This window comes from Pseudomonas sp. GM50, from assembly GCF_000282375.1.
Taxonomy (GTDB): domain Bacteria; phylum Pseudomonadota; class Gammaproteobacteria; order Pseudomonadales; family Pseudomonadaceae; genus Aquipseudomonas.
Map to the genome: position 1 here is coordinate 1 of NZ_AKJK01000082.1, position 57,186 is coordinate 57,186.

At 59.6% G+C, this 57,186-nt stretch carries 51 protein-coding genes and 1 pseudogene (1 of these 52 only partly in view); 28 read left to right on the forward strand and 24 right to left on the reverse strand.

What is annotated here, in order from left to right; genetic code table 11:
* On the reverse strand, positions 1–2,197 hold a 2,197-nt coding region (locus PMI30_RS10050; RefSeq protein WP_008011594.1), incomplete at its 3' end, for a VCBS domain-containing protein.
* A gap of 1,260 nt (positions 2,198–3,457) precedes the next feature.
* Here PMI30_RS10050 and PMI30_RS10040 point away from each other — a divergent pair.
* From PMI30_RS10040 to PMI30_RS10025, 4 genes are all read left to right on the forward strand, one after another.
* Positions 3,458–5,062, forward strand: a complete 1,605-nt coding sequence (locus PMI30_RS10040; RefSeq protein ID WP_008011597.1) for a tetratricopeptide repeat-containing response regulator — start codon at positions 3,458–3,460, stop codon at positions 5,060–5,062.
* On the forward strand, positions 5,059–5,751 hold the full coding sequence (locus PMI30_RS10035) for a sensor histidine kinase (RefSeq protein WP_008011600.1): 693 nt from the start codon (positions 5,059–5,061) through the stop codon (positions 5,749–5,751). The genes PMI30_RS10040 and PMI30_RS10035 overlap by 4 nt, the downstream gene beginning before the upstream one ends.
* A gap of 304 nt (positions 5,752–6,055) precedes the next feature.
* Positions 6,056–7,297, forward strand: a complete 1,242-nt coding sequence (locus tag PMI30_RS10030) for a glutamine synthetase family protein (protein WP_177318850.1) — start codon at positions 6,056–6,058, stop codon at positions 7,295–7,297.
* A 71-nt stretch (positions 7,298–7,368) separates the two neighbouring features.
* Positions 7,369–8,751, forward strand: coding sequence for an MFS transporter (locus tag PMI30_RS10025; protein WP_008011603.1), 1,383 nt, complete (start codon positions 7,369–7,371; stop codon positions 8,749–8,751).
* Between the two features lie 63 nt (positions 8,752–8,814).
* Here PMI30_RS10025 and PMI30_RS10020 read toward each other — a convergent pair whose 3' ends face one another.
* The 4 genes from PMI30_RS10020 to flgA form a co-directional block, all read right to left on the reverse strand.
* Positions 8,815–9,561 carry a flagellar brake protein gene (locus tag PMI30_RS10020; RefSeq protein WP_008011605.1) on the reverse strand — a complete coding sequence of 249 codons (747 nt, stop codon included), beginning with the start codon at positions 9,559–9,561 and terminating at the stop codon, positions 8,815–8,817.
* An 88-nt stretch (positions 9,562–9,649) separates the two neighbouring features.
* A complete protein-coding gene (locus PMI30_RS10015; protein ID WP_008011607.1) occupies positions 9,650–10,117 on the reverse strand; it encodes a flagella synthesis protein FlgN in 468 nt (155 codons plus the stop codon).
* A 48-nt stretch (positions 10,118–10,165) separates the two neighbouring features.
* Positions 10,166–10,492, reverse strand: a complete 327-nt coding sequence (gene flgM / locus PMI30_RS10010; RefSeq protein WP_008011609.1) for a flagellar biosynthesis anti-sigma factor FlgM — start codon at positions 10,490–10,492, stop codon at positions 10,166–10,168.
* A 179-nt stretch (positions 10,493–10,671) separates the two neighbouring features.
* Positions 10,672–11,433, reverse strand: a complete 762-nt coding sequence (flgA, locus tag PMI30_RS10005; protein ID WP_032830386.1) for a flagellar basal body P-ring formation chaperone FlgA — start codon at positions 11,431–11,433, stop codon at positions 10,672–10,674.
* Between the two features lie 82 nt (positions 11,434–11,515).
* Here flgA and PMI30_RS10000 point away from each other — a divergent pair, with 82 nt between their 5' ends.
* The 6 genes from PMI30_RS10000 to flgE all read left to right on the forward strand — a co-directional run bounded on the left by PMI30_RS10000 (position 11,516) and on the right by flgE (position 16,675).
* Positions 11,516–12,448, forward strand: coding sequence for a chemotaxis protein CheV (locus PMI30_RS10000; protein WP_008011613.1), 933 nt, complete (start codon positions 11,516–11,518; stop codon positions 12,446–12,448).
* A gap of 46 nt (positions 12,449–12,494) precedes the next feature.
* Positions 12,495–13,322: a protein-glutamate O-methyltransferase CheR gene (gene cheR / locus PMI30_RS09995; protein ID WP_008011615.1), complete on the forward strand. Its 828-nt coding sequence runs from the start codon at positions 12,495–12,497 to the stop codon at positions 13,320–13,322.
* Between the two features lie 409 nt (positions 13,323–13,731).
* Positions 13,732–14,139: a flagellar basal body rod protein FlgB gene (gene flgB / locus PMI30_RS09990; protein ID WP_007899124.1), complete on the forward strand. Its 408-nt coding sequence runs from the start codon at positions 13,732–13,734 to the stop codon at positions 14,137–14,139.
* A 3-nt stretch (positions 14,140–14,142) separates the two neighbouring features.
* Positions 14,143–14,586 (forward strand): flagellar basal body rod protein FlgC, encoded by a 444-nt coding sequence (gene flgC, locus PMI30_RS09985; RefSeq protein WP_007937507.1) that lies wholly within the window; start codon positions 14,143–14,145, stop codon positions 14,584–14,586.
* 15 nt (positions 14,587–14,601) lie between these two features.
* Positions 14,602–15,315, forward strand: coding sequence for a flagellar hook assembly protein FlgD (gene flgD, locus PMI30_RS09980; protein ID WP_008011618.1), 714 nt, complete (start codon positions 14,602–14,604; stop codon positions 15,313–15,315).
* 31 nt (positions 15,316–15,346) lie between these two features.
* The gene (flgE, locus tag PMI30_RS09975) at positions 15,347–16,675 is read left to right on the forward strand and encodes a flagellar hook protein FlgE (protein WP_008011621.1); all 1,329 of its coding nucleotides are present in this window, start codon (positions 15,347–15,349) and stop codon (positions 16,673–16,675) included.
* A gap of 283 nt (positions 16,676–16,958) precedes the next feature.
* Here the strand turns inward: flgE and PMI30_RS09970 are convergent, their stop codons facing one another.
* The gene (locus tag PMI30_RS09970) at positions 16,959–19,853 is read right to left on the reverse strand and encodes a ribonucleoside-diphosphate reductase subunit alpha (RefSeq protein WP_008011622.1); all 2,895 of its coding nucleotides are present in this window, start codon (positions 19,851–19,853) and stop codon (positions 16,959–16,961) included.
* Positions 19,854–20,588: 735 nt separating this feature from the next.
* Here PMI30_RS09970 and PMI30_RS09965 point away from each other — a divergent pair.
* Together PMI30_RS09965 and PMI30_RS09960 are read left to right on the forward strand one after the other, a co-directional pair.
* The gene (locus PMI30_RS09965; RefSeq protein ID WP_008011624.1) at positions 20,589–21,311 is read left to right on the forward strand and encodes a response regulator; all 723 of its coding nucleotides are present in this window, start codon (positions 20,589–20,591) and stop codon (positions 21,309–21,311) included.
* Positions 21,308–22,918 (forward strand): ATP-binding protein, encoded by a 1,611-nt coding sequence (locus tag PMI30_RS09960; RefSeq protein WP_008011625.1) that lies wholly within the window; start codon positions 21,308–21,310, stop codon positions 22,916–22,918. The genes PMI30_RS09965 and PMI30_RS09960 overlap by 4 nt, the downstream gene beginning before the upstream one ends.
* Before the next feature lie 117 nt (positions 22,919–23,035).
* Here the strand turns inward: PMI30_RS09960 and PMI30_RS09955 are convergent, their stop codons facing one another.
* Complete coding sequence (locus PMI30_RS09955) at positions 23,036–23,761, reverse strand: 4'-phosphopantetheinyl transferase family protein (RefSeq protein WP_202949725.1); 726 nt, start codon at positions 23,759–23,761, stop codon at positions 23,036–23,038.
* A 217-nt stretch (positions 23,762–23,978) separates the two neighbouring features.
* Positions 23,979–24,770, reverse strand: a complete 792-nt coding sequence (locus PMI30_RS09950) for a dienelactone hydrolase family protein (protein ID WP_008011629.1) — start codon at positions 24,768–24,770, stop codon at positions 23,979–23,981.
* Positions 24,771–24,917: 147 nt separating this feature from the next.
* On the opposite strand from PMI30_RS09950, the gene PMI30_RS09945 reads away from it, so the two are divergent.
* The 4 genes from PMI30_RS09945 (at position 24,918) to PMI30_RS09930 (ending at position 28,608) form a co-directional block, all read left to right on the forward strand.
* A complete protein-coding gene (locus tag PMI30_RS09945) occupies positions 24,918–25,520 on the forward strand; it encodes a hypothetical protein (RefSeq protein ID WP_008011631.1) in 603 nt (200 codons plus the stop codon).
* Positions 25,521–25,711: 191 nt separating this feature from the next.
* A complete protein-coding gene (locus tag PMI30_RS09940) occupies positions 25,712–26,389 on the forward strand; it encodes a response regulator (protein ID WP_007899104.1) in 678 nt (225 codons plus the stop codon).
* A complete protein-coding gene (locus PMI30_RS09935) occupies positions 26,386–27,732 on the forward strand; it encodes an ATP-binding protein (RefSeq protein WP_032835744.1) in 1,347 nt (448 codons plus the stop codon). The genes PMI30_RS09940 and PMI30_RS09935 overlap by 4 nt, the downstream gene beginning before the upstream one ends.
* 516 nt (positions 27,733–28,248) lie before the next feature.
* Positions 28,249–28,608, forward strand: a complete 360-nt coding sequence (locus PMI30_RS09930) for a DUF6124 family protein (protein ID WP_008011635.1) — start codon at positions 28,249–28,251, stop codon at positions 28,606–28,608.
* A gap of 339 nt (positions 28,609–28,947) precedes the next feature.
* On the opposite strand, the gene PMI30_RS09925 is transcribed toward PMI30_RS09930, so the two are convergent.
* Positions 28,948–29,961 carry an AraC family transcriptional regulator gene (locus PMI30_RS09925; RefSeq protein WP_008011638.1) on the reverse strand — a complete coding sequence of 338 codons (1,014 nt, stop codon included), beginning with the start codon at positions 29,959–29,961 and terminating at the stop codon, positions 28,948–28,950.
* A gap of 340 nt (positions 29,962–30,301) precedes the next feature.
* Here PMI30_RS09925 and PMI30_RS09920 point away from each other — a divergent pair, with 340 nt between their 5' ends.
* Positions 30,302–31,636, forward strand: a complete 1,335-nt coding sequence (locus tag PMI30_RS09920; protein WP_008011640.1) for a dicarboxylate/amino acid:cation symporter — start codon at positions 30,302–30,304, stop codon at positions 31,634–31,636.
* 141 nt (positions 31,637–31,777) lie between these two features.
* Positions 31,778–32,959, forward strand: a complete 1,182-nt coding sequence (locus tag PMI30_RS09915; RefSeq protein WP_008011642.1) for a CaiB/BaiF CoA transferase family protein — start codon at positions 31,778–31,780, stop codon at positions 32,957–32,959.
* 138 nt (positions 32,960–33,097) lie between these two features.
* On the opposite strand, the gene PMI30_RS09910 is transcribed toward PMI30_RS09915, so the two are convergent.
* Positions 33,098–33,592, reverse strand: coding sequence for a SprT family zinc-dependent metalloprotease (locus PMI30_RS09910; RefSeq protein ID WP_008011643.1), 495 nt, complete (start codon positions 33,590–33,592; stop codon positions 33,098–33,100).
* Between the two features lie 158 nt (positions 33,593–33,750).
* A complete protein-coding gene (locus PMI30_RS09905) occupies positions 33,751–34,353 on the reverse strand; it encodes a Yip1 family protein (RefSeq protein ID WP_007899096.1) in 603 nt (200 codons plus the stop codon).
* Between the two features lie 409 nt (positions 34,354–34,762).
* Between PMI30_RS09905 and ttcA the strand changes: the two genes are divergently transcribed.
* Both ttcA and PMI30_RS09895 read left to right on the forward strand, forming a co-directional pair.
* Positions 34,763–35,587, forward strand: a complete 825-nt coding sequence (gene ttcA / locus PMI30_RS09900; protein ID WP_007899095.1) for a tRNA 2-thiocytidine(32) synthetase TtcA — start codon at positions 34,763–34,765, stop codon at positions 35,585–35,587.
* 131 nt (positions 35,588–35,718) lie between these two features.
* On the forward strand, positions 35,719–36,393 hold the full coding sequence (locus PMI30_RS09895) for a DNA-3-methyladenine glycosylase I (protein WP_007899094.1): 675 nt from the start codon (positions 35,719–35,721) through the stop codon (positions 36,391–36,393).
* Between the two features lie 99 nt (positions 36,394–36,492).
* On the opposite strand, the gene PMI30_RS09890 is transcribed toward PMI30_RS09895, so the two are convergent.
* From PMI30_RS09890 to arsC, 3 genes are read right to left on the reverse strand one after another with little or no spacing between them, the layout of a single operon-like run.
* Positions 36,493–36,918 (reverse strand): DUF2069 domain-containing protein, encoded by a 426-nt coding sequence (locus PMI30_RS09890; protein WP_007899093.1) that lies wholly within the window; start codon positions 36,916–36,918, stop codon positions 36,493–36,495.
* 1 nt (position 36,919) lies between these two features.
* The gene (gene wrbA / locus PMI30_RS09885) at positions 36,920–37,516 is read right to left on the reverse strand and encodes an NAD(P)H:quinone oxidoreductase (protein ID WP_008011647.1); all 597 of its coding nucleotides are present in this window, start codon (positions 37,514–37,516) and stop codon (positions 36,920–36,922) included.
* Positions 37,513–37,866, reverse strand: coding sequence for an arsenate reductase (glutaredoxin) (arsC, locus tag PMI30_RS09880; protein ID WP_008011649.1), 354 nt, complete (start codon positions 37,864–37,866; stop codon positions 37,513–37,515). The genes wrbA and arsC overlap by 4 nt, the downstream gene beginning before the upstream one ends.
* Before the next feature lie 114 nt (positions 37,867–37,980).
* Here arsC and PMI30_RS09875 point away from each other — a divergent pair, with 114 nt between their 5' ends.
* The gene (locus tag PMI30_RS09875) at positions 37,981–38,448 is read left to right on the forward strand and encodes a TlpA family protein disulfide reductase (RefSeq protein ID WP_008011651.1); all 468 of its coding nucleotides are present in this window, start codon (positions 37,981–37,983) and stop codon (positions 38,446–38,448) included.
* Positions 38,449–38,586: 138 nt separating this feature from the next.
* Here the strand turns inward: PMI30_RS09875 and PMI30_RS09870 are convergent, their stop codons facing one another.
* Positions 38,587–38,991, reverse strand: coding sequence for an META domain-containing protein (locus tag PMI30_RS09870; protein ID WP_008011653.1), 405 nt, complete (start codon positions 38,989–38,991; stop codon positions 38,587–38,589).
* Positions 38,991–39,425 carry a hypothetical protein gene (locus tag PMI30_RS09865; RefSeq protein WP_007899088.1) on the reverse strand — a complete coding sequence of 145 codons (435 nt, stop codon included), beginning with the start codon at positions 39,423–39,425 and terminating at the stop codon, positions 38,991–38,993. Before PMI30_RS09865 ends, PMI30_RS09870 begins: the two co-directional genes overlap by 1 nt.
* A 134-nt stretch (positions 39,426–39,559) precedes the next feature.
* Here PMI30_RS09865 and PMI30_RS09860 point away from each other — a divergent pair, with 134 nt between their 5' ends.
* Positions 39,560–39,946, forward strand: coding sequence for a hypothetical protein (locus PMI30_RS09860; protein ID WP_008011656.1), 387 nt, complete (start codon positions 39,560–39,562; stop codon positions 39,944–39,946).
* 5 nt (positions 39,947–39,951) lie between these two features.
* On the opposite strand, the gene PMI30_RS09855 is transcribed toward PMI30_RS09860, so the two are convergent.
* Together PMI30_RS09855 and PMI30_RS09850 are read right to left on the reverse strand one after the other, a co-directional pair.
* Positions 39,952–40,941 carry a 2-hydroxyacid dehydrogenase gene (locus tag PMI30_RS09855; protein ID WP_008011658.1) on the reverse strand — a complete coding sequence of 330 codons (990 nt, stop codon included), beginning with the start codon at positions 40,939–40,941 and terminating at the stop codon, positions 39,952–39,954.
* A gap of 66 nt (positions 40,942–41,007) precedes the next feature.
* Positions 41,008–43,758: a response regulator gene (locus PMI30_RS09850; protein ID WP_008011660.1), complete on the reverse strand. Its 2,751-nt coding sequence runs from the start codon at positions 43,756–43,758 to the stop codon at positions 41,008–41,010.
* Positions 43,759–44,073: 315 nt separating this feature from the next.
* Here PMI30_RS09850 and PMI30_RS09845 point away from each other — a divergent pair.
* The 6 genes and pseudogenes from PMI30_RS09845 to PMI30_RS09820 form a co-directional block, all read left to right on the forward strand.
* Positions 44,074–44,496, forward strand: a pseudogene (locus PMI30_RS09845) (DUF1016 N-terminal domain-containing protein); the annotation flags it as partial.
* A 113-nt stretch (positions 44,497–44,609) separates the two neighbouring features.
* Complete coding sequence (gene cysM, locus PMI30_RS09840) at positions 44,610–45,512, forward strand: cysteine synthase CysM (protein WP_007899067.1); 903 nt, start codon at positions 44,610–44,612, stop codon at positions 45,510–45,512.
* Positions 45,512–46,864, forward strand: coding sequence for a 23S rRNA (uracil(1939)-C(5))-methyltransferase RlmD (rlmD, locus tag PMI30_RS09835; protein WP_008011662.1), 1,353 nt, complete (start codon positions 45,512–45,514; stop codon positions 46,862–46,864). Before cysM ends, rlmD begins: the two co-directional genes overlap by 1 nt.
* A 128-nt stretch (positions 46,865–46,992) precedes the next feature.
* Complete coding sequence (relA, locus tag PMI30_RS09830) at positions 46,993–49,236, forward strand: GTP diphosphokinase (protein WP_008011663.1); 2,244 nt, start codon at positions 46,993–46,995, stop codon at positions 49,234–49,236.
* A gap of 127 nt (positions 49,237–49,363) precedes the next feature.
* On the forward strand, positions 49,364–50,197 hold the full coding sequence (gene mazG / locus PMI30_RS09825; RefSeq protein ID WP_008011664.1) for a nucleoside triphosphate pyrophosphohydrolase: 834 nt from the start codon (positions 49,364–49,366) through the stop codon (positions 50,195–50,197).
* Between the two features lie 28 nt (positions 50,198–50,225).
* Complete coding sequence (locus PMI30_RS09820; protein WP_007899055.1) at positions 50,226–50,768, forward strand: DUF2058 domain-containing protein; 543 nt, start codon at positions 50,226–50,228, stop codon at positions 50,766–50,768.
* A 66-nt stretch (positions 50,769–50,834) separates the two neighbouring features.
* Here PMI30_RS09820 and PMI30_RS09815 read toward each other — a convergent pair whose 3' ends face one another.
* From PMI30_RS09815 to PMI30_RS09790, 6 genes are all read right to left on the reverse strand, one after another.
* A complete protein-coding gene (locus PMI30_RS09815; protein ID WP_008011665.1) occupies positions 50,835–51,023 on the reverse strand; it encodes a hypothetical protein in 189 nt (62 codons plus the stop codon).
* A gap of 402 nt (positions 51,024–51,425) precedes the next feature.
* Positions 51,426–52,646, reverse strand: a complete 1,221-nt coding sequence (fabB, locus tag PMI30_RS09810; protein ID WP_008011666.1) for a beta-ketoacyl-ACP synthase I — start codon at positions 52,644–52,646, stop codon at positions 51,426–51,428.
* 11 nt (positions 52,647–52,657) lie between these two features.
* Positions 52,658–53,173, reverse strand: coding sequence for a 3-hydroxyacyl-[acyl-carrier-protein] dehydratase FabA (fabA, locus tag PMI30_RS09805; protein WP_007899046.1), 516 nt, complete (start codon positions 53,171–53,173; stop codon positions 52,658–52,660).
* A gap of 247 nt (positions 53,174–53,420) precedes the next feature.
* Complete coding sequence (locus PMI30_RS09800) at positions 53,421–55,322, reverse strand: ATP-binding protein (protein ID WP_008011668.1); 1,902 nt, start codon at positions 55,320–55,322, stop codon at positions 53,421–53,423.
* Positions 55,319–56,251, reverse strand: a complete 933-nt coding sequence (locus PMI30_RS09795) for an ABC transporter substrate-binding protein (protein WP_008011670.1) — start codon at positions 56,249–56,251, stop codon at positions 55,319–55,321. The genes PMI30_RS09800 and PMI30_RS09795 overlap by 4 nt, the downstream gene beginning before the upstream one ends.
* 1 nt (position 56,252) lies before the next feature.
* A protein-coding gene (locus tag PMI30_RS09790) for a TonB-dependent receptor plug domain-containing protein (protein ID WP_008011671.1) crosses the window boundary here: on the reverse strand, positions 56,253–57,186 show its 3' end. Its footprint extends 1,190 nt past the window's final position; the window shows 934 of its 2,124 coding nt (coding positions 1,191–2,124); its start codon lies beyond the right edge, outside the window — the gene reads right to left on this strand; it ends in the stop codon at positions 56,253–56,255.

Sequence of the window (57,186 nt, forward strand, 5' to 3'; positions counted from 1 at the left end):
TGAACACTTCATTGTGAGTCTCGCCGGCCTTCAGCGATTGCACGGCACTGGCGACGCCATCGGTGCCATTGGCCAAGGTGTAAGTCCATTGGCCAGTGCTGTCGACGGCGATCGAGCCGTAGCTGCCGGTATTACTACCGGCAATGCTCCAGCTGGTCGTGGCATCGTGATCGATGTCGGCCGAACTGAACTGGCCGCTGACGCTGAGGGTGCTGTCTTCCTGCACGGCGCCGGTATCATTGCCGGTCGCAAAGCTGAGCACGGGTGCATCGTTAGTGCCGCTGACGGTGACGGTCACCAGTTGAGTGTCGACGCCACCGAGGCCATCGCTGACCTGCACGCTGAACACTTCATTGTGACTCTCGCCAGCCTTCAATGACTGCACGGCACTGGCGACGCCATCGGTGCCATTGGCCAGCGTGTAAGTCCACTGGCCGCTGCTATTCACCGCAATCGAACCGTAAGTGCCCGAAGCCGAGCCATTGATGCTCCAGGTCGCGGTGGCAGCGTGATCGATGTCGGCCGAACTGAACTGGCCGCTGACGCTGAGGGTGCTGTCTTCCTGCACTGCCCCGACATCGTTACCCGTCGCGAAACTGAGCACTGGTGCGTCATTGGTGCCAGTGAGGGTGATGGTGACAGTCTGCGTCGCCGAAGCAGCATTAGCCGCGCCACTGTTGTCGGTGGCAACCACCGTGTACGAGAAGGTGACGGTTTCACCGGCACCGAGGAAGTCGAGGTTCTGGCTGGTGCTGTAGTCCCAGCTGTTCTGATCGACCGAGAAACCAGCCACCAGTGCCGAGGCCACGCCCGCATTGAGCGTGCCGCCGCTCCAGGCGATGTTGCCGTTGGAGGTGTGCGACACAGTCACCACGTCGATGTTGTCCACATCGGCAAAACTCAGTGCACCACTGTCGCTCAGCGTGGCGGTGCCATTGCCTTCGTTCATTGCGCCGCTGCTGTCGGCGATCGTCAGCGTTGGCCGGTCGTTGGTGCCGGTGATAGTAATGGTCACGGTCTGCACCGTGCCGTCGCCGATCGCCACGTTATAGGTCTGGGTGATGCTCTGGCCTTCGCCAAGGAACTGCAGGGCGGCGTTGTTCACCGCGAAGTTCCAGCCCAGTGAACCGCTGCCCGTACCGGTGCTGTCGCTCAGATTGGTGGTGAAGTTGCCAAGATAGCCGGAAGCGCCCGGCGTAACCGTGACGCTGTGGGTGTCGATCAGGTCGGCGTCGGTGAAGGTGATGCTGCCGTTGGCGGCGTAGTCGCCGCTGTCTTCCTTGGCATCGCCTGCCTGCGCGCCGCTGGTGATCTGCACCTGATCGTTGGTACCGGTGATGGTGATCGTCACGTTCTGCGTGGTCGACGAACCATGCCCGTCATTGATGGTGACCACATAAGTTTCGGTAGCCGACTGACCCTGGGCCAGGGACTGGGCTGCCGCATTATTGAGGGTGTAAGTCCAGTTGACGGAGCCGTCGGCGGTGTTGGCCGCTTCAGTCACGGGGGCAAGGACGAAGGCGCCCAGCGCGGTTGTATTGCCTCCCGCAGCCACGAAAGAGGCGGTATGCGTGTCGCTCAGGTCTACATCGCTAAAAGCAATAGTGCCTGTCGCGCTCAGCGAGTCGGTAGTGCTCGGCGTCGTGGTCGCATCTTCGGTTACCGTGCTGGCCTGTGCGCCGAGGCTCATCGTCACACTGTCATTCATGCCAGCGAACTGCACCTGCGCTGTAGCCCAGCTGAGCGTGCCGTTACCCAGACGAATCGCATAGGTAAAACTGTCCGTCAGGGACCCTCCAGCTGCCAGCGCCTGGAGTTGTGCCTTGAACGTAGTCGACAACGTAGCGGCGTCGTAGCCGACCTTGCCATCCGACGTAATCCAGATCTTTGCACCATTGAAACTGGTGTCAGTACTCGTCGCCTCAATTCTGCCGGTGTCCTGGACCAGCAGGTCGGCCGGAGCATAAACCTTGGTGGCGGTAGAAAGACTGGTTGCGTTATCGAGTGACCAGAGTGTCTTCGCGTTGCCACCGAGGTCATTGGACATGACGTCCAGGTACACGACTCCCAGCAGGTCTTCAGTGATGGCCGCGGTGCTCGTTCCAATAACACCGGCAGTGAAAATGTCGTCCTGCGCCTGCGGAGTGTTGGAAAACGAAGTAACGGTGCCGCCGCTGGTCGTTGTGGTGGTAGCCATGTCTTTCTCCCGAAAATGCCATTTTTTTATTTTTGGAATCGCTAGGGACTGCTAACAGGACGAAGTCCCGTTCTTGCACCGCTCAGGTCGTTCAAGAGGGGTGCGAGGCGGCCGTCGAACATCGTCGGCCAGCTGACGGGACAAGCGCTGCCGGCAGAGGCGCGCGGGTATTGCGGGGGTGGAAAAGCTCGCCGCACTCGAGGAGCGGATCGCAGGACCGGTTGGGCAAACGTGGGCCCGAACCTGGGGCTGCATTACACACGGCGCGCAGTAATCTGAGAGCTCCCATGTGGAAGGGACTCCTGAAGTAATGGCTGAATGAGGGCCGTGTCTTGGGAAACCCTGACTCAGGAGTACGGCCTTTCCTGATATCAGTTTGATAGGTGTTTAGTTGTGGGCTCAGGCTTTGTAAAGGTGTTAACCGGATGAAACGGTACTATGTGCCAATATTCCGACAAGTGGATGTTTAGGTGTCAATATTACGTCGATCTGTTTTTGGCGAAGGGGCTGACGGCTCACAACATTGGTGCGGCTCAAATGATCTGAAACCCTTATGGGGCATGGGCTGGCTGTGTTTTGTCGGTGCTGGGACACCCAAGAAATTTCAGCGTTCAGTGTTAAAAAGAGCCTGCCAGAGCCTGATGCAGGTCGGTTAAGGATAAATCGGACAGGTAGGAGCCAGGCTTGCCGGCGAAGGCGCTCTTAAGGACGCCTTCGCCGGCAAGCCTGGCTCCTACGAAAAGCGGTTCACAGAGTGTTTGCTGTGGCAGGGAACCAAGCAATGCGACACAGAGGCGCGCAGTTCTGGTTATGGACCGACACCCGGTTACCTCTCCACATCCATGAAGAAGTGCTCGGCGACGGAGTGCAGGTGGAAGTGCGGGCGCGTGTGAGTCATGAGGGTGTCACCCAGGTGTTCATCGGTGTTTACGATGGTCATGGGATTTTGATGGGGGAGGAGTTTCACGACAGAGGCCGCGATGTACCTTGCTGCGCGGCATTGGAGTGGGGCGCTCAGCGAGCGAAATGCGCAATTGCACTCCTGCCGCTTCAAGGGAACGCGACTACTGGCCGATAACCCGAACAGTCGTTGTCATTTTTATTTCTGGCGGCCGGCAATTGTCATCACGGGTTTTTGCGAAATTGCTTGATAGCCTATGGCCTCCCGCTATCATCTGCGCGCCAAAAAAGGCCGCGAAGCTGAGCTCGCCCGTGTAGTTGCCTTTGGGTTGTACTTCTTAAATTGCCTGGAAATCTTCGATGCTGTCGTATCACCAAAAAAGCTTCCTGATCGTCGATGATTTCTCGGATTTCCGCAGTTCCGTCAGGTCCATGCTGCGGGAGTTGGGCGTCAAGGACGTCGACACCGCCGATACCGGTGAACAGGCGCTGCGCATGTGCTCGCAGAAGTCCTACGACTTCATCCTGCAGGATTTCCATCTGGGCGACGGCAAGAAGAACGGTCAGCAGGTGCTTGAAGACCTGATGATCGAGAAGCTGATCAGCCATGAAAGTGTGTTTGTCATGGTCACCGCCGAAACCAGCCAGGCCATGGTGCTCAGCGCACTGGAGCATGAGCCCGATGCTTACCTGACCAAGCCGTTCAACCGTTCCGGCCTGGCCCAGCGCCTGGAACGCCTGGAGCAGCGCAAGACCTTGCTCAAACCGATCCTGCAAGCCCTTGACCGAGGCAAACCGGTTGAAGTGCTCAATGCCTGCATCGCCCTGTGTAAACAGGACATTCGTTATTCCCCGCTGTGCCTGCGTTACCGCGCCGATGCGTTGCGTGACATGAACCAGAACGAAGCGCTGGAACGGCTCTATGACAGCATCATTGCTGATCGGCCTTTGCCTTGGGCGTTTGCCGGGTTGGGCCAGTTGCTGTTCAAACGCGGCCAGGTCAACCAGGCCAAAGGCATTTATGAAAAAGCCCTGAAAGTCTTCCCGATGATGCCGGCCCTCTACGACGGCATGGCCGATGTGCTGGTCGCCGAAGGGGACACCAAGACGGCGCAGAAAGTGTTGGAGGAGGCTATTCGCCTGTCGCCGCTGGCGGTGCGCCGACAAGCATTGCTGGGCAAGCTGGCGATGGCCAACGAAGATTTCGACACCGCCTCCAAAGCCTATCGCCAGGCCGTGGCCCAAGGGGCGCAGTCACGTTTCAAGGATGCGGAAAGTAACCTCGGCCTGGCCCATGCCCTGATTAGCAAAGGCAGCGAAAAGGGCCTGGATACCCGCACCCGTCTTGAAATCAACACAACGCTGAGTGCGGTGGCGAAGGAGAACCCCTCCGACCCTGGTTTACAGATTCGTGCGCGTCTGATGAAAGCCACCAGCTTGTTGCTCAACGATGCCGAAACCGCCGAGAAGCTCACCGAGCAGGCGATGATGCGCCTCGATGGCATGGAGCAGTTCATGAGCGCCGAAGCGGCGCTGCTGGTGGCCAAGCAGCTGCAAATGCTTGGGCAGGCGAATGCCGGCGCTTCGATGCTGAAGAACTGTGCGGAGATCTACGGCGACGATCCGACCGTGATGAAAGGCATCGCCAAGCTGACCGACGACCCGACCATCCTCAACTCCGGCAACGCGGCCGCCGACCTCAACCGTCAGGGTGTGCGGGTGTACAAGACCGGCAACCTGGTGGAAGCCCGGGATGTATTCCGCAAAGCGCTGGCATTGCAGCCGAAGAACATCAGTATTGCCCTGAACATGGCGCAGTCGTTGCTGCATGGCACCGACACCAGTGTGCCGTCGGCCGAACTGGAAGAATGTCGCGCCTGCCTGAAAACCGTCGGCCTGATGCCCGATACCGACGCGCGTTATCCGCGCTACCAGAAACTGAAAATCAAGGCGTTCGGCGAATGATCGACAGCGAACCGTCACTCGACTTTTCCACGGTGATTGCCTCCACCGTGCATGACATGAAGAACTCCCTGGCCATGCTGATGCAGGCGCACAGCCAATGGCTGGCGCGCTTGCCCGATCCCGAACAGCACACCCCGGAGCAGGGCGTGATCGACTTCGAGTTCGCCCACCTCAACGGCATGCTGGTGCAATTGCTGGGGCTGTACAAACTCGGCGTCAACCAGATGCCATTGCAGCCGGCCTACCATGAGCTGGATGACTTCATCGAGGCCCAACTGGCGGCTCACCAGGAAGTGTTCGCCAGCCGCGGCATTATCGCGACCTATGAAGTGGACCCGTTGAGCCCGCTGGGTTTTTTCGATCGGGAGCTGATTGCCTCGGTGCTTGCCAACAGCATCAACAACGCCATTCGTTATGCCCGCCATGCCTTGTTGATCAGCGTCAGCGATGAGGCCGGGCAACTGGTGCTGACCATCAATGACGATGGCGAGGGTTATCCGTCTGAGATGATCGAGCGTCAGGCCGATTACGTGCAGGGCATCAACCACAGCAGTGGCAGCACCGGCCTGGGCCTGTACTTTGCCGGACGGATTGCCGCGTTGCATCAGCGCAATGGCGTGGGCGGACGCACTGAAATCAGCAATGGCGGCCCCTTGGGCGGCGGCGTGTTCAGCCTCTATCTCCCCTGACAGACACAATCCCCGTAGGAGCTGGTAGGAGCTGCCGCAGGCTGCGATCTTTTGATCTTGCCTTTAAAAAGCAAAGTCAAAAGATCGCAGCCTTCGGCAGCTCCTGCACCTTTTTGTTTGACGTTGCTTGATATTCCGAACAGCCGAAGCCTATTTTGTACGGGTCGCCGTTCGCGGCTCGTACAACAACAAGGATTGCGTCATGACAACCGATGGCCATCGTTCACTCGCGCAGCGATTGACGGGCATTGATGAGATTGAATGTGTCACGCCGGACCTGAACGGCGTACCACGCGGCAAGGTGATGACCGCCGAAGGATTTCTTGAAGGGCGGCGTTTGCAGATGGCGCGGGGAGTGCTGCTGCAATGCATCATGGGCGGCTATCCGCCAGCGCGCTTTTACGGCAGTGATGATGGCGACCTGGCGCTGGTGCCTGATCCCGCGCAGATCCACCGCTTGCCCTGGAGCCAGCAGCCTCGGGCGCTGGCCATTTGTGATGCGGATGAGCTGACCGGCGAGAGCTCGCCATTGTCGACCCGCGGTCAACTCAAGGCCGTGATCGCTCGATACGCCGCTCTCGGTCTGGCGCCGGTGGTGGCGACCGAGCTGGAGTTCTTCGTCTTCGCGCCGAACCCTGACCCGACGCAACCCTTCCAGCCACCACTGGGCCTGGACGGTCGTCGCGAGGACGGTCATTCGGCGTTCAGCGTCAGTTCCAATAACGGCTTGCGGCCGTTCTTCAATGAAGTCTACGAATGCATGGCGGCGCTGGGCTTGCCGCGCGATACCTTCATGCACGAGATGGGCGTCAGCCAGTTCGAGATCAACCTGCTGCACGGCGATCCGCTACTGTTGGCCGACCAGACCTTGTTGTTCAAGCATCTGCTCAAGGAAGTGGCGCTCAAGCATGGCCTGACCGTGGTCTGCATGGCCAAGCCGTTGGCTCACACACCGGGCAGTTCGATGCATATTCATCAGAGCATCGTCGAGATCGGCACCGGGCGTAACGTGTTCAGCGACAAGGCCGGCGAGCCGACCGCGACTTTCCGTCATTTCATCGGTGGCCAGCAGGCCGGTATGGCGGATTTCACCGCGCTGTTTGCGCCGAACGTGAACTCCTATCAGCGCCTGTGCCATCCTTTCGCATCGCCGAACAATGCCTGCTGGTCCCACGACAATCGTGCGGCCGGGCTGCGCATTCCGGCCAGTTCACCGGTCGCTCGTCGGGTCGAAAACCGCTTGCCGGGGGCCGATGCCAATCCGTATCTGGCGATCGCCGCGAGCCTGGCCGCGGGGTTGTATGGCATTGAGAACAAACTGGAGCCGAGCGAGCCGATCCAGGGTGAGTTCGTTGTGCCGGATAATCTTTCGTTGCCGTGTACCTTGCATGCCGCTCTTGAACGTCTGAAACGTAGCCAATTGGCGAAGGAACTGTTCGGCAAGGAGTTCATCGAAGGCTACATCGCTTCGAAGACTATGGAGTTGACCAGCTTCTTTGATGAAATTACTCCCTGGGAACGGCGTGTTCTAGCAGCCCAGGCCTGACGACCCGTCGCCGTCGGGCTATCGTTTGTCGATAGCCCGATATTCACTGCAAGGAGCCGCTCGGAACGCCGATGCGCCAAATCTTGAAATCTTTTCGGGGGCTTTATTTCGCCTCGCTGATGATGTTGATCGGCTCGGGCCTGTTGAGTACTTACCTTGCCCTGCGCCTGGCGGCCGATAAAGTCGATAGCCTGTGGGTCGGTGCGTTGATGGCGGCCAACTATTTCGGCCTGGTGCTGGGCGGCAAGATCGGCCATCGGCTGATTGCCCGGGTCGGGCATATTCGAGCCTACTCAGCCTGCGCCGGGATCGTCGGCGCGGCAGTGCTGGGTCATGGCTTGGTGGACTGGTTGCCCGCCTGGCTGTTCCTGCGGGTGATCGTCGGCCTGGGCATGATGTGCCAGTACATGGTGATCGAAAGCTGGCTCAATGAGCAGGCAGAAGCCAAGCAGCGTGGCGTGGTGTTCAGCGGCTACATGATCGCCTCGTACCTGGGGCTGGTGTTGGGTCAACTGATTCTGGTCATGCACCCGGGCCTGGGCCTGGAACTGCTGATGCTGGTCGCCCTGTGTTTCGCCCTGTGCCTGGTGCCGGTGGCCCTGACGCGGCGGATTCACCCGGCGCCTTTGCACCCGGCGCCGATGGAGCCACGGTTCTTCATCAAGCGCGTGCCGCAGTCATTGAGTACGGTGTTGGGGTCGGGTTTGATCGTCGGTTCGTTCTACGGTCTGGCGCCGCTGTATGCCTCGCAGCAAGGATTGTCGACCGAACAGGTCGGTCTGTTCATGGGTAGCTGTATTTTTGCCGGCCTGGTGGTGCAGTGGCCGTTGGGTTGGCTGTCGGATCGCTATGACCGGGCGCTGTTGATCCGCTGTTTCGCGTTTAGCCTGGCGCTGGCTGCGTTGCCGCTGGCGATCATGCGGCAGGTGCCGCTGGAGGTGCTGTTCATCGCCGGGTTCCTCTGCTCGTTGGTGCAGTTCTGCCTGTACCCGCTGGCGGTGGCGTTCTCCAACGACCACGTCGAGGGTGATCGTCGGGTGTCGCTGACGGCGATGCTGCTGGTGACTTATGGTGTCGGCGCGAGTATCGGACCGTTGGTAGCCGGGGTGTTGATGAAGCTGTTTGGCAGTCAGATGCTCTATGCCTTCTTCAGCTTCTTCGCCTTGGTGCTGGTGTGGCGAATCCGCCCGAAAGCGGTCACCAACCTGCATCAGGTGGACGATGCTCCACTGCATCACGTGGCCATGCCGGACAGTATGTCGAGTTCGCCACTGGTGGCTTGCCTTGACCCGCGCGTCGATGAGCAGGTGGTGCAGGATCAGATGCAGAACCCGGTCAACCCGGAGCCTGATTTCAACCCGGATGCAGAGCCCGAACCAGTGCCTGAAACGGATTCGGAGCCCGAAGACCCTGACACGGGTCGCGAGCAAAGCTTTACCGAAGCAAGGCCTTGATCAAGGCATAAAAAAACGGGCAGTCACCGCAAGGGACTGCCCGTTTTTTATGAGAGTGGCGTATCAGAAGTCGTCTTTATCGAAGCGCCGTGCTTCGCGCTGAAGCTGATAGACGAACCGCTCGACCTGCCGCTGCACCAGGCCGCTCATGTTGTGAAAACGCACGCCGGCGAAGGTGGTGTTGATCTTTTCTTCGAAGTGCAGGTAACGCAGCTCGACCGGCGCCGTCATGCTGCCGAAGGGTAGGGCGGCGATGAAGCGGTCGTAGACCTGACCCAGTTGCAGCCTGGCGGTAATGTCGCCTTCGAAGCGCAACTTGCAGCCGGTGGCAGAGATGTCCAGCAGTTTGCCGCTGACCGGCGACTTGAGCTTGTCACCACCCAGCTCGACATTGACCAGTTGCGCCAGCTTCAGCGCGGCGCGGAAAGCATTGCGGCGCTGGTGATAAACCACCTCGTCGGGCAGCGCGCCACGGTAGCAGCGGCCATCGCCGGATTCGTCGATGGTCAGCGGGCCATTGCTTTCCCAGGCGATGCGTACGCCGTCGTGGAAGCCTTCGACCTTGAACGGTTCGCCGGCCAGCAGAAAGCGTTCGCCGTCGCGGGGGATCATTTCGTCCAGGGCGATCATGTTGCTGTCACGGTCGACGTCCACCAGATAACTCTGGAAGCGCTGGCTGCGCTCGTGGAACGTGATGATCAGCGGGTCATGGCTGTCTTGCAGCTGACGCAGATTGCCGGAGATTTCCAGGGGCGTAGTGAGCACCTTGGGTGGCTGCGGAGCATCTTCCGCGTTTAAGGCATTGAACACGGGGCATCAATCTCCAGACAAATATGACTGCTAGCCAGCATTCTGCCAGCATGTTTCGCGTCTTGATAGGGTGTGCTCATTGAAAGGCTCAAGCCTGACTGAGCGGGCGTGGCTTTGCGAGCTTGGAGGTTGATCCGCGGGCATCGTAGAGCGCTGGCGGCTCGCCGCCGGTGAGGATTTTCAGCTGGTTGGCGGTGGCGGCCTGCTGCACCAGAATCGACTGGCCATTGTTGGCATTGGCGGCCTGGCATTGGGCCAGGAGGTCGGTCAGCACGTCGCTCTGTGCCAGCAACTGATCGCCGATGCTCGAATGGCTGGCAAGTTGCTCCAGGCCTTGGCGATTGGTTGGCAGGTTGAGGCTGGCGAGGATTTCACTGCGCTTGCGGCCATGCTGTTCGAGCAAAATGATCATTGCCTGTTTCTGCGCCAGAATGTCTTCGAGCAGTGGCATGTCGCGACCGTGCAGCGCGAGGGACTCGGTTTTCAGCAGCTCCAGCAGGTGTTGCGCCGGGGCAAAGTCGTCGATGATCAGTTGCAGTAAATTAGTGTCGTGCATGGCTGGCCTTGGGTTTTAAGCGTCCAAAAGCCTGGCGCGGGCCGTGGCCTAGCGCTGGGCTTCGAAGTTGAGCAGTTTGCTGGCTACACGGTTGCTGTCGACTTTATAGCTGCCATCGGCAATCGCTGCTTTCAACTCGGCCACGCGGGCTTTGTCGACGGCAGGCTGATCGCGCAGCTTGTCAGTGACCTTTTGCAACTGTTGAGCCTCATTGCTGAGGTGTACCGACTCCCCGCTTTGGGTGGTATTGGCCTGTTCGGCCGGGGTATTCAGCGGCGCGGATTGGCCAGCTTCGGCGGTTTCCTTAGCAACGCTGGTACGCGTACTGCCCGTAAGTGACGAGGAGCTGTTTAAACGACTGAAATCGATGACCATGACAAAAAACCTCTGGGTATTTGGACGCTTGCCATGTTTTCGGCTCTCCCCCGGAAAACTTTAGACCCATTTATCAATGAGCTTGCATGCGCCAGCGTGTGTCCTGCATGGGGCACAGTTTAGGCAACAGCCGTGTGGCGCGCCATCTCTTCACGAGCCCAGAGCCCCTGCATGGCCGCTCACATAGAAACTTCCACCTGGCCCGGCGCGGTGACTTGCGCCTTGATGACCCGCTGGGAGTTAAGGTTTTTCACGCGAATCTGTTCGCTCATGCCGCCGTTGGACAGCGCTTCACCCGGCATACGAACACTGAGCGTACCACTGCGGGCGGTAATCACCACCTGATCACCCTTGCGAATGACTTCCGCCTGTTCGAGGTGTACCAGGGTAATGACCTGATCGGCGACCATTGGTCGGGTAAGTTTCTGTCCGATCGCCTGATCGACGGAGGTCAGAAAACCCTGGTTTATCAGGCTGATATCGCGTTCACGCAGGGTTACGTCCTGGGGTTCGATAATCCCTGTGCGCTTGAGGGGGCGGGTGGTGGTCACAATGTCGCGAAACAGCCGTACTTGAGCGGGTACGAAGACTGTCCAGGGGGAGGCGCCGTCGCAACGAACCTTGACCGTGACCCGACCCAGAGGCCTTGCGGGGCTCTCGAGGGTGGCTGTCAATTCCTTGTCGCACATAGGCATGCGCAGGCGCGGATCGAGCTGGTTGACCTCGATTTCGTAGCGTCCTTGTGTTTGACTCGTGGCCAGATAGTCTTCTACGGTGAATTCAAGAAAGCCCTGAGTGACGCCGATAAGCATGTCAGGCAAGGTAACCGCGTCAGCAAGGGCAGGGCTGCCAGCGTTGAACAGGCAAACGGCCGACATCGCACAGAGTAATCTGCGGCAGGCTGATGTCAGGTGTCGGAAAAATGTCGGTTCTGTGTTCATAAGAGTTAAAAAGCAAGCGCCGTGCCGTTTAGTGATGAATGTGCGTCGCAAACACACTTAGCGTTGGTGTAGGAGTCTGGGCATGGCTGGTGTAATGGATTCGGTGAACCAGCGCACGCAACTGGTAGGGCAGAATCGCCTTGAGCTGTTGTTGTTCCGTCTCGACGGCCAGCAGCTGTATGGGATCAACGTGTTCAAGGTTCGTGAGGTGCTGCAATGCCCCAAGCTGACCCTGATGCCCAAGTCCAGTCCTGTCGTGTGCGGTGTGGCGAATATTCGGGGGGCGACCATTCCGATTCTGGATCTGGCGATGGCGACCGGTTCCGGAGCGCTGAAAGATCAAAGCAATCCCTTCGTGATCATCACGGAGTACAACACCAAGACCCAGGGTTTCCTGGTTCGGTCGGTGGAGCGCATCATCAACATGAACTGGGAGGAGATTCATCCGCCACCCAAGGGCACCGGGCGCGATCATTACTTGACGGCTGTGACTCGGGTCGACAATCAGTTAGTCGAAATCATCGACGTCGAGAAGGTGCTGGCGGAAGTGGCACCGACACCGGAAGCGATTTCGGTGGGCGTGGTGGATGTCGAGACTCAGCACAAGGCGTTGTCCTTGCGTGTGCTGACGGTCGATGACTCATCGGTGGCGCGCAAGCAGGTGAGCCGTTGCCTGCAAACCGTCGGCGTCGAAGTGGTGGCGTTGAACGACGGTCGGCAAGCGCTGGATTACCTGCGCAAGCTGGTCGACGAGGGCAAGAAGCCGGAAGAAGAGTTCCTGATGATGATTTCCGACATCGAGATGCCGGAGATGGACGGGTACACCCTGACGGCCGAAATCCGCAGTGATCCGCGCATGCAAAAGCTGCATATCATCCTGCACACTTCGTTGTCGGGTGTATTCAATCAGGCGATGGTCAAGAAAGTCGGTGCCGATGACTTCCTGGCCAAATTCCGTCCTGATGACCTGGCATCCCGGGTAGTCGACCGGATCAAAGCAGCAGATAACAGCTAGGGGCCTTCTGTCCCTGGCGGTCAACACGATTTAAGAGGCGGCATCTTTGTCTACGGGTAATTTGGATTTTGAACAGTTCCGGGTATTCCTGGAAAAAGCCTGTGGCATTTTGCTCGGTGAAAACAAGCAATACCTGGTCTCGAGCCGTCTCAACAAACTGATGGAACAGCAGGGCATCAAATCGCTGGGTGAGCTGGTTCAGCGCATCCAGACTCAGCCGCGCAGCGGTTTGCGCGAGATGGTGGTGGATGCCATGACCACCAACGAAACCTTGTGGTTTCGTGACACCTATCCGTTTGAAGTCTTGAAGAACAAGGTATTGCCCGAAGCGATCAAGGCAGCCCCCGGTCAGCGCCTGCGGATCTGGTCGGCGGCGTGTTCGTCGGGCCAGGAACCGTATTCGCTGTCGATGTCCATCGATGAGTTCGAGCGGGTCAACATGGGTCAGTTGAAGATGGGCGTGCAGATCGTTGCCACTGACCTGTCCGGCACTATGCTGACCAACTGCAAAACCGGCGAATACGACAGCCTGGCCATCGGCCGTGGTCTGTCACCCGAGCGCCTTCAGCGTTACTTCGACCCGAAAGGACCGGGACGCTGGGCGATCAAGGTACCCATCAAGAGTCGGGTGGAGTTTCGTTCGTTCAACCTGCTGGACAGCTACGCGAGCCTGGGCAAGTTCGATATCGTGTTTTGCCGCAACGTGCTGATCTACTTCTCCGCCGAGGTGAAGAAAGACATCCTGTTGCGCATTCACAGCACGCTGAAGCCGGGCGGTTATCTGTTCCTTGGCGCGTCCGAAGCGCTGAACGGTTTGCCGGATCATTACCAGATGGTCCAGTGCAGCCCGGGGATCATTTACCAGGCGAAGTGATTCGTTGACGGCATAAAAAAACGGGAGTCCTCAGGGGGCTCCCTTTTTTTTGCCTGATTTCTCATTCTCGCCGCATCACCTGTAGGGGCGGACTGTGGCGAGGGGGCTTGCCCCCGTTGGGCTGCGAAGCAGACCTAAAATCTCTGATGTAGCAAAAATCCTATGAGTGCTACGCACTCAAACGGGGGCAAGCCCCCTCGCCACAGCCCGCTCCCACAGGGTCAGGTGGTGGTCTTTCTACCGTGATAAGCGGCAGAAAAGCGGCAGGCGGCGGAAATCGGTTGCCGCTTTTCTGGCATTGCCGCCTTGCCACTGCCGGCAAAGCCCCGGTTTACGGGGTTTTTTGAATTGGCACGCCGCTTGCTATGTCCATGTTACGAAAAATCAGGTCACCCGAAGGTTTCCCGACATGAGCATCAGCTTCGATAAAGCGCTCGGTATCCACGAACAAGCCCTGGGCTTCCGCGCTCAGCGTGCCGAAGTCCTGGCCAACAACATCGCCAACGCCGACACCCCGAACTACAAGGCTCGGGATCTGGACTTCTCGAAAGTGCTTGCCGAGCAGAACGAGAAAACCAAAAACGGCAAGTTCGCCTTGAACATGACCAACAGCCGTCACATCGAAGCTGAAGGCCTGGGCAATGGTGACGAGTCGCTGATGTATCGCACGCCGATGCAACCGTCGATCGACCAGAACACCGTGGACGCCCAACTGGAACAGTCGAACTACGCGGAAAACGCGGTCAACTTCCAAGCCAGCTTCACCCTGCTCAACAGTAAATTCAAAGGGCTGGTGTCAGCCCTGCGCGGAGAGTAATCCATGTCTCTATCCAGTGTTTTCAACATTGCCGGTAGCGGCATGAGTGCCCAGACCACTCGCTTGAACACCGTCGCCAGTAACATCGCCAACGCCGAGACCGTCTCGTCGAGCATCGACCAGACCTACCGCGCCCGTCACCCGGTGTTTGCCACCATGTTCCAGGGCGGCCAGAGCGGCGGCAGCGATTCGCTGTTCCAGAACCAGGACGCTGCCGGTCAAGGCGTGCAAGTACTGGGCGTGGTCGAAGACCAGAGCAACCTTGAAGCGCGCTACGAGCCGAACCATCCGGCTGCCGATGCCAAGGGCTACGTCTACTACCCGAACGTCAACGTCGTCGAAGAAATGGCCGACATGATTTCCGCGAGCCGTTCGTTCCAGACCAACGCCGAAATGATGAACACCGCCAAAACCATGATGCAGAAGGTCCTGACCCTCGGTCAGTGATAAGGGGCGATTCGTATGAGCGTTACCGATTCCACCAGTAGCCTTAGCCTCAATGACATCCTGGCCAACTCTTCGGTCAAGACCACTACCACCAGCAACAGCCTGACCTCGGCCGCTACAGGCGGGCAGGCACTGGGCAAGGATGCGTTCCTGCAACTGCTGGTGACTCAGCTGAAAAACCAGAACCCGCTCGATCCTCAGGACAACAGCGAGTTCGTGGCCCAGCTGGCCCAGTTCAGTAGCCTGGAAGGCATCACTACGCTGAACGACACGGTCAGCGGTCTTGCCAGCAGCTACAGCTCGTCGCAAGCCTTGCAGGCTTCTTCGCTGGTGGGCCGTTCGGTCATCGCGCAGACCGACAAAGCCGTGGTCGACACCTCCAAGAGCCTCAACGGGACCGTCGTCGTGCCGACATCGGTTGCCGCCGCCACCGTCAAGATCACCAACTCGGAAGGCACAACCATCCGCACCCTTGAACTGGGTAGTCAGAGCGCCGGCAATTCCAGCTTTATCTGGGACGGCAAGGACGATGCGGGTGTCGTGGCACCGGCGGGCACCTACACCTTCGGCGCGACGACCACCATCGACGGTACGAACACCTCATTGATTACTTACCTGCCGGCAACGGTCAATAGCGTGACCATCAGCCAGACCGGCGGTGAGTTGATGCTGAACCTGGCAGGCATGGGCAGCGTTGCCCTGTCCAAAGTACAAACCATTGGTATATAGAGCCGACTAACACGGCACAAAGGAGTGGAATATGTCTTTCAATATCGGCCTTAGCGGTCTCTATGCAGCCAACAAACAACTGGACGTGACCGGCAACAACATCGCCAACGTCGCGACCACAGGCTTCAAATCGTCCCGTGCAGAATTCGAAGACGTGTACTCGGCCACCAAGCTGGGTACTGGTAGCAAGACCGTTGGCAATGGCGTGCGCCTGGCCAACGTTTCCCAGCAGTTCGGCCAGGGCGATGTGAACAACACCGGCAACGTGCTGGATATGGGGATCCAGGGTTCGGGCTTCTTTGTTTTGAGTAACAACGGTTCATTGACCTACACCCGTGCCGGTACGTTCAAGACCGATAAGGATGGTTACATCACCAACAGCGATGGTACCGCTCGCCTGCAAGGTTATGGGGTGGATTCCAATGGCAAGATCGTCAATGGTGTGTTGACCGACCTGCGAATCGACACCTCCAACCTCTCGCCCAAGGCTACCACCGCGATCAGTTCGACGATCAACCTGAATTCGACTGCGACAAATATCGATCAGACGGTTCTCCCATTCGATCCGACCAACGTTTCGACGTATACCAAGTCGTTCAGTACCTCTATCTACGATACCCAGGGCAATGCACACACCATGGATCAGTACATGGTCAAGACGGCGGCCAATACCTGGCAGACCTATACCTTGGTCGATGGACGTAACCCTGACGGTAGCGCCTACTCTGCGGCTACGCAGCCGTCAGCGACGATGACATTCAACTCCAGCGGCACGCTGACGGGTATCACTGTGCCCGCTGCCAGCCCATTCACCGTCAGCGGCACGACAATCACCATGAAGGGGACCGGGGCTGGCGCATGGGTTCCCGGTACTGTTACCGGTGGCGTGTGGGCGGCTAACGGTGCAGCTGCAAACGCTACGGGTGTGGCGATCGATATGACCAGTACTACCCAGTACAATGCCGATACCGCCCGTTCGCTGCCGACTCAGGATGGTTATGCCACTGGCCAGATCACCAACCTGACCATCGATGATACCGGCACTCTGTTCGCCAACTTCAGCAATAGCCAGAACAAGGCTATTGGTCAGGTATCGCTAGCGAGTTTTACCAACGAACAAGGCTTGCAGGCAGTGGGCGGCACCAGCTGGAGGGAAACCTACGATTCCGGTATCCCGGGCTACGATGCACCGACTACCGGCACCCTGGGTTCCGTGGTTTCCAACTCCCTGGAAGAGTCCAACGTCAACCTGACCAACGAACTCGTGGATCTGATCAAGGCCCAGAGTAACTACCAGGCCAACGCCAAGACCATCTCCACTCAGAGCACCATCATGCAGACCATCATTCAGATGACCTGATGCTTGATAATGCTGCATAAAGAACCCCTCGCAAGAGGGGTTTTTTTATAGCCGGGGTTTGTCTCAGGCACTGACATCGTGGTTGTCTGTATTGGCCTCATCGCGAGCAGGCTCGCTCCCACATTGGATCTATCCAATACCACAAATCCCTGTGGGAGCGAGCCTGCTCGCGATGGCGTCAGCCGGGCCACCACGTTCCTCAAGGCAAAAGAAAACCCCCGACAAGCCAGAGGCTCATCGGGGGTTATCGAGGTAAGCGCCTTGCAGCGCTCACCGGCTCAGCTTATTGGCAAGCTTCGCAATCCGGCTCGTCGATAGCGCAAGCCTTCGGCACTGGAGCAGGGCCGGCAGGGGCTGCCAGGACCGAGTCGTCACCGTGGTTGCCGCCGCTGGAAACAGCGTTCAGCTTACCGGTGTTGATGGTCGACTTCTCGGTGCTGGTCGCGGCCAGGGCACGGAGGTAGTAGGTGGTTTTCAGACCACGGTACCAGGCCATGCGGTAGGTCACGTCCAGCTTCTTGCCCGAAGCGCCAGCGATGTACAGGTTCAGCGATTGAGCCTGGTCGATCCACTTCTGACGACGGCTTGCCGCGTCAACGATCCACTTGGTGTCCACTTCGAACGCAGTTGCGTAGAGCTCTTTGAGTTCTTGCGGGATGCGCTCGATTTGCTGCACCGAACCGTCGTAGTACTTCAGGTCGTTGATCATGACCGAGTCCCACAGACCGCGAGCCTTGAGGTCGCGAACCAGGTACGGGTTGATCACGGTGAATTCGCCCGACAGGTTCGATTTCACGTAGAGGTTCTGGTAGGTCGGTTCGATCGACTGCGACACGCCAGTGATGTTGGCGATGGTCGCGGTCGGTGCGATGGCCATGATGTTGGAGTTACGAATGCCTTTCTGCACACGGGCGCGAACCGGTGCCCAGTCCAGGGACTCGTTCAGGTCAACGTCGATGTACTTCTGGCCACGTTGCTCGATCAGGATCTGTTGCGAATCCAGCGGCAGGATGCCTTTGGACCACAGCGAACCCTGGAACGTCTCGTAAGCGCCGCGCTCGTCGGCCAGGTCGCAGGAAGCCTGGATCGCGTAGTAGCTGACCGCTTCCATCGACTTGTCGGCGAACTCGACGGCAGCGTCGGAACCGTAAGGGATGTGCTGCAGGTACAAAGCGTCCTGGAAGCCCATGATGCCCAGACCGACCGGACGGTGCTTGAAGTTGGAGTTCTTCGCTTGTGGCACCGAGTAGTAGTTGATGTCGATAACGTTATCGAGCATGCGAACGGCGGTGTTCACGGTGCGTTCCAGCTTGGCGGTGTCCAGCTTGCCGTTGGTGATGTGGTTCGGCAGGTTGATCGAGCCCAGGTTGCAAACGGCGATCTCGTCCTTGTTGGTGTTCAAGGTGATCTCGGTGCACAGGTTCGAGCTGTGAACCACGCCCACGTGCTGCTGCGGGCTGCGCAGGTTGCACGGGTCTTTGAAGGTCAGCCATGGGTGGCCGGTTTCAAACAGCATGGACAGCATTTTGCGCCACAGGTCTTTGGCCTGGATGGTCTTGAACAGCTTGACCTTGCCTGGGTACTCGGTCAGTGCTTCGTAGTACTCGTAACGCTCTTCGAAGGCCTTGCCGGTCAGGTCGTGCAGGTCCGGTACTTCGGACGGCGAGAACAGGGTCCACTTGCCGTCATCGAAGACACGCTTCATGAACAGGTCAGGAATCCAGTTGGCGGTGTTCATGTCGTGGGTACGACGACGATCATCACCGGTGTTCTTGCGCAGCTCGATGAACTCCTCGATGTCCATGTGCCAGGTTTCCAGGTAGGCACAGACAGCGCCTTTGCGCTTGCCACCCTGGTTAACGGCGACGGCGGTGTCGTTCACTACTTTCAGGAACGGTACAACGCCCTGGGATTTGCCGTTGGTGCCCTTGATGTACGAGCCCAGCGCACGAACCGGCGTCCAGTCGTTGCCCAGGCCACCAGCGAATTTCGACAACATGGCGTTGTCGTGGATCGCGTGGTAGATGCCCGACAGGTCATCCGGCACGGTGGTCAGGTAGCAGCTCGACAGCTGTGGACGCAAAGTACCGGCGTTGAACAGGGTCGGGGTCGACGACATGTAGTCGAAGGACGACAACAGGTTGTAGAACTCGATCGCACGGTCTTCTTTGTTCTTCTCTTCGATTGCCAGGCCCATGGCCACGCGCATGAAGAAAATCTGCGGCAGTTCGAAGCGGATACCGTCCTTGTGGATGAAGTAACGGTCGTACAGGGTTTGCAGGCCCAGGTACGTGAACTGCTGATCGCGCTCGTGGTTGATCGCCTTGCCGAGTTTTTCCAGGTCGAAGGACGCCAGAACCGGGTTCAGCAATTCGAATTCGATACCTTTGGCGATGTACGCCGGCAGCGCCTTGGCGTACAGGTCGACCATTTCGTGGTGGGTCGCGCTCTCGGCGACGCCCAGGAAGTTCAGGCCTTCGGCACGCAGGGTGTCCATCAGCAGGCGGGCGGTCACGAACGAGTAGTTCGGCTCACGCTCGACCAGCGTACGGGCGGTCATCACCAGGGCGGTGTTGACGTCGGTCAGGGCCACGCCGTCGTACAGGTTCTTCAGGGTTTCGCGCTGGATCAGGTCGCCGTCGACTTCTGCAAGACCTTCGCACGCTTCGGTGACGATGGTGTTCAGGCGACCCATGTCCAGAGGTGCAAGGCTGCCATCGGCGCGGGTGATGCGGATCGACGGGTGAGCCTGAACCGCTTCCTCGGCAGGGGTGCGTACAGCGCGTTCCTTGGAACGGGCGTCACGGTAGATCACGTAGTCGCGCGCTACTTTCTGCTCGCCGGCACGCATCAGGGCCAGTTCGACCTGGTCCTGGATTTCTTCGATGTGGATGGTGCCGCCCGATGGCATGCGACGCTTGAAGGTCGCGGTGACCTGTTCGGTCAGGCGGGCAACGGTGTCGTGGATGCGCGACGAAGCGGCAGCGGTGCCGCCTTCAACTGCAAGAAACGCTTTGGTGATGGCGACGGTGATTTTGTCATCGGTGTAAGGAACGACAGTCCCGTTACGCTTGATCACGCGCAGCTGGCCAGGCGCGGTGGCGGACAGATCCGAATTCGAATCGGCGGCCTGCGGCAAGGTGCCCTGCGGGTTCTCGCGAGTTGTGTCGGTTTGCATGGGGGGTTGTCTCCACATTCTCTATGTTTGTTTGGGCACCATCAGGGTGCCCACCGTTCTGTCCTGAAGCACTACAACCGACGTGGCGTCGGGCATAACAACTTCGGGACAGTAGGAAAAGGCTAATGATGCCGCTTCCTTGCCGAAGTCTTTGGCCGCGAGCCAGGGCTCGAAGCCGGATTCCTTTCAGGGGTGCCAGTTTTGACTGCAACACCCGTACCGTTCTGGCTGTTCTGGCCTGAAAAAACGGTGCCATCCGCACATGCGGTTTGGGCTTGTAAAATCGTGCTTGGTTCAACCATAAACAGGCAATAAAGCACTTGAGTTTCTGGTCTGAAATGTGGTTGGGCTTTTAAGCTAAAACCCTACATGTAGGGTTTTTTTGGCGCCGAGGTACAAGATAATGCGTTTTGGAGGGTGTTGCAACGTACTACCTGTGGATAAACCTGTGCGTAAATTGTGTGTGAAAGGTGGAACGAGCGTGTAGGCCGCGACCTAGCTGGAGCGGACCGTTTTTCACTGATTTTCAACGATTGAAAACAGTCATTCGGATTTTTAAGGGCGCGAACCCTATCACAAAAAACCGCTGTGTCCGAACGCATTTACCCGCTTGTGTTCCAGACGTGCGCCGTTTATACAATCGGCCAATGCAGATGCATTCTTATCCTCCCCAATCATTACAAAAAGACGGGCGGATCCTTCCTTTTAAAGTGATGTTGGCAAGCAGAGGTCACCGTGGAGCAAGAAGTCTGGCAGGTATTGATTGTCGAGGACGACCAGCGTCTGGCCGAACTGACTCGTGACTACCTCGAAGCCAACGGCCTGCGTGTGTCGATCGAGGGCAACGGCGCTCTCGCCGCGGCACGCATCATCAAGGAAAAACCGGACCTGGTGATCCTCGACCTGATGCTCCCGGGCGAAGATGGCCTGAGCATTTGCCGCAAGGTTCGCGACAAGTATGACGGCCCGATCCTGATGCTCACCGCGCGCACCGATGACACCGATCAAATCCTCGGCCTCGACCTCGGCGCTGATGACTACGTCTGCAAACCGGTTCGCCCACGCCTGCTGCTGGCGCGCATCCAGGCCTTGTTGCGGCGCAGTGAACCCCCTGAAACCGCTCCGGAAAAACAACGGCGTCTGCAGTTCGGCCCGTTGGTGGTGGACAACGCGTTGCGCGAGGCCTGGCTGCATGACAAAGGCATCGAGTTGACCAGTGCCGAGTTCGATTTGCTCTGGCTGCTGGTGGCCAACGCCGGGCGTATTCTGTCTCGCGAGGAAATATTCACTGCGCTGCGTGGTATCGGTTATGACGGCCAGGACCGTTCCATCGACGTGCGCATTTCACGCATCCGCCCGAAGATCGGCGATGACCCGGAGCATCCGCGGCTGATCAAAACCATCCGCAGCAAAGGCTATCTGTTCGTTCCTGAAGCCTGCGCAGACATGTCGCTGTGAACTCGATCTTCCTGCGCATTTATGGCGGCATGTGCGCGGCGCTGATTCTGGTGGCCGTGCTCGGCGTGCTGGCCTTGCACCTGCTTAACCAGGTGCGCAGCGAGCAATACCGCGAGCGCCTGGCCCACGGCACGTTCTCGCTGATGGCCGATAACCTGCAGCCGATGAACGAAACCGAGCGCCACCGGGCCTTGCTGGTGTGGGAGCGCTTGCTCGGGATTCCGTTGGCGCTGAAGACATTCCCCCAGACCGACCTCGACCTGACCCAGCGCACCCGTGTGCTGCGCGGTCAGGCACTGGTGGAGCAGACCGGCCCGCATGCGGCGAAGGTTTACCGTTTGGTCAGCGACAAAGAACAACTGGTGCTCACCGGGGAAGTCCAGCAGATCAGCGAACAACTGGCGCGGGCGACCATTTACCTGTTGGCTGATGAACTGGTGCGCTACCCGGTGGCCGAGCAGCCCAAGCGTCTGGCGCAGTTAAAGGAAGAGAAGGGTTTCGGTTTTGATCTGCAATTGGTCACGATCGATCAGGCCGACATGGACGAAGACCAGAGTCGCCGCGTGTCCGAAGGCGACACAGTCATGGCGCTGGGTAAGGGCGGCGATTCGATCCGGGTGTTTGCCGGCATGGTCGGTACGCCGTGGGTACTGGAAATCGGCCCGCTGTATCAAATGAATCCTTACCCGCCCGAGTGGCTGGTGCTGATTGCGGCCCTTGGCCTGAGCCTGATCGGTTTGATCGTCTATCTGTTGGTGCGTCAGCTGGAGCGTCGTTTGCGCGGGCTGGAAGCCGCCGCCACGCGCATCGCCAAGGGCAGCCTGGAAACCCGCGTACCGGCACGCGGCGCGGACTCGGTGGGGCGCCTGGCCTCGGCGTTCAACGGCATGGCCGAGCACTTGCAGCAATTGTTGGCGATTCAGCGAGAACTGGTGCGCGCCGTGTCCCATGAACTGCGCACGCCAGTCGCGCGTTTGCGTTTTGGCCTGGAGATGATCGGTTCGGCCACCACGCCGCAAGCGCTGGAAAAGTACCGCGAGGGCATGGACCACGACATCGAGGACCTCGATCGGCTGGTCGACGAGATGCTCACCTATGCGCGGCTGGAGCAAGGTTCGCCGGCGCTGAATTTTCAGCGGATCGATCTGGATGCGTTGGTCAATCAGGTGATCGAAGAGTTGGCGCCACTGCGCGCCGAGGTCACGGTACAGCGCGGTTTGTGCCTGTCGGCCGCTGATTGCGACGACGCCTGGGTCGAGGCCGAACCGCGTTACTTGCACAGGGCGTTGCAGAACCTGGTGAGCAACGCCATGCGCCACGCGCAGTCACGGGTGACCGTCAGCTATCAGGTGGGGCAGCAGCGCTGTCGGGTGGATGTCGAGGATGACGGGCCGGGCGTGCCGGAAACCGCCTGGGAGAAAATCTTCACCCCGTTCCTGCGCCTCGATGACAGCCGCACCCGTGCCTCGGGCGGGCATGGGTTGGGGTTGTCGATCGTGCGGCGAATCATTCATTGGCATGACGGGCGAGCGTTGATCGGCAAGAGCAAAAGCCTGGGCGGGGCCTGTTTCAGTTTGAGCTGGCCGAGGAATCAGGAGCGGCGGTGAGATTTTTGTTGTCTGGACAATCGCCTTCGCGGGCAAGCCTCGCTCCTACAGGATTCACACAACTCCCGTAGGAGCGAGGCTTGCCCGCGAAGAGGCCCTGTCAGGCGCTACAAATCCTCAGGCCTTGATACTGACCAGACTCAACAACTGCCCATCCATCACTGCAAATTGCGCGTCCAGCTCAGTGCCGTGACGCCATTCACTGGACAAGTCGGTCAGCAAGCGCAACCGCACTTCACCACCCGCGCTCCACTCCAGCACTTCGGCGTGTTCGAAATAGAAGCGCTTCTGCACGATCGGGTAGAGCGCCTTGAACAGGCTCTCCTTCACCGAAAACGTCAGCGTCACCAGCATTGCCAATTGATCGCCAGCCCCGGCGGCCATGCGCTGCAACTCAGGCCCGGTGAGGATTTCCCCGGCCAGGCGTTCGGCGCGCTCCGCATCGAGCAGGTTTTCCAGGTCCATCCCCAGACCGCGCCAGTGCGCCTTGTTCGCGACAATCGCAGCGGCCCGGCCGGTGCTGTGGGTGATCGAGCCGGTGATATGCGCCGGCCACACCGGTGCGCGGTCTTCGCCGATGGCCGGAATGAAACTCAGCCCTTCCAGTTGTTGCAACGCCGCCCGAGCGCAGACTCGCCCGGCGAGAAACTCGGCCTGGCGCTTGGCCACCGAACGCTGGATGCTCGCAGGCGGCTCGATGGCGCTGCGCTGGAAATCATCACTGGCCAGTTGCCTGGTATCGAAGTGGGTACCCAGCAGGACCGTATCGGGCAGCGCAAACGGCAGCGGCCAATGGGCGTCGAGTGGGGTGCAGCAGGCGGGTAGGGCGGGGACGGAATTCATGACGGGCATTTTGCCGTCTGGCGCGATGGCTGGGTAGTGGTAGCAGGGCTTTTGTGGCGAGGGGGCTTGCCCCCGTTGGGTTGCGAAGCAGCCCCAAACCCTGCAATCGCATTCCGACAGATGCACTGCGTTCGCCGGTTCACGACTGCTTCGCAGCCGAACGGGGGCAAGCCCCCTCACCACAGGGAGCAATGCTCGGCTCAATGCTGTTGGTGTGTCAGCCAAATATCTTCTTGAAAAACGCCTGCATATCCGCCCAGGACTTCTCATCCGCGGTTTTGCTGTAGCCAATGTCCGGCCCGCCGTGGTCGCCATGGCTCAGACGATCCGCCTCGGGGTTGCTGAACCCGTGCTTGGCGCCTTCGAGGGTGACAAACTTGTAGTCGGCATTGGCCTTGTCCATTTCCGTCTTGAACGCTGCCACGTTTTGCGCCGTGACCATGCTGTCCAGAGCGCCATGCTCCACCAGGACTTTCGCCTTCACGCTGCCAGGCGTCGCTGGCGTATTGGTCACCAGCGCGCCGTGGAAACTCACCACGCCCGCCAGCGGCACGCCTTGACGCGCCGCATCCAGCACCACCTTGCCGCCAAAGCAGTAACCGATAGCCGCCAGTTTGGCCGGATCGGTCTGTGGTTGTTTCTTCAGCAAGTCGAGCCCGGCCTGAAACCGCGCGCTGGCCGCCGCGCTGTCCTTCAATGCTGCCTGCATGAAGGCCATGGCGTCCTTGGCGTGTTCGGTGTTCTTGCCGTCGCCAAACATGTCGATCGCCAGCGCGCTGTAGCCCAGACCGGCCAGATCACGGGCGCGACGCTTGGCGTAGTCGTTGAGGCCCCACCATTCATGCACCACCACCACGCCCGGGCGCGGGCCTTTGATGGCGTCGTCGTAGGCGTAATAGCCGATCAACTTGGTGCCGTCGGCACTCTGGTAGGGAATTTCCTGGGTCTGGATGGCGGCCTGGCTGACCCCGCTCAGAGCCAGTAACACGAGGGCGAGGAACACACGCATGATCAAACCTCCTTATCAAGAGTCGTCAGAACAGCGTAGTTGATTTGATTCAGCTCAGGTTCAGAGTGCGTTCAGGGGCAGTACAGGGAGGGGTCAGTAACCTTGCCCCGTACCCAAAAAGCACATAGCGCATGAGGAAACTCCCCAATGACTACTTTTAAAAAACTGCTTCTGGCTTTCACCGTGATGGGCGCCAGTGTCGCGGCCCACGCCGATACCACCAATTTTGCGGGCCTGACCTTTGGCCAGACCAGCGACAAGGTTAAAAAATCCAGCGCCCTGAACGACAATCTCAACCACCCGAACGCCGACGGTGTGATCGGCAAGGACAACACCTGGGGCGCGCGTCTGGGCCAGCAAGACAGCAAGGGCCGCTACTACGCCACTTATGACAACGTGTCGGGCTCGCACAATGGCATTAAACTGCGTCAGGAAAACCTGCTGGGCAGTTACGATCTGTTCTACCCGGTGGGTGGCAGTACCAAATTGTTCGGCGGTGCCACCGCCGGTTTGACCAAACTGACTCAGGAGTCGCCAGGCTTCAGCCGCGACAGCGACATCGGTTACGCCATTGGCGGCCAGGTCGGTGTATTGCAGCAAGTTTCGCAAAACACCTCGGTCGAGCTGGGTTACCGTTACCTGCGCAGCAACGCCAGCACCGAGATGAGCGAGCGCGGCGGCAGCAAACAAGGTTCGCTGGACTTGACCAGCAGCGCCCAGACCTACCTGTCCGCCAACTACGCTTTCTAAAAAAGCGTTTCGCGGCCAGTCGGTTAAGCCGCGCAAACTTGTGGGAGCGAGCCTGCTCGCGATGACGGCGGTACATTCAGCATCAATATTGGCTGACCCACCGCTATCGCGAGCAGGCTCGCTCCCACAGGTCGCCCTGTCAGCCATTGAAGTTTGTCTTTTGGAGATGTTGATTTGCCCAGGAGAGCGTTATGAAATTGCTGGTCGTCGAAGATGAAGCGCTGTTGCGCCATCACCTGCAAACCCGCCTGACGGATAGCGGCCACGTGGTCGAGTCCGTGGCCAACGCCGAGGAGGCGTTGTACCAGGCCGAGCAGTTCAACCATGACTTGGCGGTGATCGACCTCGGTCTGCCTGGCATGGGCGGGCTCGATCTGATTCGTCAATTGCGTTCCCGGGGCAAGACGTTTCCGATCCTGATCCTCACCGCGCGGGGCAACTGGCAGGACAAGGTCGAAGGCCTCGCCGCCGGCGCTGATGATTACGTGGTCAAGCCCTTCCAGTTCGAAGAGCTGGACGCCCGGCTCAATGCCTTGCTGCGCCGCTCCAGCGGTTTCACCCAGTCGACCATCGTCGCTGGCCCCTTGCTGCTGGACCTCAATCGCAAACAGGCGTCCCTCGATGAACAACCGCTCGCGCTGACCGCCTACGAATACCGGATCCTTGAATACCTGATGCGACATCACCAGCAAGTGGTGGCCAAGGACCGCTTGATGGAGCAACTCTATCCGGATGACGGCGAGCGTGATCCGAACGTGATCGAAGTGCTGGTCGGCCGCTTGCGCCGCAAACTCGAAGGCCCGGCCGGCTTCAAGCCGATCGATACCGTGCGCGGCCTTGGCTACCTGTTTAACGAGCGCTGCACTTGATTCGTTCCCTTCGTGTCCGATTGATGCTCGCCGCCACGGTCCTGGCGGTGTTGTTCATGCTGGCGTTGTTGCCTGCGATGCAGGGCGCGTTCAGCCTGGCGTTGCAGGATTCCATCGAGCAGCGTCTGGCGTCTGACGTCACCACGCTGATTTCCGCTGCCCGGGTCGAAAACAACCGCTTGCAGATGCCCGCGCAATTGCCTGACGAGCGCTTCAACCTCACCGACAGCCGTTTGCTCGGCTACATCTATGACCGCGAAGGTCACCTGGTCTGGCGCTCTAAGGCCACCCAGGAAGAGAAAATCAACTACAAGCCGCGTTACGACGGGCGCGGTAACGAGTTCGCGAGGATCAGCGAAGCCAATGGTGAAGAGTTCTTCGTCTATGACGTTGAGGTCAAACTGCTGGGCGGCCAGAGCGCGGCGTTCAGCATCGTCGCCCTGCAACCGGTGCGCGAATACGAAATCACCCTCGAAGGCCTGCGGGAAAACCTTTATCTGGGCTTCGGCGCAGCCTTGCTGGTGTTGCTCGCCTTGTTATGGATCGGCCTGACCTGGGGCTTGCAGGCGTTGCGCCGGCTGAGCCAGGAGCTGGACCAGATCGAGGGCGGCACGCGTGAAAGCCTGAGTGAAGAACATCCACGGGAACTGCTGCGCCTGACCGGCTCGCTCAACCGTTTGCTGCACAGCGAGCGTGAGCAGCGCAGCCGTTATCGCGACTCCCTCGACGACCTGGCCCACAGCCTGAAAACCCCGTTGACGGTGTTGCAAGGGGTCAGCGAAGACATGGCGCAAAAGCCGCAAGAGCGCGATCAGGCCTGGGTGCTGCAAACCCAGATCGAGCGCATGAGCCAGCAGATCAGTTATCAACTGCAACGTGCGAGCCTGCGCAAAAGCGGCCTGGTGCGCCACCAAGTGCGCCTGCGCCCGGTGCTGCAAAGCCTCTGCGATACGCTGGGCAAGGTCTATCGCGACAAACGCGTGCAGGTCGCTTTCGATCTGCCGGAGCAGTGTTATGTGCCGATCGAGCAGGGCGCCTTGCTGGAAATGATGGGCAACCTGCTGGAAAACGCCTATCGCCTGTGCCTGAGCGAAGTGCGCATCAGCGTGCGCGAAACCCTCAGTGGCATTGAGCTCTGTGTCGAAGACGACGGCCCCGGCGTGCCACCGGATCAGCGTGCGCGGATTCTGCAGCGGGGCGAACGGCTTGATCGTCAGCATCCGGGGCAGGGGATTGGGTTGGCGGTGGTCAAGGACATCATCGAAAGCTACAGCGCCAAATTGACGTTGGGGGATTCGCCAATGGGCGGGGCGGCGTTCCGGATTCATTTTCCGGTGGTTTAGCGATTGGCTGGTCTGGCCTCATCGCGAGCAGGCTCGCTCCCACAGGGGATTGGCTGTGAATACGGTATTTGTGAACGCCAAAGATCCAATGTGGGAGCGAGCCTGCTCGCGATGAGGTCGATACAGCCACCACAAGTCTCGGTGTCAGACCGCTAAACAAGCACTGTTTAAACGACACTTCCAGATACTCACTCAGGCTACACATTCTTGCGCCGCTGCCTACGACTACGCCAGAATCCGCCGGCTAGTGCGCCTGGGGCGCGGGCTCTATCCTTTGCCGGTCGCTGACGAATCAGCGATCGGGTTTAGCGATCCGATCCCATACACAGACGCAAAAGCGCCCAAGTTCTGATTGCAGTTTTTAGTGCCTGCAATTCGCGTAATGGTGGCTGTGCGTGGGAGACCTTCGAGGTCTACCCGGGGTTTCTGTGACCCGGATCGCTAACCTGCGTACAGCCGCCACCTTTACTTGTTTAGCGATAGGTCGTGGCGGCTCAACCAACCACGGAGCTTCACATGTTCAAGATCACGCCAAATCCACCGGAAACCGACCCAACCTCCCCCTACGAATCCCTCGATTCGAAAAAACTCAACGAAGCCGCCGACCGCGCCCTCGATTACTACCTAAAACCGGACATTCCCAGAGACACCAAGCGCAAACCCAGCACCATTTACCATGTCGGCACCGAGGTCGATAACGAAACCCTGCTGGTCAACGCCTGCGAATCCCTGGCGTCAGCGAGCATGATGCTAAGTGAGTTCGCCGGATTGATGGACATGCCACATCGCAACATGATGTTGGGGATTCAATCGGTGGTCATGCTCGGGGAACTGGCGGTGAATCGGGTGCTGGATAACCTCGATCCGCGAGGCTAGCGAAGAACCTGTGGCGAGGGGGCTTGCTGTGGCGAGGGGGCTTGCCCCCGTTCGGCTGCGAAGCAGTCGTAAAACCGGCATTATGCGGAGTACCTGAAAACATGCGATTGCAGGTTTTGGGGCCGCTGCGCAACCCAACGGGGCGATGCGGCGTTCCGACAAGCCCCCTCGCCACAAAAGCTAGGCTGGCTGCACGGTTTTACGGTGTTCTTTCGGGCCTCATCGCGAGCAGGCTCGCTCCCACAGGGGATCTGTGGTGAACATATTATTTGTGAATGACGCCGATCCAATGTGGGAGCGAGCCTGCTCGCGATGGGGCCAGTCAATTCAACCGAAATATCAGTTCTCTTGGGCGCGATAAGCCCCTGGCGTAAGGCCGGTCCACTTCTTGAACGCCCGGTGAAACGCCGAAGGCTCGGAAAACCCCAACTGCTCGGCAATCTGTTGCAACGACAGGTCCGCACGCCCCAGGTGATAAATCGCGATGTCCCGGCGCAACTGGTCCTTCAATTCCTGAAAACTCGTGCCTTCTTCGCGCAAATGCCGACGCAAGGTTTGCGGGCTGATGTGCAGGTGCGCGGCCACCGCTTCCAGGTCCGGCCAGCGCGCATTGTCGCGGCTGAGCAAACGCCGCAACTGGCTGCTCAGGCTGTCGCCTTCGTCGGGGCGCGATAGCAGGTCGGCGGGGGAGCGCTCGAGAAAGTGCTTGAGGGTTCGTTCGTCCTGCAACAGCGGCATATTCAGGTAGCGACTGTGGAATAACAGACTGCTTTGCGCCGTCGTGCTCTTTACGGTGGAAAAGCTCAGCGGGCAGGAAAACAGCAAGTCGTATTCGGCCCCGTGTTCGGGCCTCGGGTAGCTGAACGTGGCCTGCTCCAGACGAATGCGCTGGCCAATCAGCCAGCTGCCGAACCGATGCCAGATCACCAACAGGCTTTCGCTGAGGAAATGGTCCGGGTCCCACAGCGGCGAATCGTCCAGGCTCAGGCGAACCCTGTCGCCTTCGCGGCTCAGCGTCAGACGCGGCGCCCCGGGGAACAGGCTGTAAAACAATAAACCGCGATTGAGCGCTTTCTCCAGCGTGCGGCAGTGGATCACCGCGTGGCACATCATTGCGAAGCTGCCGGGTTTGCTCGGCGCCTGCCCGAAGCCCAGGTATTCGTCGTCCAGCGCCAGCCACAGCCCCTGGATCAATCGTGCGAACTGCTCGGGCGCGATTCGCGCACGCGGCTCCTCAAGCAGTTCGGGGCTGATCCCCAATTGCTGCAAAAGACTCGAATAGTCATAGCCACGCCGGCGCGCACCACCGAGGGCGGCGCGGGCGAAATGGCTGGCGATGGTGCGTTCGCGCATAGAGGGCAGGTCCGTCCACTGAGCAATGGATGGTAGCGGTGCCCGTCGAGAATGAACAAGGCGGATATCCGCCAAATTGCAGGACGAGGTTTGGCTGATGGGCGGAAATCCGCCACATCGTTGTAGCGGGTGAGTGCCCAAAAAAAACATGTAACCCTTGATGTCACTAGGCTGGCAGGTTTTTTTTCGAAGGTGGCACGGGGCTTGCGATACAAGCCGCAGAGGTCTGCCATCGCGCAGCTCGACAAAACAAATCCCTCCAGTGCAGGAGGGTTCGCAAATGAGGTGTCAGGGACAACAGACGGATGTTGTTACTGAGGCACTCTTGAGGAACTTTGCAATGACGACTCGTCAGCCACTGTATAAATCCCTGTACTTCCAGGTGATCGTTGCCATCGCTATCGGCATCCTGCTCGGTCACTTCTACCCGCAGACCGGTGTAGCCCTCAAGCCGCTGGGTGACGGGTTCATCAAACTGATCAAAATGGTCATCGCACCGATCATCTTCTGTACCGTTGTCAGCGGCATCGCCGGCATGCAGAACATGAAATCGGTCGGCAAGACCGGCGGCTATGCGCTGCTGTACTTCGAAATCGTTTCCACCATCGCCTTGCTGATCGGTCTGGTCGTGGTCAACGTTGTGCAACCGGGCGTCGGCATGCACATCGATGTTTCGACCCTGGACACCAGCAAAATCGCTGGCTTCATCTCGGCCGGTAAAGACCAGAGCATCATCGGCTTTATCCTCAACGTGATCCCGAACACCATCGTCGGCGCGTTCGCCAACGGCGACATCCTGCAAGTGCTGATGTTCTCGGTGATCTTCGGTTTCGCCCTGCATCGCCTGGGTGCCTACGGCAAGCCGGTGCTGGACTTCATCGATCGCTTTGCTCACGTGATGTTCAACATCATCAACATGATCATGAAGCTCGCTCCAGTCGGCGCGTTCGGTGCGATGGCTTTCACCATCGGTGCCTACGGTGTCGGTTCGCTGGTGCAACTCGGTCAGCTGATGATCTGCTTCTACATCACCTGCATCCTGTTCGTGGTCGTTGTACTGGGCGCGATCTGCCGCGCACACGGCTTCAGCGTGCTGAAACTGGTTCGCTACATCCGTGAAGAGCTGCTGATCGTACTGGGTACTTCCTCTTCGGAATCCGCCCTGCCACGCATGCTGATCAAGATGGAACGCCTGGGTGCGCAGAAATCGGTTGTAGGTCTGGTGATCCCGACTGGCTACTCGTTCAACCTCGACGGTACGTCGATCTACCTGACCATGGCGGCTGTGTTCATCGCTCAGGCGACTGACACCCCGATGGACCTCACTCACCAGATCACCTTGCTGCTGGTGCTGCTGTTGTCCTCCAAAGGTGCGGCGGGTGTGACCGGTAGCGGCTTCATCGTGCTGGCAGCGACCCTGTCGGCCGTGGGTACTCTGCCGGTGGCCGGCCTGGCGCTGATCCTCGGCATCGACCGCTTCATGTCCGAAGCCCGTGCGCTGACCAACCTTGTTGGTAACGCCGTGGCCACCATCGTGGTCGCCAAGTGGGTGAAAGAGCTGGACGAAGACAAGCTGCAAGTCGAGCTGGCTTCCGGCGGTCGCGGTATCTCCGACGAGCGTGAAGTAGACGACCTGGGCGTGGCTGAAGGCCCGGCCCCTGGCACCGTCAAGTAAACGCTCTGGCTGTAAAACCCGCTTCGGCGGGTTTTTTCATGCCTGCGATTTGAGCGCAACGGTCACCGCCGCTGACACATAAGGTGATTGCTGCAATGTACTCGGCTGCCTAGGCTTGGGGGATTGCACTGGAGAACACTTATGCTCGGTCCACTGGCATCACTCAAGGTTCTGGATTTCTCGACACTGCTGCCGGGGCCGTTCGCCTCGTTGCTGCTGGCAGACATGGGCGCCGAGGTGCTGCGCATCGAATCGCCGACCCGCATGGACCTGCTGCGAGTGCTGCCGCCGCATGATCAAGGTGTGTCGGCCAGCCACGCGTACCTCAATCGCAATAAGCGCAGCCTGGCGCTGGACCTCAAGCAGCCCGAAGCGCTGGAGGTGATCAAACAATTGCTGTTGGACTACGACATCGTGCTGGAACAGTTCCGTCCCGGTGTGATGGACCGACTCGGCCTGGGGTATGAGGCCTTGAAGGCGATCAATCCGCGGCTGATTTATGTGTCGATCACCGGCTACGGCCAGACCGGCCCTTACAAGGATCGCGCCGGTCACGACATCAACTACCTGGCGCTGGCGGGGCTGGCGAGCTACACCGGTCGCGCCGACAGCGGCCCGTTGCCGTTGGGCATGCAGGTGGCGGATGTCGCGGGCGGCTCGTTGCACGGGGTGATCGGCCTGCTGGCGGCGGTGATCGCGCGACAGCAGACAGGGCAGGGGCAGCATCTGGATGTGAGCATGACCGACTGCGCCTTCAGCCTGAATGCCATGGCTGGTGCCGGGTACCTGGCCTGTGGCGTGGAGCCGGGCAGGGAAGATCAGATGCTCAATGGCGGCAGCTTCTACGACTACTACCGCTCACGCGATGGACGCTGGTTGTCGGTGGGCAGCCTGGAACCGGTGTTCATGCAGCAACTCTGCACGGCGCTGGGCCGGCCGGAACTGGCGGCCCAAGGACTGTCACCCGAACCGGCCCGGCAACAGGCGCTCAAGGAGGCGTTGAAAGTCGAATTCGAAAAGTACGACTTTGCCAAGTTGTGTGAGCTGTTTGCCAGGATCGATGCGTGCGTCGAGCCGGTGTTGAGCCTGGACGAAGCGGTGCGGCACCCGCAGTTGCAGGCGCGGGAATTGGTGGCTGAGGTGCCGAGGGGCGATGGTTCGACTCAGGCGCAGATAGCCTGCCCGTTGAAGTTTTCGGACGGCTTGCCTGAGCCTCGGCATATTGGCGCGACGCTGGGAGCGCATACCGATCAGGTGTTGGGGGAGTTGGGGTTCAGTGTTGAGCGGATTGCAGAATTGCGGCTTGCCAGGGTGGTTGTGTAGTGCCTGATCAGGCGCCATCGCGAGCAGGCTCGCTCCCACAAGGGATCTGCTCTGAGAACACATTATTACGAACGCCACAGATCAAATGTGGGAGCGGGCTTGCTCGCGAAGAGGCCGGCCCAAACACCACAAATCCTGCTACTCGACCCGCATCTCGCCACTGAACACCAATGTGCTCCTGCAGCGCCTGCACAAATACCGCCGCCCCTGTCTCACCAAACCATGACGCTGCGCCGAAAACGGGAAATCGCTGTCGGCGCACGGGCATTTGTAGATGTAGCGGGTCACGCTGCGGCGTTTGACGTCATAGGTGTGGCAGCGGTTGGGCGGCAGTTCGTACACACCGCGCATGATCAGTTGCCACTCTTCGCCATGAGGCTGGATGCGGTCGCCGAACAGTTGATGGGCGATCAGGTGCGCGACTTCATGCGCCACGGTCTGCTTGAGGAAGTCTTCGGTGTTTTCCCGGTACAGCTGCGGATTGAAACGCAGCAGGTTCTCGTGCAAATGCGCGACACCGGCTTTTTGCCCGCGCAGCTTGAGGCTCACCACGGGGCGTTTGAAAGGTCGTTTGAAAAAGGATTCGGCTTGTTGGAAACAGTCTTCGACGCGGGTATTGAGTTGCTCGGGCATGCTTGATGGATCTCCAGAGACGTCGAGTATGCCGCAACCCTCGGGACTTGCGAATCGCCGAGGAGCCGAATGGTCGTACCTCCTGCTCTTTCTTGGAGAGTAGAAGGCCGCCTTGCGGCGGCCTGTGTTGGCAGATCTTGTTTTTGGTAGGTGTGTCGCTAATTCGTATAGACCGGCCCCACGCCAAGACCCCAGACAATCACCGTGAACGCCATGATCGCCACCAGCACCACCAATCCAACGGCGAGCACCGAGCTTGAAAACAGGAATCCCTCGTCCGACGGAATGTTCATGAAGGTTGGCAGGCCCACATACAACAGGTACACCGTGTAGCAGATGGCTGCGGTGCCGACGATCATTCCCAGCCACATGTGTGGGTACAGCGCCGCCAGACCGCCGATGAACAGTGGCGTCGCGGTGTACGTGGCGAACGCGACACAGCGTGCCAGGCTCGGGTTGGCGTCATAGGTGCGGGCCATCCAGTGGATGAACGCGCCCATCACCGCGACACCGCCAAGCATCGCCAGGTACGACATGATGGTCATCCACAGCGCGCTTTCCGTGGTCAGCATTACCGGCGCTCGACTACCAATGACCCAGCCGACCTGCGTGGTGCCGATAAACGCCGACACGGCAGGGATCGCCGCCAGAATCAGGGTGTGCGTGAGGTACATGTGGCTGATGCTTTCCTCCTGGTCGCCACGGATTTCTTTCCATTCCTGGTCAGGGTGGGTGAAGAGCCCCACTACGTGATGGATCATGCCAGTCACTCCTCTTGTTGTTGCCATCGCCCCCCAGCGGAGCGCTTACGGGCCAAAGTGGCCAGGTAAGTACAGGTCTGAATACGTGTGCGACCTTATGCCGCAGTATAGAAAGGAGTTACCGGAAATAGTGCGAGGGGCTTAGAGCAAATCGCGCTGTAAACAATCTTGTTAATCGCCGCCAGGTCTGTGCCTGTTAAACCCTGTGGCGAGGGGGCTTGCCCCCGTTGGGCCACGAAGTGGCCCCCAATCAGTCGACTATATTTTCCAAAAGGAACCGCAGTGTTTGTTTTACGACTGCTGCGCAGCCGAACGGGGCGATGCGGCGTTCCGACAAGCCCCCTCGCCACAAGTGCAATGTTTTTGCGTAAAATGCCGGCCTTTCGTCACACCTCACGGATTTCGCGTCATGGGCACTCTTACGGTCAACCAGAACAAACTGCAAAAGCGCCTTCGCCGCCAGGCGGGTGAGGCTGTCGCCGATTTCAACATGATTGAAGATGGCGACAAGGTCATGGTCTGCCTGTCCGGTGGCAAGGACAGCTACACCATGCTCGACGTGCTGATGCATTTGCAGAAGGTCGCCCCGATCAAGTTCGACATCGTGGCCGTGAACATGGACCAGAAGCAGCCAGGCTTTCCCGAGCACGTGCTGCCGGCTTACCTTAAAGAACTGGGCATCGAGTACCACATCGTCGAGAAAGACACCTATTCGGTGGTCAAGGAGCTTATTCCTGAGGGAAAGACCACCTGCTCGCTATGCTCACGCCTGCGTCGCGGCACGCTCTACACCTTTGCCGATGAAATTGGCGCGACCAAAATGGCCCTCGGTCACCATCGCGACGACATCGTCGAGACGTTCTTCCTGAACATGTTCTTCAACGGTTCGCTCAAGGCCATGCCGCCGAAGCTGCGCGCCGACGACGGTCGCAACGTGGTGATCCGCCCGCTGGCCTACTGCAACGAAAAAGACATTCAGGCTTACTCGGACTTCAAGCAATTCCCGATCATCCCGTGCAACCTCTGCGGCTCCCAGGAAAACCTGCAACGCCAGGTGGTTAAAGAGATGCTGCAGGAGTGGGAGCGCAAGACCCCGGGCCGTACCGAAAGCATTTTCCGCAGCTTGCAGAACGTGATCCCGTCGCAACTGGCGGACCGTAATTTGTTCGACTTCACCAATCTGCGCATCGATGAAACCGCGGCTTCGCGGTTCGTCAACGTTGTAAACCTCTAAACACAATCACTGTGGGAGCCAGCCTGCTGGCGATAGCGGTGGGTCAGACACATCATTATTGACTGACCCTCCGCTATCGCCAGCAGGCTGGCTCCCACATGAGTCTATTCACTTACTCATGAGGAGAGGGCATGCGCGATTACAAGTGGCTGAACGAATACTGCTTGAACCGCTTCGGTTCGGCGGCTGAACTGGAAGCCCATCTGCCGGTTCCCAAGACCCCGGCGCAATTGCGCAAGATCAGCGACGACCGCTACCTCTCGACCATGGCGTTGCGGGTGTTCCGCGCCGGGCTCAAGCACAGCCTGGTGGACGCCAAGTGGCCGGCGTTCGAAGAGGTGTTCTTCAAGTTCGACCCGGAAAAAGTCGTGCTGATGAGCGCCGAACATCTGGAGCGCTTGATGCAGGACGCGCGGATCATCCGCCACCTGGGCAAGCTCAAGAGCGTGCCGCGCAATGCGCAGTTCATTCTGGACGTGGCCCATGAGAAGGGCAGCTTTGGCGCTCTGATCGCCGAATGGCCGGTGACCGACATCGTCGGGTTGTGGACCTATCTGAAAAAACACGGGCATCAGTTGGGCGGATTATCGGCACCGCGATTCTTGCGGATGGTGGGCAAGGACACGTTCGTGCCGAGCTACGACGTGGTAGCAGCGCTGAGTGCGCAGAAGATCGTCGACAAGGTCCCGACTAGTCTGAGGGACATGGCCACGGTGCAGAATGCGTTCAACCAGTGGCACGAAGAGAGCGGTGGGCGGCCGATGAGCCAGATTTCGATGATGCTGGCTTACACAGTGAATCATTGAGACCGAGTCGCCCGCATCGCGAGCAGGCTCGCTCCCACATTGGATTAGCGTCGTTCACAAATCCCCTGTGGGAGCGAGCCTGCTCGCGATAGCGGTGTATCAGGCGACGCTGGTCTCGCCTTCACCCGCCAACTTGCGGTTCAACTGAAACCGCCACCGCACATACAACATTGCCGAGCAGAACACCGCCAGGCTCGCGCCCATCTCCAGTAAACCGAACAGCTGCCGGTTCGGGTCATACGCGGCCAATGCGCCCTTCATGAAATACAGGTTCACCACAAAACACATCCACGAATGCCCGCGGGCGCTGCCGACGATCATCCCCGGCGCCAGCAACAGCAGCGGCACCAGTTCGATCAGCAGAATCACCCACGGCCGCGCGCCATGCAGGTCGGCGAATACCAGGTAATAGGCGCAGAGCAGTCCCACCAAGCCGAAAAAGCACAGCAGGCTGATGACGCGCATCGCCCGTACTCGCGGTTCGAGCCATTCGATGGAAGGCAGAATCTTCGGCTTTTTGGCCATATCAGCTCACCAACTTTTGCGCAGTCTTCGCCAACCGCAGGCCCAAGGCGCGGCACAGCGCAACTTCGTGTTCATTCAAACCGCTTTTGCCGTCGGCACCGGCGTGATGGCTGGCGCCGTAAGGCGTGCCGCCACCGCGGGTTTCCAGCAGAGCCGATTCACTGTAGGGCAGGCCGGTGATCAACATGCCGTGGTGCAGCAACGGCAACATCATCGACAGCAAAGTGGTTTCCTGGCCGCCATGCAGGCTCGCGGTGGAGGTGAAAACCCCGGCCGGTTTGCCTACCAGGGCGCCGGTCAGCCACAGATTGCTGGTGCCATCGAGAAAGTATTTCAACGGTGCGGCCATGTTACCGAAGCGGGTCGGGCTGCCGAGGGCCAGGCCGGCGCAGTTCTTCAGGTCGTCGAGGCTGGCGTACAGTGCGCCTTCATCGGGAATGTCCGGCGACACGGCTTCGCACTCGGTGGAGATCGCCGGCACGGTGCGCAGGCGCGCTTCCATACCGGACTGCTCGACACCACGGGCAATCTGCCGGGCCATTTCATTGGTCGAACCGCTGCGGCTGTAATACAGCACCAGAATGTACGGCGCACTCACGGCAGCAACTCCAGCACATTCTCCGGCGGACGGCCGATGATGGCTTTGTCGCCGACTTCGAGAATCGGGCGCTCCATGAGTTTCGGGTGCGCGGCGATGGCGGCGATCAATTGCGCCTCGTTCAGGCTGCTGTCGGCCAGGTTGAGGGTTTTGTATTCGTCCTCGCCGGTGCGCAGCAATTGCCGGGCGCTGATACCGAGTTTGCTCAACAGGCTCTGGATTTGCGCGGCGTCCAGCGGCGTTTCCAGGTAGCGGACGACCGTTGGCGTCAGGCCACGGGCTTCGATGAGTTCGAGCGCACCGCGGGATTTCGAGCAGCGCGGGTTGTGATAAAGCGTCAGATCGGTCATGTGCGGGTCGCATCTTGCGTAAGGTGGCGGCTATTCTAACTGGGCGGCGCGTAATCCAGAACCTTGGGAGGCGATGGGTCGCAGGTGCATTCCATTTTTGACAAGGATCGAGACATGACAAGGCGACTGGCAGCGGCATTGGCGATTATGGGGGCGTTATTGTTGGGGGGCTGTGGCAATGACTATGGCACCGATCAAAATGGCCACAAAGTCGCCGCCGAGCGTCTGGACAAACAATGGCTGGTGCTCAATTACTGGGCTGAGTGGTGCGGCCCGTGCCGTACCGAGATTCCCGAGTTGAACGTGCTGGCCGAGCAGCTCAAGGGCAAGAAGATCGGTGTGTTCGGGGTCAACTTCGACAATGTGCAGGGCGAAGAGCTGAAAAGCGCCAGCGAGAAACTGGGGATCGCCTTCACCGTGCTGGCCCAGGACCCGGCCGACCTTTTCGAATTACCGCGCAGTGAAGCGTTGCCGGTGACTTACATCATCGATAACAAGGGCAAGGTGCGGGAACAGTTGATGGGGGAGCAGACGGCGGCGGGGGTGATGGCGAAGCTTGAGGCGTTGCAGGCGATTAACTGATCATAAGTGGACCTGTAGGAGCCAGGCTTGCCGGCGAAGGCGTACTTTGGAGCGCCTTCGCCGGCAAGCCTGGCTCCTACGAAAAGCAATTCACTGATCGTTCCCACGCTCTGCGTGGGAACGATCAGAGCGAGAGGATCAACCCTCTTCAAGCCACCAACGCAGTGGTTTGCCTTGCGCCGGCCAGAAGCGCATCTGGTCGATCGGTGAGACGTCCCAGCGCTGGACGTTTTCCAACGCCTGCAGGAAGCGTTTTTCCTGCTCCATCAACGCTGGCGCACACATTTTGCGGGTGCTGCCGATTTTGCCGAAGCTCAGCTTGTCGCCTTGCAGGGTATACGGCGCGAACCAGTGGTTGCAGCCGCCATTGCCATAGGCCCGACCGTCATCATCGAGGGTGATGGTCAGGTGGCTGTAGTCCATCAGCGGACGTTCGCCGATCCACTCCAGAATGTAGCTGCGGTTGTGTTGCAATTGCACCGGCTCGGCGGCGCAGCCCAACAGGCTGGCGCCAACCATGGCGGTCAGAGCAAGGCGTTTCATCACGCAGGCTCCTGGCACTTCTTGCACAGGTGCTTGTCGGCAACCGTGGCCCAGCCCAGCTCGGCAATGCGCGCAGTGGCCGCCGGTTTTTCTGCCTTGTTGCCCAGCTTGGCGTCGACCGCGAACTCAAAGCTCAGCTCTTTGGCGCAGCTGTCGCAGTTGACTTTCCAGGTGTGGATCGCCAGTTCGCCGAACACCGGACCACTGGCCACCGCGACCCATTGGCCCGGCGGGTTGATCAGATGGCGAACCGTTTCGACAGTCAGTCGCATGGACAAGTCCTTGCTGCCTTTAAGGGTCACTACCAGCACGTCGTTATTACGAATCGAGCCGCCGTTGCCGGTGACTTGATAACGCCCCGGCACGAGGGCGCGGCATTCGGTGAGGGTGTGTTGCGGGTTCATCAGGCTGTAGCGGAAATCGTGTTCGACCATGGGTCCTCCAAATATGCGCGATATGCTAGCACGGGCATGAACGCAGCATGGCGCGGGCGTGTGACCTTCGATCTGGTTCGAATTACCTGCCGACTCATGGCAAACTGCCGCTTTTGCATCTCTAAGGAATAGAAATGGCGTTGATCGAATGTTTTGAGTGCAAGCAACGCATCAGCTCCACGGCGCCTGCTTGCATTCATTGCGGCGCACCTTCGGTGGCAGAAGCGGCTACATCGACGCCTGCGCAGGCGCCTCTTTCTTTCGGGCGTTTACCAACCAATGAGAGCGTGCCCAGGGTGACCCCGGCCGCTTTCGGGCGCAAACGTAAAGCCGAAGTCGAGGCAGAGATCCCGGCAGTAGCACCCGGCGGGCCGCGTCCAGTGGAACTCTGGCTGAAACTGATGATTTTCTTTCTGCCGCCGTTTTTTGTCTGGTTCCTGCTGCGTCGCGGGCATTCGCTGGGACAGCGCTTGCTGGGCTTTGGCTGGCTGGCCCTGATGATCCTTTTGTCCAAGGCCTGAGCCGATCAGCTCTCGACCTGATTCTGTGGCGAACCGGCTGCCCAGGCCGCGATGTTCTGCAGGGTGGTCGCGGCAATCGCGCCCAGGGCTTCGCGGGTGAGGAAGGCCTGGTGCGCCGTGATGATGACATTCGGAAAGGTCAGCAGGCGCGCCAGCACATCGTCCTGCAGCGGCAAGTCGGAGCGATCTTCGAAGAACAGCTGCGCCTCCTCTTCATAAACATCCAGCCCCAGATAGCCCAATTGGCCGTTCTTCAACGCGTCGATTAGCGCCGGGGTGTCCACCAGACCGCCACGCCCGGTATTGATCAACATCGCGCCGGGCTGCATGTGCGCCAGCGATTCGCTGTTGATCAAGTGTTTGCTCTGTTCGTTGAGCGGGCAATGCAGGCTGATGATCTGCGACTCGGCCAGCAGTTGCGGCAAGCTGAGGTAGCGCGCGCCGAGCGCTTCGACCTGTGGGTTCGGGTAAGGATCACAGGCCAGCAACCGGCAGCCGAAGCCGTTCATGATTTTCGCGAAGGTCGCGCCGATCTGCCCGGTGCCGACTACGCCGACGGTCTTGCCCACGAGGTCGAAACCGGTAAGCCCGTGCAGGCTGAAATCCCCCTCGCGAGTACGGTTGTAGGCACGGTGCAGGCGGCGATCAAGTGCCAGGATCAGCGCCACCGCATGTTCGGCCACCGCGTGAGGCGAGTAAGCCGGAACCCGCACAATCGCCAGCCCCAGGCGCTTCGCTGCCGCCAGATCGACATGGTTGTAACCGGCCGAGCGCAGGGCGATCAGGTGTGTGCCACCCGCGGCCAGACGTTCGAGTACCGGAGCACTGAGGTCATCATTGATGAAGGCACAGACCACTTCGTGATGCTCCGCCAGCGCCACCGTGTCGAGGCTCAGTCGTGCCGGCTGGAAATGCAGCTCGATGCCGGCGGGCAGGTCGGTACTCAGAAAACTGTCGCGGTCGTAGGCCTGGCTGCTGAAAAGAATCGTGCGCATGTTGTCCTCCTGGAAGCTACAGACCTTGAGCTTAGCCTTCAAGGCGCCCAGCGTTATTGCGCTGCATCAGGCATTGATACGCGCATGCGCCGCCAGGCGATTGATGGCTCGTTCGAGTTCTTCCAGCGCGCCGGGGGCTTTGGGGTCCTGTTGTTTGAGCAGGGTTTCACTGCGTTGGCAGGCGGCGCGCAGTTGCGGGACGCCGCAATAACGGGTCGCCCCATGCAGGCGATGGACTCGCTCGATCAGGGCATTCTGGTCATTGGCTTCACGAGCGACGCGGATGGCCTCGCGGTCGGCCTCCAGGGAGGCCAGCAGCATTGCCAGCATGTCCGCCGCCAGATCGGCTTTGCCGGCCGCCAGGCGCAGGCCTTCTTCGTGATCGAGCACCTGCAACTCATTACCGTTGTTGCTTTCGCTGGAGCGCTCCGGCCCCAGATTACGCAACGCCAGGCCGGTCCATTTCAACACCACCTGCGCCAATTGCCGTTCGCTGATCGGTTTGGTCAGGTAGTCGTCCATGCCGCTTTGCAGCAACGCACGTTTTTCGTTGGCCATCGCATGGGCGGTAAGGGCAACGATCGGCAGTGGCGTGCAATGCCGCTCGCTTTCCCACTGGCGAATGGCTTCGGTGCTCTGGCGGCCATCCATGCCAGGCATCTGCACGTCCATCAGCACCAGGTCGAAGGTCTCGTTCTGCACCGCCTTGACCGCGGCGTAACCGCTTTCCACCGCGAGCACCTTGGCGCCCATGTCTTCGAGCAGGGTTTGCACCAGCAGCAGGTTGGCCGGGTTGTCGTCGACGCAAAGAACCTTTGGCGCGCGGCTGGAAACCGGCTCGCCGGGGTCGCTGCGTTGCTGGCGCGGGTTGACCATATCGGACAGGGCACGACGCAGTTTGCGCGTGCAGGCCGGTTTGGACTGGAGTTGGCTGTGGGGGTTGGGCACCGAGAGGTGGAACAGCGTCAGTTCGGTGGTCGGGCACAGCACCAACACTCTGCAGCCCAGGTGCTCGAGGTCCCAGATATGCTGGTTGAGGCGCTCCGGTGGCATGTCGTTGCTGGTGATGCCGAGCACTGCCAGGCCGATGGCCTGATCGGTCTGATGGGCGCCGGTCACGCCATTGGCCAGGCTTTCCAGAGTGTTGAACGGCGTGACTGCCAGGCCGCAGTCTTCCAGTTGATGCTGCAATGCCTGACGGGCCAGCTCATGGTTTTCCAGGACCGCCACCCGATGCCCGAGTAGCGGCGGGCCGGGCAGGTCTTCGGCGTCGTCGCGGGTTTTGGGCAGGCTCAGGCTGATCCAGAATTCCGAACCTTCGCCCGGTGTGCTGTCGACGCCGATCTCGCCGCCCATCTGTTCGATAAGGCGTTTGGAAATCACCAGCCCCAGGCCGGTGCCGCCAGGTTGTCGGGACAGCGAGTTATCAGCCTGGCTGAAGGCCTGGAACAAGGCGCGCACGTCCTGATTCGACAGGCCAATGCCGGTGTCCTGAATGCTGATGCGCAGTTGCACGCTGTCTTCATGCTCTTCTTCGAGCATCGCCCGGGCAACGATAGTGCCTTCGCGGGTGAACTTGATCGCGTTGCTCACAAGGTTGGTGAGGATCTGCTTGAGTCGCAGCGGATCGCCCACCAGTGACAGTGGCGTATCGCGATAAACCAGGCTCACCAGCTCAAGCTCTTTGGCGTGGGCGGCCGGGGCGAGGATATTCAAGGTGTCTTGCAGCAGATCGCGCAGGTTGAACGGAATATGGTCGAGTACCAGTTTGCCGGCCTCGATTTTCGAGAAGTCGAGAATCTCGTTGATGATCCCCAGCAAGCTGTCGGCGGATTTTTCGATGGTGCCCAGGTAATCGAGCTGGCGCGGCGTCAATTCGCTTTTCTGCAGCAAATGCGTGAAGCCGAGAATGCCATTGAGCGGTGTGCGGATTTCATGGCTCATGTTGGCCAGGAACTCGGATTTGATCCGGCTCGCCTCCAGGGCTTCCTTGCGCGCCAGGTCCAGCTCGATGTTCTGGATTTCGATGGTCTCCAGGTTCTGCCGCACGTCTTCGGTGGCCTGGTCGACGCTGTTTTGCAATTCTTCCTGAGCGTTCTGCAGGGTTCCGGCCATGCGGTTGATGCCGGACGCCAGTTCATCCAGCTCCTGGCTGCCGAGGGGTGGCAGGCGGGTTTCCAGATGGCCGTCCTTGAGCTGTGCCACGGCTTGTTTGATCTGGCTCAGCGGCCGGTTGATGGTCCGACCCATGCGCAACGCCAACAGCGCCGCACCGACCAGTCCCCCGCCGATCAGCAGCAGGCTGGCGAACAGGCTACGGTAACCGCGCAGCAACATGCCGTTGTGGGACAGCTCGAGTTCGACCCAACCCAGCAGACGGTCGGCTTCATCGGGGATCAGGTCGCCGGCCAGGTTGCGGTGCTTGCCGAACACTGGCAGCAGGTAACGCGTGGCGTCATTGCCACTGCGGCGCAACATTTGTGAACCGTTGCCCAAAGGCGCCGCATTGAGCATGGTCGGGCCGGCATGGGCCAGTGTCGTGCGGTCGGGGGCGAGGAAGGTCACCGCGCGCACGTCGGTTTGTTCCAGGAACTGGGTGGCGATGCGTTCCAGCAGGTCGTTGTCTTTGCGACCCATGGCCGGGGCCACCAGCGGTGCCAGCTGTTCGGCAATCATTTCGCCGCGCTGCATGAGTTGCGATTGCAGGTCCGATTGCTGCATCCAGGTGAAATAGCCGCCCAGAACCAGCGCCATCAAGGTGGTCGGTAACAGGGTCAGCAACAGCACGCGGCCTTTAATTCCCAGTTTCTTGAGCACGCATCTCTCCCGCATCCAGCTGTTTATTGACCTGCACATGCGTCCGGCACGCGCCACCTGCGCAGTGTAGCGATTTGCATGCGGGCAATCTTCGTAAAATTGATGTCGTCATTCGTCGGCCAGTTCCGCGCTTTGGTCTTGGGAGGCAAACCTTGGGTTGCCCCTGGCGACGCGGCTCTTCCAGCCACCGCCGTTCAGCTTTTGCCGGAGCGTTCCCGTTTATTTGTACGACCTTTCCTAAAGGGTATTGCCGACACCTTATGCCTGATTCGACGGAATAGACTCGCGTTTTTCCTCGTCCTCAAGGAGTTCGGCATGAATGCATCCAGCGTCCCCGGCAACGTAACCGACGACCGTTTCAATGAAGTGCTTGCGCTGATTCAAAGTGCCAAACAGCAAGCCATGCAGGCGGTGAATACTCAGCTGATCGAGCTGTATTGGCAGGTGGGTGCTTACATCAGTCGCAAGCTGGAACAGGCTGAGTGGGGCGATTCTGTGGTCAGCCAACTGGCTGAGCATCTGGCCACGTCTCAACCTGGGTTACGCGGTTTTACCCGGTCGAACTTGTTTCGCATGCGCCAGTTCTATGAGACTTATCACGCTGAAGAGAAAGTCGCACCACTGGTGCGACAATTGTCCTGGTCGCACAACCTGATCATTTTCAGCCAGAGTAAACGGCCGGAGGAGCGGGAGTTCTACGTCCGTTTGGCAGTTCAGGAAAAATGGTCGAAGCGCGAACCCGCTCAGACTGCTTATTCCCATTCGCCATAAGCCTCTTACTTTGCGTGATATGGCCTGCGCACGTTTGCCGGTATGATAGGCGCCCCCGCAGTCTGGATTGCGAATACGCCATGACCTTGCAGTACCCAACCATCGCCGATTGCGTCGGCAACACTCCGCTGGTCCGTTTGCAGCGCCTGCCTGGCGCCACCAGCAACACCCTTTTGCTCAAGCTCGAAGGGAATAACCCGGCGGGTTCGGTCAAGGACCGTCCGGCGCTGTCGATGATCACTCGCGCCGAATTGCGCGGGCAGATCCACGCCGGCGATACGCTGATCGAAGCGACCTCGGGCAACACCGGGATCGCCCTGGCCATGGCTGCCGCGATCAAGGGTTACAAGATGATCCTGATCATGCCGGACAACTCCAGCGCCGAGCGTAAAGCCGCCATGACGGCTTATGGCGCCGAGCTGATTCTGGTCAGCCAGGAAGAAGGCATGGAAGGCGCTCGCGACCTCGCCCAGCGAATGGAAGCCGAAGGCCGTGGCAAGGTGCTGGATCAGTTCGCCAACGGTGACAACCCCGAGGCGCACTACACCACCACCGGTCCGGAAATCTGGCGCCAGACCGAAGGCACCATCACTCATTTCGTTAGCTCGATGGGCACCACTGGCACCATCATGGGCGTTTCGCGCTACTTGAAAGAGCAGAACGACAACGTGCAGATCATCGGGCTGCAACCGATGGAAGGTTCGGCGATTCCGGGCATCCGTCGCTGGCCGCAGGAATACCTGCCGAAGATCTACCAGGCCGAGCGCGTGGACCGGATCGTCGACATGGCGCAAAGCGAAGCCGAAGACGTGACCCGTCGTCTGGCGCGCGAAGAAGGCATCTTCTGCGGCGTGTCCTCGGGCGGTGCCGTGGCGGCGATGCTGCGTCTGTCCAAGGAAGTTGAAAACGCGGTGATCGTCGCGATCATCTGCGACCGTGGCGACCGTTACTTGTCGACCGGCATTTTCGACGCGCCCAACTGATGGCCAAGCAAGAGAGAGGCCTGCGCTTCCAGCCCACGGGCGGCAGCAAGGCCCCGCAAGTCCCGACCGGCAAAAAGCAGCGCTTGACGATTGAGCGCCTGGCCAATGACGGTCGCGGTATCGCGTTTTTCGAAGGTCGCACCTGGTTCGTCATCGGCGCATTGGCCGGTGAAGAAGTCGAGGCGCGGGTCTTGGGTGCCCACGGCAAAGTGGTCGAGGCGCGCACCGAACGCGTGTTCCAGGCCAGTGAATTGCGCCGCCCGGCGCCGTGCGCTCATGCCGCTCGCTGCGGCGGTTGCAGCGTGCAGCATCTGCCCCACAACGAACAGCTCGCCCTGAAACAGCGCATGCTCGCCGAGCAATTGTCGCGGGTTGCCGGTGTCGAACCTGATGAGTGGGCAGCGCCGTTGAGCGGTCCGGAATTCGGCTACCGACGTCGCGCCCGAGTGGCGGTGCGTTGGGACATGAAAGCGAAAAAACTCGAAGTCGGCTTCCGCGCTGCCGGCAGTCAGGACATTGTCGCCATCAACGAATGCCTGGTGCTGGTACAGCCCTTGCAGCCGATCATGAGCCGCTTGCCGGAGATGCTGCGGCGCTTGAGCAAACCTCAGGCGCTGGGGCATGTGGAGTTGTTCAGCGGTTCGTCATTGGCGGTATTGCTGCGGCACATGGCGCCGTTGTCCGAAGCCGACATGACCATCCTCAAGGAATTCTGCGCGTTCCATGAAGCCCAGTTGTGGCTGCATGGCGATGGTGAGCCGCAACCGGTCGAGGCCGATCAGTCGCTGGGCTATCGCCTTGAACAGTGGGATTTGAACCTGGCGTATCGGCCGGGAGATTTCATTCAGGTCAATGCCGGGGTCAACGAAGCGATGGTCGCCCAGGCGTTGGCGTGGTTGGCGCCGAAACCTGATGAGCGGGTTCTGGATCTGTTTTGTGGGTTGGGCAACTTTGCCTTGCCGCTGGCCAAAGCGGTTCGTGAAGTGGTGGCGGTGGAGGGCGTGCAGGCGATGGTCGAGCGTGCCGCCGCGAATGCTGTCAGCAATAATCTGCATAACGCGAAGTTTTTTCAGGCCGATTTATCCCAGCCTTTGGCCGATGCCGAATGGGCCGATGAAGGCTTTTGTGCGGTACTCTTGGACCCACCTCGCGACGGTGCTTTCGAGGTGGTGCGCAAGATTGCGTCCCTGGGCGCCAAGCGATTGGTGTATGTGTCGTGCAACCCGGCAACGCTGGCGCGCGACACGGTCGAATTGATCAAGCAGGGCTACCGGTTAAAACGTGCCGGGATTCTCGATATGTTTCCTCAGACGGCACATGTCGAGGCCATGGCGTTATTTGAAGCGAGCTAGGACGGCTCGTCTGGTCCGACTGACCCGCTCGTGCAAAGCGCATTCGTCTTAGCCCCGCGAGTGCACACGGGCAGCAAGGGTCAGCGATTTGACGCATTGAATCTGCGTCGTAGGGAAGGTAAAGCAAGATGGTACAGGTGAGAGCACACCAGCCGATCAACACCGACGGCAGTATCAATCTCGAGGCTTGGCTCGATCATGCGGTCAGTGTCGATGCGGCACTGGATCGCGAAGCCTTGAAGGAAGCCTGCGAGTTCGCTCGCCAGGCCGAACAACAAGCCAATGCGGCGAAGAATCTGTGGTCCGAAGGGACCTCGAGTTTCCGCACGGGCCTTGAGATCGCCGAGATTCTCGCCGACCTCAAACTCGACCAGGATTCGTTGGTCGCGGCGGTGCTGTACCGCGGCGTGCGCGAAGGCCAGATCCAGTTGCCGGCAGTCAGCCAGCGTTTCGGTCCGGTGGTGGCCAAACTCATCGACGGCGTGTTGCGCATGGCGGCGATCAGCGCGAGCCTGAGCCCCCGTCAATCGCTGGTGCTGGGTACTCAGGGCCAGGTGGAAAACCTGCGCAAGATGCTGGTGGCCATGGTCGACGACGTGCGCGTCGCGCTGATCAAACTGGCTGAACGCACCTGCGCGATCCGCGCGGTGAAAACCGCCGACGACGAGAAGCGCAACCGCGTGGCCCGTGAAGTCTTCGACATTTACGCGCCGCTCGCCCACCGCCTCGGTATCGGTCATATCAAGTGGGAGCTGGAGGACTTGTCCTTCCGCTATCTTGAGCCTGACCAGTACAAGCAGATCGCCAAGTTGCTCCACGAGCGACGGCTGGATCGCGAGCGCTTTATCGCCGACGTGATGACCCAACTCAAAGACGAGTTGCAGGCCACCGGCGTCGATGCCGACATCAGCGGTCGGGCCAAACACATCTATTCGATCTGGCGCAAAATGCAGCGCAAGGGTCTGGAGTTCAGCCAGATCTACGACGTGCGCGCCGTTCGCGTGCTGGTGCCGGAAATGCGCGACTGCTACACCGCGCTCGGCATCGTCCACACCCTGTGGCGGCACATCCCGAAAGAGTTCGACGACTACATCGCCAACCCGAAAGAGAACGGCTACCGCTCGCTGCACACTGCGGTAATCGGCCCCGAAGGCAAGGTGCTGGAAGTGCAGATCCGCACCCATGCGATGCACGAAGAAGCCGAGTTGGGCGTGTGCGCGCACTGGAAGTACAAGGGCACCGACGTCAAGTCCGGCTCGAACCACTACGAAGAGAAAATCTCCTGGCTGCGTCAGGTTCTCGAGTGGCACGAAGAGCTGGGCGATATTGGTGGCCTTGCCGAACAACTGCGGGTCGATATCGAGCCGGACCGGGTCTACATCTTTACCCCGGACGGTCACGCCATCGACTTGCCGAAGGGTGCGACACCGCTGGACTTTGCCTACCGCGTGCACACCGAAATCGGTCACAACTGCCGCGGCGCCAAGATCAACGGGCGGATCGTTCCGCTTAACTACAGCCTGCAAACCGGTGAACAGGTCGAGATCATCACCAGCAAGCACGGCACGCCGAGCCGCGACTGGCTGAACCCGAACCTGGGCTACATCACCACCTCGCGGGCGCGGGCGAAGATCGTTCACTGGTTCAAATTGCAGGCGCGCGATCAGAACGTCGCGGCCGGTAAAACCTTGCTTGAGCGCGAACTCAATCGCCTCGGTCTGCCGCAGGTGGATTTCGACAAGTTGGCCGAGAAGGCCAACATGAAGACCGCCGAGGACATGTTCGCCGCATTGGGCGCAGGCGATTTGCGTCTGGCGCAATTGGTGAATCTTGCGCAGCAACTGGTCGAGCCGGAACGCGGCAACGAACAGCTGGAACTGATCCCGCGCAAAGCCACCGGCTACAAACCGGGCAAGCGTGGCGACATTCAGATCCAGGGCGTCGGCAACCTGATGACCCAAATGGCTGGCTGCTGCCAGCCATTGCCGGGGGATGCGATCGTCGGTTACATCACCCAGGGCCGTGGCGTGAGCATTCACCGTCAGGACTGCGCTTCGGTGTTGCAACTGGCCGGGCGCGAGCCGGAGCGGATCATCCAGGTCAGCTGGGGCCCGGTGCCGGTGCTCACCTATCCGGTGGACATCATCATTCGCGCCTACGACCGTTCCGGTCTGCTGCGTGACGTGTCGCAGGTGCTGCTCAACGAGCGGATCAACGTGCTGGCGGTCAACACCCGTTCGAACAAAGAGGACAACACGGCGTTGATGTCCCTGACCATCGAGATTCCGGGGCTGGATGCGTTGGGACGGTTGCTGGGGCGGATTTCCCAGTTACCGAACATCATCGAAACCCGCCGTAACCGCACGCCGTGAGAGACCTGCACGGAAATGGATGGTGACACCTGTAGGAGCGAGGCTTGCCCGCGAAGGCGGTGTGTCAGGTATGCCGCCTTCGCGGGCAAGCCTCGCTCCTACAAGTGAAGTGTGTAGAGATTAGAAGATGTATTCACTTGAAGATTTGCTGCACCTGATGAACCGTCTGCGCGACCCGCAGTACGGCTGCCCGTGGGACATCAAGCAAACCTACGCGAGCATCGTCCCGCACACCCTGGAAGAAGCCTACGAAGTCGCCGATGCGATCGAGCGCGGGGACTTCGATCATTTGCAGGGGGAGTTGGGCGACTTGTTGTTCCAGGTGGTGTATTACAGCCAACTGGCCCGGGAAGAAGGGCGCTTCGAGTTCGATGGCGTGGTCGATAGCATCACGCGCAAACTGATCCGCCGTCATCCTCACGTGTTCCCCACCGGTGATCTGTATGCGCCGCTGGACATCCCGCGCCTGAATGAAGAGCAGGTCAAGCAACGCTGGGAAGAGATCAAGGCTGAAGAGCGTGCCGAGAAGTCTTCGGCGCCAGAGCAGTTGTCCTTGCTCGACGACGTGCCTGCCGCGTTGCCGGCGCTGTCCCGTTCGGCAAAACTGCAGAAGCGCGCGGGGCAGGTCGGTTTTGACTGGCCGGACGCCTTGCCGGTGCTCGACAAGGTTCGCGAAGAGCTCGATGAAGTGCTCGAAGCCATGGCCGACAATGACTCGGCAGCGATTGCCGATGAAGTCGGCGACCTGCTGTTTTCCGTGGTCAATCTGGCTCGGCACCTCAAGGTCGATCCGGAAACCGCACTGCGCGGCGCGAACTCAAAGTTTGAAAGACGCTTCCGATTTATCGAACAGGCATTGCGCGACACCCACCGTCCCATAGAAGATTGCACCCTCGAAGAGTTGGACGCCTTGTGGGGCGAAGCCAAACGTCAGGAAAAGAATTTGCCCAGCTGCGGTTGAGCAGTTGCCTAAGTGAGAAATAAGCACCATGAGCATTTCCCTTCGCGACCAGTTGCTCAAAGCAGGGCTGGTCAATCAAAAGCAGGCCAAACAGGTCGGCAAAGAGAAGCAGAAGCAGCAACGACTGGCCCACAAAGGTCAGATTGAACTCGATGACTCCCAGCAGCGTGCCGCTCAGGAAGCCATGGCCGAGAAGGTCAAGCGCGACCAGGAGCTGAACCGCCAGCAGCAGGAGAAGGCCGAAGCGAAGGCCCGTGCCGCCCAGGTCAAGCAATTGATCGAAGTCTCGCGTCTGCCCAAGCTGACCACCGAGGACTACTACAACTTCGTCGACGACAAGAAGGTCAAGCGCATCTCCGTCAACACGCTGATGCGCAACAAGCTCAGCAGCGGTTCGCTGGCGATCGTGCATCACGCTGGCGGTTACGAAGTGATCCCTCGTGAAGCGGCTCTGAAGATTCAGGAGCGCGATCCGCAGCGCATCGTGCAGCTGAATGTGAAGACAGAAGAAGTCAGCGCCGAAGACGATCCGTACGCGGCCTATCAGATCCCTGATGATCTGATGTGGTAAGCCGTTAGAGACTGCAAAAACGACAAACCCCGCTCATGGCGGGGTTTGTCGTTTTCAATGCGGTCATTATGCAGAACGCGCTTCGCGTTGCTGCTCCAGTGTTTCCAGTTCGGCCTTGTATTTGTGGGCTTCGGTCTCGGAGTGGAACATCCCGACCAACAGGTCTTGTTGATGTACATCCCAGATGCGGATACCGGCGGCGATGCCTTCGTGGGACATATGTGAATCGTCGCGTTCAGTTACTTTTACAGTCATCTGCTAGCTCCAATCTCTGTTATCTGCAGCAAGGCGTGTGCAGGACTCCGTTATATGTTTGGTTAGCCTGCTAAGTAAACGACTAGGTTCGGTAACGGACTTTTGCAAAATCAGAGAAAATCCTGCAGCCCTTGAAACACGCGGCATTTGGTCGCAGGCCGCTGAGTTTCATGACAAAAGCTTCATGTTTGCGAAAACGAAAGTCGCAGGATGGCACCGAACCTGTGGGAGCGGGCTTGCTCGCGAAGGCGGCATGACAGTCACCCATTGTGTTGGCTCTGATGGCCTCTTCGCGAGCAAGCCCGCTCCCACAGGGATCGTGGTGTACTCATTATTCAGGCACAAAAAAAACGCCCCGAACCAGTCGGGGCGTTTTTGTGTGCAGCGTAGCGGGGCGGGGTATTACTTACCGGCCCAGCGCTTCAGTACCAGCGTGGCGTTGGTGCCACCGAAGCCGAAGCTGTTGCTCATCACGGTGTTGATGGTGGCGTCTTCGCGAGTCTTGGTCAGGATTGGCATGTCTGCCACTTCCGGGTCCAGTTCGTCGATGTTGGCGGAACCCGCCATGAAGTTGCCTTCCATCATCAGCAGGCAGTAGATCGCTTCGTGAACGCCGGCGGCGCCCAGGGAGTGACCCGACAGGCTCTTGGTGGAGCTGATGGCTGGAGCCTTGTCGCCGAACACTTCACGCACACCTTTCATTTCCATGACGTCGCCGACCGGAGTCGAGGTGCCGTGGGTGTTCAGGTAGTCGATCGGAGTGTCGACGGTGGCCATGGCCATCTGCATGCAGCGGATGGCGCCTTCGCCGCTTGGGGCGACCATGTCGTAGCCGTCGGAGGTCGCGCCGTAGCCAACGATTTCCGCGTAGATCTTCGCGCCGCGGGCCAGGGCGTGTTCCAGCTCTTCGACCACGACCATGCCGCCACCGCCGGCGATGACGAAACCGTCACGCTTGGCGTCGTAGGCGCGGGAAGCTTTTTCCGGGGTCTCGTTGTACTGGCTGGACAGTGCGCCCATGGCGTCGAACAGGAACGATTGGCTCCAGTGTTCTTCTTCACCGCCACCGGCGAACACGATGTCCTGTTTGCCCAACTGGATCTGCTCCACAGCGTTACCGATGCAGTGAGCACTGGTGGCGCACGCGGAGGAGATCGAGTAGTTCACACCCTTGATCTTGAACGGCGTGGCCAGGCAAGCCGAAACGGTGCTGCCCATGGTCCGCGTGACGCGGTACGGGCCTACGCGCTTGACGCCTTTCTCGCGCAGGATGTCCAGCGCTTCCATCTGGTTCAAGGTCGACGCGCCACCGGAACCGGCGATCAGGCCGGTACGCACGTTGGAAACCTGCTCTTCGGTCAGGCCGGAGTCTGCGATGGCATCTTTCATGGCCAGATAGGCGTAAGCCGCCGCGTGGCCGACGAAGCGAAAAATCTTGCGATCGATCAGCTCTTCGAGGGGAAGGTCAATGGAGCCGGAAACCTGGCTACGCAGACCCATTTCAGCATATTCCGGGTTGAACCGGATGCCAGGGCGGCTTGCACGCAGGTTAGCGGAGACGGTCTCTTTGTCATTGCCCAGGCACGAAACGATGCCCAGACCAGTGATAACGACGCGGCGCATGCGGATAACCCTTAGAAGTTGTCAGTGGAGGTGAAAACGCCGACCCGAAGGCCTTCGGCGGTATAGATTTCGCGGCCGTCGACGGTCACCGAACCATCGGCAATGGCCATGTTCAGCTTGCCCTTCAGGACGCGTTTGATATGAATGTTATAGGTGACTTTCTTGGCGGTTGGCAGTACCTGGCCAAAGAATTTCACTTCGCCCGAACCCAGGGCGCGTCCGCGGCCCGGCAAGCCTTGCCAGCCGAGGAAGAAACCGACCAGTTGCCACATGGCGTCAAGGCCCAGGCAGCCCGGCATTACCGGATCACCTTCGAAGTGGCAGGCGAAGAACCACAGGTCCGGAGTGATATCCAGCTCGGCGACCAATTCACCTTTGCCGTACTTGCCACCCTCTTCGCTGATATGGGTGATGCGATCGACCATCAGCATGTTCGGGGCGGGCAGTTGCGCGTTACCTGGGCCGAACAACTCACCACGACTGCAGCGCAGCAGGTCTTCCCGAGTAAAGGCGTTTTGTTTGGTCATGCGAGCTCCTCAATAGTCCATGCGGCAGGGTGGGGCGAATCTTCCCGGCCGATCGAAGCGTTCATGCCTCGAGTCAGCAGCCTACTCATAGACTATTGCGTTGTGGTGAAAGTCACAGCACCAAGGACATGAATGTACACTTGTGCACTGAAATTATTATACAAGCCCCTTTTCGGGCCTGTTCGGGTGCCTAAGACTGCCGCACTTTCGTCATTCACGCCAGTCGCAGATAGCCGAAAGGCCTGTACTACTGCACCCAACGCTGCAGAATTTGCTGCAGATCAGTGCGTTTGAAGGGCTTGGCCAGGTAATCGTTCATTCCCGCCGATAAACAGGCTTCGCGGTCGCCCTGCAAGGCATTGGCCGTCAGGGCGATGATCGGCACGTCGGCACAGCCGGGCAGTTGGCGAATCTGTCGGGTGGCCTCATAGCCGTCGATGACCGGCAGTCGGCAGTCCATCAGAATCGCGTCGAAAGTCCGGCTCTCGGCGCTACGCACCGCTTGTGCACCATCGGTGACGACGCTGACAGTAAAGCCCAGACTGCGCAACATTGCTTCGACAACGGTGCGATTGACCGCATTGTCCTCCACCAGCAGCACATTGAGACCTTCGCCGTGGTCATCGCCGGTATGTCCTCGTGGCGTCAGCACCGGCAGTGGCTGCTTATACAGAGCCAAAGGGATTTCCAGGGTGAACACCGAGCCAACGCCTTCTTCGCTCTGAGCACGCAAGGTGCCGCCCATCCGCTCAGCCAGAGTGCGGGCAATCGGCAGCCCCAGTCCGGTGCCGCCGTAACGTCTTGAAATAGAACTGTCGGCCTGCTGGAACGCATTGAACATTAACTCCAGGCTTTCGGGTGGGATGCCGATCCCGCTGTCGCGCACGGAGCAGGTGAACCACAGCAGTTCGTGATCCAGGGACTGCCACTGCGGTTCGATCGTGACGCGGCCCCGTTCGGTGAATTTCAGCGCGTTGCCGACCAGATTGACCAGAATCTGCCGGATCCGCGTCGGATCGCCCTGAACCTGCAGGACGCGCATGTCCTCGGGTACCCGCAGTTGCAGTTCCAGCCCGCGTTGCGCCGCGCTGTGCTGGAACGACTGGGCGCAACTGCCGATCAGGTCTGCGAGGTTGAACGGGATGTGCTCCAGCTCCAGTTCCGAACGCTCGATGCGCGAGAAATCGAGAATGTCGTTAATCACTTTGAGCAGGTGTTCGGTGGATTCGGAGGCCAGCGCCGCGTACTCGATCTGCTCCTCGGTCATCTCGGTGGTTTCCAGCAGTTGCAGCATGCCCAGCACGCCATTCATCGGCGTGCGCAATTCGTGACTCATCATCGCGAGGAAATCGGATTTGGCGTTGTTGGCTTTTTCCGCTTCCTCGCGGGTCTGGATCAATTGCGCCATGGCCTGATGCTGTTCGCGACTGGCTTGCTCAAGGCCTTGGGCAAGGTTGTTGATGTGCTGCGACAGAGCGCCCAGTTCAGTGTCGTCGACAATCGGCAGGGGCGTTTTGTAGTCGCCTTTCTGGATCGCCTTGACGGCGTTGCCGATGTCGTGGATCGGTTGCGACAGGCTGCCAGCCAGGCGCCGAGCCAGCAAAAACGTAAACAGCAGAGCGAACAAGGCCAGGATCCCGGCCTTGAATAGGATTTCCTGCTGGCGCTGGTTGAAGGCGTCATTGGACAGGCCGACGATCACCCGGCCCAGATAATCCTCGCCCGGCGCACTGGCGGCGCTACGGCTGTTCTGAAAAAAGTCATTGTGGAGTGCGATGCGTTGCAGGCGCACCGGTGCCTGGAACACTTCGACCTGATGCGAGCGGTTGTGGGCTTCCGACGGTTGCTCGACGTACACCAGAATCCGGTTGGCTCTGTCCTGTACTTCCAAAAAGCGTACGTTGGGCGTGGCCAGGGTGGCCTTGAGCAAACTTTCGAGCACCTCGTTGTTGCCCGAAATCACCCCGTATTCGGTGGCCGGTGCCAGTTGATTGGCGATCAGCTGACCGGTGTGATTGAGTTCCTGGCGCAGGTCCTGGATTCGCACGAAGGTGAAAAAACTGATCAGCAGCAACGTCAGCAGCAGGGCCGGGCCGAGGCTGATGATCTGAGTGCGGGTATTGATGTCCCAGCCGCGACGGAAGGTCATGGGCGTTGTTCTCCTTCGGCCAGCTGTGTTGCGACAGAGGCTTCATTCATCGGTTCAATACTGAGTGAACGAGCCACTTGCGGGTTGCTCAAGACCTTGAAGTGCTGCGGATAAAGTGCGCGCGGCCAGGTACTCGAGGGTCGGTCGAGCAGCTCGTCGAGAATTTTCAGCCAATCGTTCTGGTCGCTGTAAGTACTGGCCAGACTGCCGGCCCTGACAAAGGCTGCGTTGGGACCGATCAGGGCCAATTGCCGCGCATAGCTGCTGAGCAGCAGGTTTTTTACGGTTTTCGGGTTGTACAGATCCGGGTCGTCCAGGCCCAGCAGCACATCACTGTTTTTCAGCAGGGCCTGCAAGGGGCGGCTGTCATTGGTGTTATCCCAACGCTCGGTGACCACTTCAAGGCCCAGGGGCAGGGCGGCCTCACGCAGTTCCTTCAACAAGAATTCGCTGTGGCTGTCGAAAAGCACGCCGACCCGTCGGGCCTCAGGCAGGAGCAGTCGGGTCAGGCGCAGCTGTCGGTCCAGCGGTGGATCGCTCCAGAGCAGGCTGAGGTGCGGGGGCATTTCATTGCCCAAGCGTTGGCGGGCTTGCAGGCGGCTGATGCGCAGCACCAGCGTTGCAGGGCCCTGAGTGTCTTGCAGGCGCCAGTCGAGGCTGGGTAAGTCGAGCAGCACCAGGCGGGTGTCGACAGGCAGTTGGCCTGGCGCGGGCAGGCTGGCGAGAGGCTGGAAGCGCACGCTGTCGGTGGGGCGCAACTCGCTGAGGGCCTGAACGAAAGACTCCACGCCGGGACTGTCCTCGGCACCGGTCAGCAGAATGTCAGCGGCCCGTGCCGGCAGATTGCACAGCAGCCCGGTAAACACCAGGCACAACCCGGCCAGCAGGCGGCCAAGGGTTGGCGTCTTCGGTGACGGGCGATGCTGCATCTTAGAACTCCAGCTCCGCGCTGAAGTAGAGCACCCGGCGATCGTCGTAATTGTTGTCGACGAAGGTGGTGGGCTGATTGTCGAGGCGTTGCTGGAGGACCCCGGCCAGCTCCAGATTGGCCCTGCCCAAACCGATGCGTTTGGCGATGCGGGTGTCGACCCGTTCGAAGCGATAACCGTTGAGGGCGTCGGCACCATAGTAGAAGAGCGCGCTGTTCCAGCCCTGGCCCCAGCTGCGTAGCCAACCGGCGGAGCCGCTGTTACGCGCAGTCTGTTGTGCATCCAGCGGGTTGCTGGCTTCGGCATCGACATAGGCATAAGTCAGGCGCAGACGATCGGCGCTGCTGATGCGCCAATCCAGCTGGGTTTCAGTTCCAGTGAAGCGCGAGCTGTTCGAGTTGCTGGCGATGTACTGATTGTTGCGCAGTGGTTCGCTGATCATGCCGGTGATTTCGTCGTGGAACAGCTTCACATCGACCGCCAGCCCCCACTCTGCGAAGTAGCCGTTGTAGCCCAATTCCCGGGAGCGCATGCGTTCCTGTTCGAGGTCACCCGGGCCACGGGTCTTGACGAAATAGCGGGCGCTGGACTGACCGTAGGCACTGGGCTTCAGGTTGGTCACCTGATAACTCCAGTTCACGTTGTTCTCGAACATGTCCGGCGAGCGGATGGCTTCCGAATACACCGCGCGCAAGCCGTGGCGCGGGTTGATCAGGTAATTGACCGCTACCCGCGGGGTCAGCGAGTTGCCGGTCAAGTGCGTGTCTTCGTACATCGCGCCGCCCTGCAACAACCAGTGTTCGGTGGCGCGCCACTCGAGTTGGCCGAACGCCCGCCAGGTGGTGTCGTCGAGCGTGCCATTGAAGTAGGTCTCGGAATCTGCCCGGTCGTAACGATAGTTCATGCCACTGACCAGCCGCAGACTGTCGGACAGG

Excerpts from the sequence above, each read along its gene's own strand:
- PMI30_RS10040 (WP_008011597.1), top strand. The coding sequence starts at position 3,458 with ATGCTGTCGTATCACCAAAAAAGCTTCCTGATCGTCGATGATTTCTCG.
- PMI30_RS10035 (WP_008011600.1), top strand. The coding sequence starts at position 5,059 with ATGATCGACAGCGAACCGTCACTCGACTTTTCCACGGTGATTGCCTCC.
- PMI30_RS10030 (WP_177318850.1), top strand. The coding sequence starts at position 6,056 with ATGACCGCCGAAGGATTTCTTGAAGGGCGGCGTTTGCAGATGGCGCGG.
- PMI30_RS10025 (WP_008011603.1), top strand. The coding sequence starts at position 7,369 with ATGCGCCAAATCTTGAAATCTTTTCGGGGGCTTTATTTCGCCTCGCTG.
- PMI30_RS10015 (WP_008011607.1), bottom strand. The coding sequence starts at position 10,117 with ATGCACGACACTAATTTACTGCAACTGATCATCGACGACTTTGCCCCG.
- flgM (WP_008011609.1), bottom strand. The coding sequence starts at position 10,492 with ATGGTCATCGATTTCAGTCGTTTAAACAGCTCCTCGTCACTTACGGGC.
- flgA (WP_032830386.1), bottom strand. The coding sequence starts at position 11,433 with ATGAACACAGAACCGACATTTTTCCGACACCTGACATCAGCCTGCCGC.
- PMI30_RS10000 (WP_008011613.1), top strand. The coding sequence starts at position 11,516 with ATGGCTGGTGTAATGGATTCGGTGAACCAGCGCACGCAACTGGTAGGG.
- flgB (WP_007899124.1), top strand. The coding sequence starts at position 13,732 with ATGAGCATCAGCTTCGATAAAGCGCTCGGTATCCACGAACAAGCCCTG.
- flgC (WP_007937507.1), top strand. The coding sequence starts at position 14,143 with ATGTCTCTATCCAGTGTTTTCAACATTGCCGGTAGCGGCATGAGTGCC.
- flgD (WP_008011618.1), top strand. The coding sequence starts at position 14,602 with ATGAGCGTTACCGATTCCACCAGTAGCCTTAGCCTCAATGACATCCTG.
- flgE (WP_008011621.1), top strand. The coding sequence starts at position 15,347 with ATGTCTTTCAATATCGGCCTTAGCGGTCTCTATGCAGCCAACAAACAA.
- PMI30_RS09970 (WP_008011622.1), bottom strand. The coding sequence starts at position 19,853 with ATGCAAACCGACACAACTCGCGAGAACCCGCAGGGCACCTTGCCGCAG.
- PMI30_RS09955 (WP_202949725.1), bottom strand. The coding sequence starts at position 23,761 with ATGAATTCCGTCCCCGCCCTACCCGCCTGCTGCACCCCACTCGACGCC.
- PMI30_RS09950 (WP_008011629.1), bottom strand. The coding sequence starts at position 24,770 with ATGCGTGTGTTCCTCGCCCTCGTGTTACTGGCTCTGAGCGGGGTCAGC.
- PMI30_RS09945 (WP_008011631.1), top strand. The coding sequence starts at position 24,918 with ATGACTACTTTTAAAAAACTGCTTCTGGCTTTCACCGTGATGGGCGCC.
- PMI30_RS09940 (WP_007899104.1), top strand. The coding sequence starts at position 25,712 with ATGAAATTGCTGGTCGTCGAAGATGAAGCGCTGTTGCGCCATCACCTG.
- PMI30_RS09930 (WP_008011635.1), top strand. The coding sequence starts at position 28,249 with ATGTTCAAGATCACGCCAAATCCACCGGAAACCGACCCAACCTCCCCC.
- PMI30_RS09925 (WP_008011638.1), bottom strand. The coding sequence starts at position 29,961 with ATGCGCGAACGCACCATCGCCAGCCATTTCGCCCGCGCCGCCCTCGGT.
- PMI30_RS09920 (WP_008011640.1), top strand. The coding sequence starts at position 30,302 with ATGACGACTCGTCAGCCACTGTATAAATCCCTGTACTTCCAGGTGATC.
- PMI30_RS09915 (WP_008011642.1), top strand. The coding sequence starts at position 31,778 with ATGCTCGGTCCACTGGCATCACTCAAGGTTCTGGATTTCTCGACACTG.
- PMI30_RS09910 (WP_008011643.1), bottom strand. The coding sequence starts at position 33,592 with ATGCCCGAGCAACTCAATACCCGCGTCGAAGACTGTTTCCAACAAGCC.
- PMI30_RS09905 (WP_007899096.1), bottom strand. The coding sequence starts at position 34,353 with ATGATCCATCACGTAGTGGGGCTCTTCACCCACCCTGACCAGGAATGG.
- ttcA (WP_007899095.1), top strand. The coding sequence starts at position 34,763 with ATGGGCACTCTTACGGTCAACCAGAACAAACTGCAAAAGCGCCTTCGC.
- PMI30_RS09895 (WP_007899094.1), top strand. The coding sequence starts at position 35,719 with ATGCGCGATTACAAGTGGCTGAACGAATACTGCTTGAACCGCTTCGGT.
- PMI30_RS09890 (WP_007899093.1), bottom strand. The coding sequence starts at position 36,918 with ATGGCCAAAAAGCCGAAGATTCTGCCTTCCATCGAATGGCTCGAACCG.
- arsC (WP_008011649.1), bottom strand. The coding sequence starts at position 37,866 with ATGACCGATCTGACGCTTTATCACAACCCGCGCTGCTCGAAATCCCGC.
- PMI30_RS09875 (WP_008011651.1), top strand. The coding sequence starts at position 37,981 with ATGACAAGGCGACTGGCAGCGGCATTGGCGATTATGGGGGCGTTATTG.
- PMI30_RS09870 (WP_008011653.1), bottom strand. The coding sequence starts at position 38,991 with ATGAAACGCCTTGCTCTGACCGCCATGGTTGGCGCCAGCCTGTTGGGC.
- PMI30_RS09865 (WP_007899088.1), bottom strand. The coding sequence starts at position 39,425 with ATGGTCGAACACGATTTCCGCTACAGCCTGATGAACCCGCAACACACC.
- PMI30_RS09860 (WP_008011656.1), top strand. The coding sequence starts at position 39,560 with ATGGCGTTGATCGAATGTTTTGAGTGCAAGCAACGCATCAGCTCCACG.
- PMI30_RS09855 (WP_008011658.1), bottom strand. The coding sequence starts at position 40,941 with ATGCGCACGATTCTTTTCAGCAGCCAGGCCTACGACCGCGACAGTTTT.
- cysM (WP_007899067.1), top strand. The coding sequence starts at position 44,610 with ATGACCTTGCAGTACCCAACCATCGCCGATTGCGTCGGCAACACTCCG.
- rlmD (WP_008011662.1), top strand. The coding sequence starts at position 45,512 with ATGGCCAAGCAAGAGAGAGGCCTGCGCTTCCAGCCCACGGGCGGCAGC.
- relA (WP_008011663.1), top strand. The coding sequence starts at position 46,993 with ATGGTACAGGTGAGAGCACACCAGCCGATCAACACCGACGGCAGTATC.
- mazG (WP_008011664.1), top strand. The coding sequence starts at position 49,364 with ATGTATTCACTTGAAGATTTGCTGCACCTGATGAACCGTCTGCGCGAC.
- PMI30_RS09820 (WP_007899055.1), top strand. The coding sequence starts at position 50,226 with ATGAGCATTTCCCTTCGCGACCAGTTGCTCAAAGCAGGGCTGGTCAAT.
- PMI30_RS09815 (WP_008011665.1), bottom strand. The coding sequence starts at position 51,023 with ATGACTGTAAAAGTAACTGAACGCGACGATTCACATATGTCCCACGAA.
- fabB (WP_008011666.1), bottom strand. The coding sequence starts at position 52,646 with ATGCGCCGCGTCGTTATCACTGGTCTGGGCATCGTTTCGTGCCTGGGC.
- fabA (WP_007899046.1), bottom strand. The coding sequence starts at position 53,173 with ATGACCAAACAAAACGCCTTTACTCGGGAAGACCTGCTGCGCTGCAGT.
- PMI30_RS09800 (WP_008011668.1), bottom strand. The coding sequence starts at position 55,322 with ATGACCTTCCGTCGCGGCTGGGACATCAATACCCGCACTCAGATCATC.
- PMI30_RS09795 (WP_008011670.1), bottom strand. The coding sequence starts at position 56,251 with ATGCAGCATCGCCCGTCACCGAAGACGCCAACCCTTGGCCGCCTGCTG.